Here is a 57,671-nt window from a genome sequence, read left to right on the forward strand (position 1 = left end):
CGCCGATGCAAACCGTTGCAAACGGGCCTTCGGTGCTCGGGTCGACCAGCGCGCGCTGACCGGGGGCGGATGGGTCGACCCAGGCGCCATCGATGTAGATCTTCGGGTAACTCTCCATGGCCTCCGGGTCCGTCCGCCCAACGTCAGAAACTGTGGGTGTAGCCCCCGTCGCAGGCGATGGTCTGGCCGGTGATGAATCCGCCGGCGGACGACGCGAGGAACAAGACGAGCCCGGCGAGGTCCGAAGGCACCATGGTGCGCGGGATGCACTGCAGGTCCCTGGCCCGCTGCATGATATCGGGCGTCAGGCTGGCGATGCGCTCCTCGACCTCGGTCGCGACCGTCCCGGGGCGGATGCAGTTCACGGTGATCCCGTCGGCGCCCAGCTCACGCGCCAGCACGTTGGTCATCCCGATCAGTGCCGACTTGGATGTTACGTAGTGCAGGTAGTTCTTCGTGCCGCGGACAACCGAGGCCGACGAAATGTTGATGATGCGGCCAAAGCCCCTCTTGCGCATGCTCTGGGCCAACGCGCGCACGCAGAGAAATGTGCCGGTGACGTTGACCTCCATCACCCTCTGCCATTCGTTGAGCGGAATCTGTTCGAAGGGCCTCTTGGTCAGGGCCGAGAAGATCGAGGCGTTGTTGACCAGCGCGTCGACACGGCCGAAGCGGTCCAGGGCGCGGGCCGCCATGGCCGCCACGGACTCCTCGTTGGCGACATCGACCGGGATCGCCACCGCCCGTCCGCCGGTCGCCTCGATCGAGGCGGCGACGGCGTTCGCATTCTCCTGACTGAGGTCGGCGACGAGCGAGACGGCGCCGGCAGCCGCGAACTGGCGGGCGAGCTCGCGACCGATGCCTTGTCCCGCACCCGTGATGAGGACGATGCGGTCGGTCACGCCGAAATCCCTCGCGTTCACCGGAACGTTGGGGCTCCGCTGCACCGGTACGTTTGGATCAAGGTTCAATCGTCGTCCTCCTGCCCGCTCCCGCCCCGCGCATGTCCGCCAACGCCGGGTTCCGGCACCCTGGCGGCTCGGGCGCCGGGTTTCTCATCGGAAGCTCTTGGCGGCGTGCGTCGCTGCACTCATCAGGAACCCCGTATCGCTTCCGGCCGAGACGTAGCTCGCACCGAGCGCGATGATCTCCTTCGCGATGTCCGGGCGCGAGTTCAGGCCGCCTACCCCCAAGAGCTTGCGGTGCATGCGGCAGGTCGCCGCGACATGCGCGTACGCTTCGCGCACCTTCGGGTGATCGAGCGCCCCGGGCACGCCGAACGAGTTGCACAGGTCGTTGGTGCCGACCAGCAGCATGTCCAGTCCGTCGACCGAGGCGATGTCCTGCGCATTGGTGACCGCGTTGACCGATTCGATCATGCCGACGACCAGCGCAGCCTCATCCATCCTTGCCATCGTCTCTGCTGCCGGACCGGCGCGGAAAAGCGTGTGCGGATTGGCGCCCAGAAGCGACCTCTGCCCGGCGGGCGGGAACCTGGCCGCTGCAACGACGGCCTCGGCCTGGGCGCGGGTTTCGAGATGGGGGACGATGACCCCTTGCGCACCGGTCTCGAGAGTCCGGCTGATCTCAGCCGGGTCGTGGCCGGGCACGCGCACCATGGGCGTCACGCCAAGGGCCGTTGCCGCGATCGAGATCTCGAAGGATTTGGTCTCGAGCGAGAAGTTGTAGTGCTCGAGATCGATGTAGAGACAGTCGAAGCCCGGCGCTGCTGGGCACGGCAGATTCGACTCCGCAGAGGCGCACGATCAGCGCCCACGGCCGTCGCTGGTCATCTTGGCCTTTGCGATCTGGCGAGGGAATGTCGGGGTCGCTCATCTGGATCGCCTTCTGCGCCTTGTGTCGACGGGCGTTCCGGGTCGCCGCACGGGGGAATAGAGGAGTCTGGACGCACCGGCGGAACGGTTCAAGAGCACGCCCCGCCAGTGCGGTCGTAGTGATAACAGCACGTTATAAGCGCGGCAGAATTGCAGGTTTCCTGAAACCCCTGCTTTGGCCTATCTGACAGCCATCGGATTTCTCTTCGTGGAGGATGGGGAGCTGCGTGCGCATCGCAGAGGCTTCATCATCGGAAGGTGGGCGCGTTGGCTCCATGCGCGATGGCGTCCTGGACCAGAAGTTCCTGCTGCAAGGTGAGGACGACTCACCCAACAACTATCTGCTCAACGTCGGGAAGGTCGGGGCCGGCGGCTGGGGCACCCCGCGGCATCGCCACAACTTCGACCAGGTGCGCTATGTGTTGAAGGGCAAGTATCCGGCTTCGCCCAACAAGGTCATGGGAGAGGGTTCGGTCGCCTATTTCCCCGAGAGCGTGCACTACGGCCCACAGGATCGGCCTGAAGGCCTGGAGATGATGGTGATCCAATTCGGCGGCGCCAGCGGTTCGGGCTTTCTCAGCACGCCGCGCCGCGAGGCCGCCAACCGGGCACTGGAAAAGAAGGGCGAGTTCAAGAACGGCGTCTTCACCTGGTTCGACGAGAAGGGACAGAAGCATAACATGGACGGCTCGGCCGCCTGCTTCGAGGAGGCGACCGGAAGGAAGCTCGTCTTTGCGCCCCCGCGCTACGACGACGTGATGATGATGGATCCCGAGGCCTATGTCTGGATCGAGACGGGGACGCCGGGTGTCTCAACCAAGCTCCTGGGCACCTTTACGGAGCGTGGCACGCGTCTCGGCTTCGTCAAGGTGGCCGCGGGCGCGACTTGGAACACCGGGTCGCGGAGCGCCATCGAGGTGCTGTTCCTGAGCCAGGGTCGGGTCGAAACGAACGGCAAGAGCTACGGCGCGCGGACGGGCATCGAACTCCTGCCCGGCGACCCGGCCGTCGACATCAGAGCCGAGGAAGAGGCGCTCTTCTTCACGATCACGTTGCCCAAGTTCTGACTCCCCGGTCTTCGGCTCGGCAACCGCTCGTCGCTCAAGCGGGTCGGTACATGGAGCCGGGCTAGGCGCAATCGCGGCAGAGTTCGAGCCCGACTTGCGCGACGCAGTCGACAAGGTCTCTCCGGGGCTGATCCATCTCGTAGCCTTCCCGGAAGAACACCGCGATGTTGCGATGCAGCGCCGCGTCCTCCATCGGCAGCACGAGAAGCTGACCTTCCGCGAGCGCGTTCCGAACCGCGTGCTTGGGAAGCACCGCGAGATGGTCGGACTTCTCGACCAGCGACGCCAGGAGTGCGATCGATCCGCAAACGGTGATCCGGTCGGGCAAGCCGACGTTCATCGTCTTCATCACGTGTTCCAGCACAGTGTGGGTGCGGCGTGAGGTCGGACTGATCCAGGGATAGCGAACGAGGTCCGCCCAGCTCAGATCGGTCACGTCGCGCAGTGGATGGCTCGGGCTGGCGATGACGCACAGGGAGTCGCGAAACAGGACCCGCTGGCGCAGGCCGTCGCGGATGTCGAAGACCTCGGTGAGCCCGATCACGAAGTCGAAATCGCGGCGCACCAGTCCCGTCAGCAAGTCGATCTGAGCGTTCTCCACGACCTGCAACTGTTGCTCTGGGTGGGTTTCCCGCCACTTGCTGAGTGCCACGGGCATGACACCACCGGCCAAGCTCGGCAGGCTGCCGACGCGGATCGCATCCTGATCACCGTCGCGTGCATCCACCAGGGCCTTCGATGCCAGCTCGATCTCTTCGCGGATGAGCCGCGCATGGCAATAGAGGATATCGCCGTACTTGGTGGGGAGAATGCCGGTCGGGCTGCGTTCTAGGAGTTTCAGTCCAAGCTCAGTCTCGAGCCGATCCATCGAGGTCGACAGCGCCGGCTGCGAAACGGCCAGCGCTTTGGCGGCACGGTTGAGGCTGCCATGATCGACGACGGCAGCGAAGTACATCAGCTTCCTCGGATCGATGTCCGCCATCTGCCTCAAACTGTGACGCGGCGCGCGGCGATTGTCTTGGCGATCGTGTAGCTCTGGTACATCTCTGGCCCGCCTTCGCGGCCGATCCCACTCTCACGATAGCCGCCGAACGGTGCATCCGCCCCGGGGCTGGTGAAGACGTTCACCGCGACGGATCCCGCCTGCAGCTCCTGCGCCAGATAGTCCGCCCGTTCCGTCGAGTTTGCAAAGACAAAGGCGGCCAACCCCATGCTCAGGCTGTTTCCGATCGCCAGGGCCTCGTCCATCGACTCGACGCTCATGCACGGAGCAATCGGTCCGAATGGCTCCTCGGACATGACCTGCGCTTCCAGCGTCACGTCGGCCAGCACCGTGGGCGCGAAGAACCAGCCGAGGTTGCCCACGCGTCGCCCGCCGCATGCGACGCGGGCGCCACGCGCGACCGCGTCCTCGACGAAGCCACGCATCGCAGCCAGGCGACGAGAATTGGCTAGCGGTCCCATCTCGACGCCCTCGGCAAAACCGTCTGCCACCTTGAGCCTTCCCGCACGGGTGGCGAGGCTGTCCACGAACGCGTCATAGACCGCGCGATGCACGAGGAACCGCGATGGTGCGGCGCAGAACTGCCCGGCCATCCGAAACTTCCATGCGACCGCCAGCCGCGCGACCTCGTCCGGGGTCACGTCCTCGTCGACGAGGACGGGTGCATGGCCGCCAAGCTCCATCAGCACCGGCTTCATCGTCTCGGCCGCAAGCCGCGTCAGGTGTTTACCCACCTGGATCGAACCCGTCAGGGTCACGAGCCGGGAGATCGGCGACAGGACGAGCGTGCGCGACACCTCATCCGGATCTCCGAAGACCAGGTTGAGGACGCCGTTCGGCAGGCCGGCATCCAAGAAGCACTGGGCGAACAGACAGGCCGTGGCCGGGGTCTCTTCGGCGGGCTTGAGAATGATCGAGCAGCCCGATGCCAGCGCGGCGCTGATCTTGCGGGACGGGGCGCTCATCGGCACGTTCCAGGGCGTGAAGGCGACGACGGGTCCGATCGGCTCCCGGATCACGCACTGCCGGATCGGGGGATCGGTCGGCACGATCCGTCCGTAGAGCCGCTTCAGCTCCTCGGAGTCCCAGTCGAGGAAGCTCGCGGACCGCTCGATCTCGGCGCGGACCTCGGCAAGCGTCCGGCCGCTCTCCCGCACGAAGATTGGCGCAATGTCCTCTGCCCTCTCGCGCACCAATGCAGCGGCCCGACGCATCAGCGCGGCACGCTGCGAGGGCGGGGTCTTGCGCCACGTCTCGAAGCCCCGTGCGGCGGCATCCAATGCGTCCTGCAGATCCTGCGGCGTCGCCCTCGGCACCTCGCCGAGCCGGGATTCGTCGCTGGGGTTCTCCACGGCGCACAAGGGCGGGCGGTCATGGATCCATTCGCCGTCGATCAGGAGCCCGATGCGAGGGTAGGTCTGTTGGGGATCTGCGCTCATGCGTATGGCTCATCCGCTTGGCTGCCGGCCGTAGGTTTTCGGGAAGTGTCGGTCACGTCTTTGCCCCGTCGAGGAAGGCCAGCACCTCATCCTCTGCGATCGTGGCGGCGCGGGCCCGGTGACCCCAGGTCTGGCCACCGATGTGCGGGGTCAGGATGACGTTCGACAGAGCCGCGAGCGCGACCGGTACTTCCGGCTCGCCCTCCAGCACGTCGAGCGCGGCCCCGGCGATGGTTCCGTCCGCCAGTGCCGCAACCAGGGCCTCGGTATCCACGAGGCTGCCGCGTCCCACGTTGACGAGACGCCCACCCGAGCCGAGCGCCGAGAGTTCGCGCGCACCGATCACGTGGCGCAGCTCCGGCGAGCCGGGTAGTGCGAGAACAAGAACGTCGCTCGCCTCGGCCAGCGCGACCCACCCGTCGTGCAGCGGCACGCCCAGCCCTTCGTTCGACGGGCGCATGAGCGCGGCCACTCTCATCCGCGATGCCTCGGCCCGCCGCGCGATCGCCTGCCCGATCCGGCCACTCAACCCGCCGATGCCCATCGTCATGCCGACCAGGCTGTCGCCCATTTCGAAGCGGCCGTGCTGCCAGGCGCCACTGCGGGCGAATGCGTCAGCGCGCACGAGGTTGCGACAGAGCATCTGCACCAACGCCATGGCAAGATCGGCAACGTCGTCGGTCAGCGCCTCGCCGATCGACCGGACGCGGATCCCGCGCGCTGCCAGGGCGGCCATGTCGATCCTCTCCTGACCGACGCCTTGCGACACCACCAAACGCAGGCCAGGTAGCGCCTCCGCCAGCGCCAGGCTGCAGCCACGCGATGCGCTTGTCATCAGCACGCGCACGGCGCTGCGTTCGACCTCTGGCAGAGCGGCAATCGAATCTGGCCCGGCGACGACACGCACGAGATCCCTCGCCTCGAGCCGGGGATAGGCCATTCCCTCGAGTGCCGGAAAGGCAAGGACCTGATGCATGCGTGCGGCTGCGTCGTTACCTGGGTCCCGGCACGTCCGAGCCGACCGTGAAGACGGCGCTGTTGCGCTTGCCCGCCTCCATGTCCGCGTCGTTGCCGATGAAGGCCGTCATGAACAGGGTGCGGCCGTCGGCACCGCCCAAAGTGCAGGATATGCCGGAGCCGTTGAACGGCACGCGGTGGGTCACCGTACCGCCGTCGAGCACACGCACGAACTCCCCCGTGTTGTAGATCCCGGCCCAGATCGCCCCCTCGGCATCGGCACAGATGCCGTCCGGTTGCCGCGCGCCGAGATCGGCGAACACCCGGCGGTTGGAAAGCTCCCCCTCCGGGCTCAGATCGAAAGCGGTCAGCCGTGCCTCCCAGGTCTCGGCGACAATCAGCGTCCGGCCGTCGTCGATGACCGCCGAGCCGTTCGGGAAGTCGAGACCATCCGCCAAAGTCGTGATCGTGCCGTCGGGGTCGACGCGATGCAGGGATGTCGTCCTGCGGTCTTCGCCGGCGACGAAGTCGTAGCCGAAGTTGCCGACGTAGATGCGGTCCCGCGCATCGATGGCGAAGTCGTTGACCCAACCTGCCGCATGGCTCGAGAGGTCCGCATATTCGTTCAACGCATCGCCGTCGAGGCGCAACAGCCTGCGATCCTTGGCCGAGGCGATGATCAGAGTGCCGTCCGAGAGGAAGCCGAGCCCCGACGGCCTTGTCGGCACGTCGATGGCCCGTTCGCGCTGACCATCAGCCGCAAGCGCATAGAACTTGTGATCGAAGACGTCCGAGACCCAGAGCAGTCCTTCGCGCCATTTCGGTGCCTCGAGGAACAGGAAGCCTCGTGCGAAGGGCGTTGGCACAAGCTCGATCATCGGTGGCGTGTCAGCCTACCAACCGCCGTCGCACTGGATGTTCTGGCCGGTGATCAGGTCGGCCTGCGGCGAGGACAGGAAGACTGCGAGGTTGGCGATGTCGACCGGCTCGATCCGCCGCTTCAGGCTCTGGCGCTCGAGAATCCACTGGTGATACGCCTCGCGCTTGTCGCCGAAATGGCGCCATTCGGCCTTGGACACGACGGCCCCGGGCGAGATGCCGTTCACGTTGATGCCGTGATGGCCGAGCTCCCGCGCCATGGATTTCACCAGTCCGTACATCGCGCCCTTCGAGGCGACGTAGGGAACGAAACCCTCCCAGTGGCCGGTGAGGGTCAGTGAGGTCAGATTGACGATCTTGCCGTACTTCTTCCGCTTCATGTGCACGGCGCAGGCGCGCGAGAGCACGAAGGCGGCCGTCGAGTTCACGCGGACCTCTTCCTCGTATTCCGCGATGGAGAAGGCCTCGTACGGTTTGTTTACGACCGTCGCCGCGTTGTTGACGAGGATGTCGATGCCGCCCACTTCGTCGGCGAGTCCGGTCACCGCGGCTTCGGCCGCGTCCAGGGCGTTCAGGTCGCAACCGAAATAGCGCACGCCGGTACCAAGCCGCGCCAACCTCTCCTCGGCGTGGTCCGTGTCCGGGCGGTCCGACGCGATGACCTGCGCGCCCTCCTCGCTGTAGCGTGCGACCAGGGCCTGACCGATGGTCCCGAGTGCGCCCGTGATCAGGACAGTCTTGCCTGTCAACATGCCGATCAGAGTGGCTCCCAGTTCCGCTCGCCGGGGATGAAATTGCCCCGGGGGAACGGCAGGCTGCGCGGCGACGGTGCCGCGCAGCCGCCAAAGTCCGTCTCCCGCAAGCCGGCGTTCGCGCCGGCTTCGTTCACCACTCGGCAGGACATGTGTCCAGGTTGTCCTTGGTGATGATCGGCAGATCGACCGAGACAAGCTGGCCCTTGGGCGAGTCAGGGTTTGTCACGGCCTCATGAAGCGCCTCGAACATCAGCTGGCCAAGCAGCCGCGGCTTCACGCAGACCGAACCGTCGAGTTCGCCGGCTTCGATCGCGGCATTGCCCAGCGTGGAACCGCCCGACGTCGCGATCAGGAATGCGTCGGACCCGGCCGCATCGAGCGCCCGGGCGCAGCCCAGCGCCATGTCATCGGCCTGGCTGAAGATCAGGTCGATATCCGGATTCGACGTCAAGAAGTTCTGGCAGACCGCCTCGCCCTCTTCCGGAGTCCAGTCGGTGGGTTGCGACCCGACGATTTCGTACGAGATCCCTGCCGCGTCCAGTGCACGCGTGAAGCCGAGTGTCCGTTGCGTCACAGCCGAATAGCCAGGCGCACCCTCGACGATCGCAATCTTCACCGTTCGGTCGGTCGGCAACATGGTCAGGGCCAACGTCGCCGCTTGCTCGCCAGCAAATGCATCGTCGGGTGTAACCAGTGCATTCAAGTTGGGATAGACATCCTCAAGCGCGCGGGTCGCGGGGTCGCCGACCTGCACAGCGATGGCGGCCGAGGGGATACCGGCCTCGGTGATCTTGTCGACGAAGGATTCCGCGACCACGGAGTCGAGCGGCAGGAAGCCGATGGCATCGACACCCTGCGCGATCAGGTCGTCGATGGCGTTGCCCTGTTTCTCGACGTCGCCCTGCGGATCGAGCACCACCGCTCTGACGCCAGCCGCCTCCGCAGCCTCTTCGAAGCCCTGGGCAGTCGAGACGTTGTAAGGGTAGATCATGCTGCCGGCGACGTAGCCGTAGGTCGAGTCCTGGGCAAAGGCGCTACCGGCCGCAAGGGCAAGCCCTGCCGAGAGCCCCAAGGCTCCGGTTGTCTTGTTGATCATGCTGGCGTTCCTCCTGTCGGGACCCCGGCAGTGCGCATTTTCTTTGACACCGGGCCCTCAAGGCGAAATTCCCACCCGCTGCGGGGTTTGAGAACCTCCAAACTGAATTCGATCAACCGTCTTATAACGCCTGATTATATGAAAGGTGCCGGGTTGCGCTTGAGGCGGATCGCACGCATGCCGGATGCGGACCGATGTGCGATGCAACGCATCTCACTGCGTCGGCCGAACAGTCCTGGCTCTCAACAATCAAGGGTATCGAGCCATGTCCGAAGATCGCGACCTGGTTCATGCTTTCGCGCGGTTCGCCGCCGGGCTCGGCCACGACGACCTGTCCCCGGAGGCCCGCGAGGCGGCCAAGAAATCGATCATCGACATATTCGGGGTGATCCTCGCGGCCAGCGGCATGGAGCCCGCGGCGCGCAGCGTGACGGAGATCGTGCGCGAAGCGGGCGGCTCGGCGGAGTGCACGCTTCTGGGCTTCGGCGGAAGAGCACCGGCTCTGATGGCGGCTCTGGCCAACGGTGCGCTCGCGCACTGCCTCGATTTCGACGACCAGACGCCGTGGGGCCAGCATGCGTCGAGCTCGATCGTGCCGGCGGTCTTCGCGGTTGCCGAGCGGCAGGGCGGCATCAGCGGGCGCGACATCATCGCGGCCGTGGCTGCGGGCCAGGACATTTTTGCCCGCCTGCGGTGCAATGTGGGATGGACGAAGGACTGGAACCTGTCGACCGTTCTCGGCGTCTTTGCAGCCGCGGCTGCGGCTGCCCGCACACTGGGCCTTTCCGCAGACCGCACGGCCGCCGCAATGGGGATCGCCTCGATGCAGTCGAGCGGGATCATGGAAATGGTGGCCGGCCGCGGCAGCGATCTGCGCGGGCTTTATGCGGGCTTCTCTGCCAAGGGGGCTGCGCTCGCGGCGATGATGGCCGAGAAGGGGACCACCGGTATCGACCGCTTGTTCGAGGGCCAGTATGGTGTCTTCAGCACCTATTTCGGCGGCCGCTACGATCGCGCAGCGATGCTGTGCGACCTCGGGCGCGTCTTTCTCGGCGGCGGCACGCTCTACAAGCGGTGGCCCTGCGTCGGCACGGCCCACAGCCACATGAAGGCGGCGATCGACATCGTCGCGGAGAACGACCTCGTGCCGGCGGATATCGCCCGGACCCGGCTGCATGTGGGGGATTATCACGAACTGATGTGCCGGCCGTTGGACGAGCGCCGCGTGCCGGCCACGCTGGTCGATGCGAAATTCAGCCTGCCCTTCCTCGTCTCGGTCGCCATCGTCCGCCGCGGCATGACGGTCGCGGATTTCTCCCCGCGGCACTCAGCGATCCGGACGTAGCCAGCGTCGCAAGCACCATCGAACTGGCGCCCGATCCGAGCCTCGACTGGAAAGATGTGCTGCCCGCCGGCCGGGTCGAGATCCATGCACGTGACGGCCGGAGTTGGGTTCGCGAGGGGCATGGGGTGCCGGGCAACGCCGACAACCCAATGTCCTGGGACGACATCCGCACCAAGTTCCGCGAATGCGCCTCGGTCGCCGCCCGTCCGCTTTCCCCGGCGCGGGTCGACCAGGCGTTGGACATCGCCGGCCGGCTCGAGTCCCTCGCCAACGCGACCGATCTGATCCGCTGCCTCGGCTGATTGCCTGGCGTCAGATTCCGGCGGTCTGGCCGCCGTCGACGACCATGGCGTGGCCGGTGACGAAAGCGCCGGCGTCGGAACAGAGAAACAGCACAGTCCCTGCAATCTCCTCCGGGTGGCCCATGCGGCCTACGGGCTCCTGCGCGATGACGCGTGCCCGGCCCTCCGGCGTGTCGCCGGTGTAGCGGGCGATCATCGGCGTATCGATGATGCCCGGGCAGATCGCGTTCACCCGGATACCCTTGTCGGCATATTCAAGCGCCGCGACCTTGCTGGCGGCGACCACGCCGAATTTCGACGCGCAGTAGCTCGACTGTCCCCGGATCGCCAGGACGCCGGCACCGGATGCGGTGTTGACGATTGCGCCGCCGCCCTGGCCGAGCATGATCTCGATCTCATGCTTCATGCAGAGGAACACGCTCTTGAGGTTGACCGCGATGGTCCGGTCCCAGACCTCCTCGGAGAGATCGGCGATCAGCTGGGCCGGCTGCTCGATCCCGGCGTTGTTGAAGGCAGCGTCGAGCCGGCCGTATGTCTCGACCGTCTTGCGCAGAGCGGCGCTGACGTCGGCGGCGCGGGTCACGTCACAGAGGGCCGGCATTATCCGGCCATGAAAGGCCTCGACCTCGGAAATCGTCTCGTTGAGTCCCCCCTCGGCGATGTCGGCGGCAGTAACGGACGCCCCGGCGCGCGCGAAGGCGATGGCCGTGGCGCGGCCGATTCCGCTGCCTGCGCCGGTCACGAAGGCGACCTTGCCGGTGTAGTCGATGCCTGGAACTTCGGACATGGCATTCCCCGGAAAGCGGTTGATTGTCGTGTGCGGCTCAGCCGCCCGTCTTGGACTTGGCTCTCTTGCTGCCGACCGTGTAGATCGCCGCGGCGGCCACGACGACGACACCTTCGACGAAGCCCTGGTAGTTGGCACCGAGGTTCAGGATGTTGAAGCCGTTCGTCAGCGAGTAGAGGAGCAGGGCCCCGGCGAGCGTCTTGATCACGCTGCCGGCGCCGCCGAACAGCGACGTCCCCCCCAGGATGGCAGCGGCGATGACCGTCAACTCCGCCGCGGTCAGGGCCGAAGGGTTGATCGACCGCAGTCGGCTGGCGAACAGGATGCCCGAGAACCCAGCCGTTCCACTACAGAAGACGAAGGCCAGCAGCTTGTAGCGGGTCACGTTGATGCCTGACAGCCGCGCGGCTTCCGGGTTGCCGCCGACGGCATAGAGCCTGCGGCCCACCATCGTGAAGGTCAGGGTGAACCACACGATGGACGTGAAGATTATCAGGTAGATCACCGGATTGCGCAGCTCAAGGGTCGCATCGGTGATCGCGCTTATGGCGAGGAAGAGGAACCCACCCAGCACCAGGCCGATATGGGTCGGGGACAGGGACTTGCGCGCGTTCCGGGACCGCACCGCGCCGAACGCGCCCAGGACGAGGAGCACGATGCCCAGGGCCAGGATGAGCCAGCCGACATCGTAGCGCCCACCCTCGAACGCCTTCATCGCTTCGATGATCTCGGGGTCCGAAACGGAGAGCGACCGGCCGTCTGTGTAGATCAGGATCAGCCCGCGCACGGCCGTCATGGTGCCGAGCGTGACGATGAAGGCATTGATGCCGACATACTGCACGATCACGCCGTTCAGAAGCCCGAGCCCGATGGCCGCCGCCATCGCCAACGCGATAGCCGGCCAATAGCCGAGCGCGTCGGCATTGCCGATCAGCAGGACCGCCGAGAATGCGGCCACCGACGCGACGGAGAGATCGAAGTTTCCGCTGATCAACACGACCGTCATCGCAACGGCCATGATTGCGATCAACGAGGACTGGTAGAGCACGTTCGTGAGATTGAGAACGCTCAGGTAGTTCTCGCGTCCCATGGAGGACGTCACCACGGCCAGAACGGCGATCAGGAGCAGCAGGGCGTAGTAGACGCCCATCTCGCGCAACCCGAACAACCGACGCCAGTCGATCTTCTGCTCCGACGAATGCCGATCCGGGCCGACCGTTACCTTCGTCTCGGCACCAGAGGATGTCGACATGGCGGGTCCCTACGCTCGGATACTTTAGTGCCGGACGGCCGATTGGTCGGCGGTCTGGCCGCCTGCGAGCAGCAGCAGATCGTGCTCGCTCGTCTGTTGGACCTCACGCTCGGCCACGCACCGTCCGTCCCGCAACACCAGGATGCGGTCGCAGACCACGAGAAGCTCTTCGAAGTCGGACGAGACGAAGATCACCGCCTTGCCCTCGGCGGCAAGTTGCCGGATCAGGTGCAGAATGTCCGACTTCGCACCGACGTCGATGCCGGCCGTCGGCTCGTCCAGGAGGAACACCTTCACGTCGCTGAACAGCCACTTCGCGATCGTGACCTTCTGCGCGTTGCCGCCGCTGAGATCGGTCACGAGGATGTCAGGTGAGCTGGCCTTGATCGAGAGCTTGCGGATGGCCTCCCAGCCGCGCCGCCGCTCGCGCGCCTCGACCGGCAGGGCACTGAGCATCGACACGCCGCCCAGGTCGGGTAAGGTGATCGTTCGCCAGATCGGAAACTCGGGGATGATTCCCTGGCGGTTCCGGTCCTCGGGGACGAGCCCCATGCCAGCCTTCACGGCAGCGCCCGTGCTGCGTCCAACCGCCTTGCCGTCGAGCAGCACCTCGCCAGTCGCCCGGTGATCTGCCCCGAATGCGGCATGCAGGAGTTCGCTGCGGCCCGAGCCGAGCAGTCCGGCGATGCCGACGACCTCGCCCCGCATGAGTTGCAGCGAGAGCGGCGCGAGTTTTCCAGGTGAAGCCAGGTCGCGCAGCTCCAACATGGGGCGACCCGCATCGCCTTCGGGGTCGGGTGCCGGCCGACGCATCGCGTCGCGTTCCAGCGCAACGATCTCCTTTCCGACAATCGCCTGGGCGAGCCGTGCCTCATCCAGATGCGCGGTTTCGGCACGCAGCACCGCCTGACCGTCCCTCAGGACCGTGACCTGATCGGTCAACGCCATGACCTCGTCCAGGAAGTGCGAGACGAAGAGGATCGCCTTGCCCTCGCCCTGGCTGAGCCGCTTCACCGTGGCATAGACGAGTTCGCGCTCCTTGGCGGCAAGCGAAGCCGTCGGCTCGTCCATGACGATAAGGTCCGCGCCTGTCGCCAGGGCCTGGAAAATCGATACCATCTGCCGCTCACCGATCGGCAGGTCCCCGATCGGTTCATCCGGATCGAGCCAGTAGCCAACGCGATCGCAAAGCGCATCGAATTGGCGCCGGGTGGAAGAAGACCTGCGCCACAACCTGCGATCGCTCAGAAACACGTTCTCCAGCACCGAAAGGGTGGGCGCCAGGGGGATGTGTTGGTGAATGGTCGCCACGCCCATGTCGTTGGCAGCGCGCGGACTATCCCAGGTCACCAGCTTTCCGCGCCAGATGATCCGGCCCGTGGAGGCCGGGTATGCGCCCGAGAGGATCTTGATCAGCGTCGACTTGCCGGCGCCGTTTGCGCCCAACAGCCCGTGCACCTTCCCTGTCTCGATGTCGAGGTCTACGCCGCGCAGGGCCACGGTCCCGTTCGGAAAGGTCTTGGCGACCGCCTCGAGTCGCATGAGCGGAGTGTCCGGCTGCACAAGCCCGATCCCCATAGCCCTGCGGAAGCAGCCTTGCCTAGTCGCGCCTAGAGAGGCGATGACCGGTCAATGGCATGACGGATTGTTGCACAACGGAGTTTGTCATCCGATCCCCCTCCCGCACACGCCTCACGCCCGGATCGACCGGCCGTGACGGCAGTACTGTCGGCGTGCCTCGGTCTCTCCGGCACCTTCGGCCAAGGGCGCGACCGCGCGACACGGCGCGTCGACCTTGGAATGATGCCGCTCTGCCAAGCTACGCACGGATGCTGCCTAGCATGTCGCCTGTCTCCAACACAGACGCATGCCCCACCGGGCGCTGCATATTATAATTTCAAGTTACAACTAAGCGTTGGTGCGCGTGAGCTATGCATTGCGCGCGGAGCAAAACGAGACCAGTGATCCAAGCTGGCAATCATTTCGCGGGGCATGCACGAAGTGCCTTTTCCCCCGGGGGCCACGGGAGCCTGGACATGCGCGGTGTCGTCTTCACGGGGAATAGAACGCTCGAGGTCACAACCTTCCCCGACCCCGCCCCCGGGCCGGGCCAGGCCGTCATCCGGATGAAGGCTTCGGGCATATGCGGCAGCGACCTTCATTTCTACCGCGCGGAGGATCCGATCGCCCAGCTCGCCGCGCAGGGGTTCAAGCTCTCCCGGGACCGCGCCAAGGACACGCGGATCATCGCCGGGCATGAGCCCTGTGGCGTGATCGAGGAGGTGGCACCGGACGTCGATCCGGCGCGGTTCCGCAAAGGCGACCGAGTCATGGTCTTTCACTACGAAGGCTGCGGCGTCTGCGACCATTGCCGCAGCGGCTGGACGCAGATGTGCGTCGAGGGCGCCGCTCCGCACGGCGCCGTGTTGCATGGCGGTCACGCCGACTTCATGCGTGTCCCGGTCTCGACGCTGGTCAAGCTCCCGGACGAGGTCTCCTTCGTCGGCGGCGCGGCGATTGCCTGTGGCACCGGGACCGCCTACGGCGCCATCTGTCGGCTGGGCGTGAGCGCCCGCGATACGCTCGCGGTATTCGGCCTCGGGCCCGTCGGGCTCTCGGTCGTCCGGTTCGCCTCTGCCATGGGTGTGCCCGTCATCGGCATCGACATCGATGCCAGCCGGGTCGAGGCCGCACGCCGCTTCGGTGCAGCTCACGCCGTCAACGGCAAGACCGATGATCCTGTCGAGGAAGTCCGCAAGCTCACCAAGGAAGGCGTGGCGTCCCTGCGCTCTGGATTGCGCCGGTGGCGAGACCGCCGAGGCCCAGGCCGTTCGCAGCACGGCGCCATGGGGCCGTATCGCCCTTGTCGCCGTTGGCGGCAGCTTCAACGTGATCGGCTGGAACGACATCATCAGAGCCAGCGCACGTGCATCGGTTCGTACACGTTCTCGATCGTGGGAATGAGGCGGTGCGCCGAGTTCATCGCCAGTGGCGTCGACATCGACCTGATCTTCAGCGACCGCTGGTCGATCACGGACGCCGCACAGGCCTACGAGAAGTTCGACAGCCAGGCCAGCGGAAAGGGCGTCTTCATCTTCTAGTCTAGGAGGGGGCAGGTGGTTCCCGTCCGCTTTCGCCATAGTGATGCCATGCGGTGAAGTGCCCAAGCCAGGGACAACTAGCCTTCATCGGCGTCCGCCCCGGATGATCCAGACAGCGGTTATGCGCGCCTGCGCTTTCCATCGATAGGGACGATCTCGGCTTCCACCGTGTCAGCGGGAGCCTCGCCCATCGCGCTGGCAACAGCGTCGGCGATCCGGCCGGCCGCGGCCTTGAGCGGATCATCCGCCAGATGAGCGTAGCGCGACGTGGTCTTGACGTCGGCATGGCCGAGTGATGGGGCCCCGATCACCGGCAAGGCATCTCCAGTCGCGAGCCCCATACTTGCAAGGAGTGCCGCAGGTCGTGGATCCGCAGGTCGGGAAAGCCGGCCAGAACCCGCGCTTTCCCGCCAGATCTTCTCCACGCCCTGGTAGCGACCGTCGCCAGACTCGGCCGGAAACACGTGGGGGGACTTGTCATGCTGCCGCTGCCGCGACGGCACCTCGCGCGCCGGTGCGCCGAGCGGGATGGTCTTCTGTCCTGACTTCAGGTCCTCGAGCCGCAGCAGATCGCGGTCAGTCCACTTCCGACCAACGCAGGTTTACGATCTCGCTCTTGCGTGCCCCTGTGAAGGCAAGCCGAATGATCCGGCGGCCGCCGGATTGGCGCCATCGCGCTCCAGTTTGCGCAACGTGTCGCCGAGCTTGGCGAGCTCGGCCAGGGACAAGGCCGCACTTTCGGTCCGGGAAGCGCTTGACCCCTCGCGCCGGGTTGTCCGCGCGCATACCGCGGTCCTGGCAAGGTTAGGATTCGCCGAGCAACCCGACTGTGCGCGTGGCGTTCCTCGCCCCACTTGACGATCGCGCGACCGTGTTGGCGCGTCTTAACGTCCGCGCGGGTCTTGCCGTCGGCGACGTCTCGAAGGAAGCGCTGGATGTCGGCGCGCGTCAGGTCGGCCCACGCGTTTTCGGCCGAGGAGCAGCTTGATGTGTGCCGTGCAATTCGGCCCCGGTCGGTGGCGACCGTCGAGGCCTTCTTCGTCGTGCAGCCCTCGGCGGCGAAGATAGAGATCGCACAATTCCGCGACGGTCGGCGCCGTGCTGGCCGCACGCCGCTCCACCCAGCCGGGTCCTGGCCGTTGGCCACGCGGCCGAGCACCCGTTTCGCCTCCGACCGCGCCTCGTCTGCCGTCCAAGGCATGCCGTGCGGGCCAATCGTGTAGCGACGGGTCACGCCGCGACGGCCGTGCCCGGCACGATACTGGCAGAGATAGACCTTGCGGCCGGTCGGCGTGACCTTGACCCCGAATCCTGCAAGCTCCCCATCCCAGAGGAACCGGTCCCGCTCGCCGGCTTCCAATGCATCGATGACCTTCTTCGTGAGCTTGGCCGTCGGCATCGTCTGTCCGCCCCAGATCGGTGATTGCTGGCAATCACATAGCAATCACCGAATGCGGAAACAAGCGGAACGCCGAGGAAACGTCTATCCGCATAGCGCGAGCAAATCTGCGGATTTGCAGAATGGTCAGGAATGGCGTGGACACGGGCGAAACGATAATCCTCCGCCCTCCGAAGGCAGAGGTCACAGGTTCAGATCCTGTCAGGTGCGCCAATCTACTTTTCTAGGCAGTTTTCCGCCCAACATATTGAATCGCCATTAGAAATCTGGTTCTAATCGGTTCGAAACTTTCTTCATCGCTCTCGTCTGGTGGCGCTTGAAGCGACATCATCGACGAATTGTGCACGCCCGACTCCGCCATCATATCGTGGCGGCATAGCAGCCAAGCGGTTCTAACTCCACATACGGGTTGCGCCAGCAGCCCTTGGCCCTCGCCGGGAATGGGGGTAACAAGTGCAAGGAGGCTCCGAACGAGGGCCCCGCGTAGCGGATGCGTTTGGATGCCTTGCGCGCGCGAGGGGCGAAGCCCGCCAGGCGCTCTACAGGAAGCCATATCGCCCGCTATTGGGGTTTCCAGTGAACACGGTCATGGAAATCTGATCCTCAACGAACGCCGGGGATGTTGGTTTTCAATGATAACAACCTGACTACCGCCAGAATGATGTTCAACCAAATACTGATAAAAGCGCTCTTTTAGATCCGTTCCCTTCAACATCATATCATCATCGCCCTCCGGTTTGAAATAAGCCAAGAGGGGAGAATCTAAAACCACGAAACCCGGATGAAAGATCATTCTCGAGGCAATATTCCAGAAGGCTTATGGTTACTGCGGCATGAGTGATTGCTCGAAGGCCCTTTCCTCGACTTCCACGAGGCTTTCCGTCTATCACAAAATCTGTCGTTTCTTTGTCAAAATGAACCCGGCACTCTCCCGGCAAATTCCAAGCTTTTAGAACTGTCGCCAATTTGAGCGAGAAATCATGCGCGATTGCATCAAAGGCCGGCCGCAACACGCGCGCCCCTCTGGTCTCTGCCTCGTCCTGTGTTTCTAGTGCTGACTTTTTCTCCAGTAGCTTTTCTTGCCTCGAATACAAATATAATCCTGATCGAGCAGTTGATCGCTCTTCCACAAGAGCAGAAAATTTCGCTCGATCCTCTTACCAGTTTAGGCGCTAGGCTCTCTTGTATCTGAGATCGAAAGTCCCATATTCGTCAGTCATTTTCTTGAATCTGCCCGCGCAGGTCATGACTTCAGCCTCTAAATCGCCAATCGTTGTGCGAAGTTCTGTATCAAGATTCTCAATCTTTTCTATTTCTGCTGCCGCGGCAACAATGATCGCCTCAACATCACCTTCGCAGCTCTCGTCTAAATGCTGTGCCTCGGGCTGTGCTCCGCAATCAGGCATGGAACAGCCTCAACATGCAAACATCCGACCCACTTTCTTGGATAGCGTTGAGCCGTTCAACGTCCACGGCATAATGCTCTTGGAGTAATGCAAATCGCGCAAAGAAGATCGGCTATCTCATCGAGGTGAGACTGGGCTTCCTCGCGTTTCTCAAACACACTTCGACGCGTATGAAGAACCTCATTCAGGACTAACTGACTGGCGGCGAGTTCATCCCGTCTTTCGTCCAACGCGTCTCTAGCCGAGTGAGTTGGTCATCTAACTCCAGAACGGCCAACTCCCATATCCTCAATCTCAGTCTGCAAATCTGCAAGCAACTCATCAATCAATTCGATTTGAGAGCTGTTGTCGGAATCTGTGACAGCGGCGGGAACGACGCCAGAATCGTCAACACCAGTGAGTAAGAGCGTTATTGTCGCTAACTCTGCTGTTTTCAGCGTGTATTGACCACCCCAGAATGGCGACCCAATCTATGAATCTCACCTTCTTGCACAATCTACAAGTCTCGCAAGATTTCTGAAACTAAGGCTCTGGTGGTAGCCTTTACCGCACTACGTAGTATTCTCTTTCCACCTAGCCCGATTTTTTCCAGAAGAAATCCAGATAGGTTGTCTGTCTTGTCGTGCCCGTGCGCTTGCTTGAGAATAGTTAATTCTGAATTCTCGTCGAGCAGATCAGCTATGAGTGAAATTTCCGCCACTTGTTGCGCGATGTATCCGCCACTTTTCATCCGGCGTTATCTTGATGTCCTAAGCTGGCTTCTCCATATCGAGCGCGCTCGGGTATTTCTCTTAACTGGTAACCTCCGAGCATGAAGTCGATTGATTCCGCAAGAAATGACTTGCCCGTGTCTGACGCACCGCAGATGACATTCACACCAGAGATCAAGTCAGCGACGCTTCTCCTTTGGCCCCTGAAATGCAACTCGCCTTAACTCGATCCGCTCGTTGCTCATGACTGCCCTCCCGGCGACTGGAGAGGCTGAAATTCGCTGGACCACCTTTCAAATAGACGGTGAGTGATGCGAGTGACTTCTGCTGTCGGCACGTTGTGGAACCGTTCTACCGCCCACATTGCGCGTTCGACTAATCGCCTTGTATATGGTCGAGAGAGAGGCCAAGAATGGGGCAGCTGGTTCTCCTGCTACGTATGCAGATCCGTCCATGGTGGGCAGGCGCTGGATCAGATGCCTGCTCATCATGAGGTTCAAGCCCTTTTCTATCCAGCCCACGCCGTACGAGAAGCTCACCCGCGCGAAGAGGCAACGGCGCGCGTTGACTCGTCGGTCCGTCAGCGTCACCGGAATGAACTACGAGGTAGTCCATTTCCACGAGCCGTTGCAAATCGAATGCATCCGGATAAGCGGCAACAAGAATGGCAAGCGATCGCGTGCCGGTCTCAGCGGGCTGTTGAACGGAGTAGGGTGCCGAGCGCTAGTCATCGGTGGCACCCATGTCAATCGATCGATGTTAGCTAGCTGGTGACATATCCCCTGTTGATCTTGGATTTTTGTCGCAGAAGCGAGGGGGTTTGCCGTTAGGCCGGAACTTCGATGCATGCGAAATCGTAGCCTTCATCCGCTCGTAACCGTTGGCGTGACTCCTTCGGCGATATCAACCACACCCTGAAAAATCTCTTCCTGTAGATCGTCGAAAGTCCCGCTGCAACACTGTATCCCGCGCAAAATTCCGTAACGACTCGGCATGATGAATCGCTCCCGCTGTCGAAGGTAGTCTCTCTTCATAGAGGCATGGGGCTCCGGGGCCTCTGTGTCCGCGAGGATCGTCCGAGATCATCTCCATAGGCGTCAAGCAATTGGCGGATGTGGCGACTCTCCGCAGCGGCGGGGCTGGTCAGCAGGCTCTCTGGGGCAGGTCGAGGCGGGAGTCCGCCACCAGACCGGACCGCATGAAAGCCGGTCGTTGAGTGAGCATCGATTAACTCTACATGTGACTTTGACGTGAAGATGGAGAAATCAAAGGAGTTTACGTATGCTTCAAGATCGCCCGCGAGAGATATGGATTTCACTGTGGTGATCTTGTCCTGATTATGCACTCCAGTTATCTTTGAATTCTTCTTTGAGCTTGCTCGGATTATTTAGAAGTTTTCGAGCTTCGTTCCAATTCCTTGCGAACAAACAAAATGATGATAGCGCGGTGGTGTATATTCCCCAAATACGAATAGTATATTATTTTCCCAATCTCGACCCATGCGTCGCTAGGTCATAAAGGATGATCGTATCGTTTGCATTGGTAATTGTCCCATACATCAGCGAACCCTTGGGCAGAGGTAAAGCCAGCTATATCCAACTCCGTAATCACCGGCCCCGCCAAAGCAGCGCACTCTTTCATAGATGCTTGAGGGCGTTGTTGCCCACTCTTCGACGAAGCTTTCCCAATCGTCAGGGCTGAAGCTCTTAACACGCACGACCTTTGGAATGGGTATCCCAGATTGAACATGGTCCGGGGACGCTGTGCCCACTGCGGTCTTTGGCGCTATCTCTTTCAGATCACTGTCTTTTATCATCGGTGATTTTCGCAATTATAACGCGAGTATAGCAAACTGGATCACGCAGTCCACAGACAGTCTGGCCTGTTGAGTGAGGCGCACTGCGGTTGGGTGTTAACGAAGCCTCTCAAAATCGTGGCTCAGGCAGGGGGATGCAACGGGAGCAGCACGCCCCCCTTGCCGAGACGCCGCGGACGGCGAGACAAGATGGCGTGTAGTACAACGCATCTTGCGCGCAGCGTTATCCGCCTTCGGAACCCCATCGGCCCCTGCCGACATAGTTCGAGCCTTCGCCGTTTGGCCTGCCTCTGCCCATCGTTCTCAGCTTCCGTCGGTCAGAACACAGCCTCCGGTGCATTTTCTAGCATGGCCTGCGAGTCGCGCCGGATTTCATCCAATGCCTCCGCCCTGACGTTGGTAGCATGCGTCGATGCGTACCTGTAGGTGCCGTCGTTCGCAGAGCTGGCGTTCAACCAACCGGTCGCGTTCCTGCCTGTCTCGGGCCACTGCTGGCGTCTCCACTTCGTTGCGTCCAATGATCGCTCGGCGCTGACCCGTGACCGCCTGCCAAAGCCGCTGAGGCCAGTTCCTAGAGCGCGCTGAGCGTGATTGGGCTTCCTGTCGCTGTCTGCCATCGTGTCTGCGGTCCAGCTTTGGTCTCCCCACTCCCTTCCCCTCATCGCACAACCTCCCAGCGCGGCACCGCTCGCCGCTTGTGCGCGCCCGCGCATGCGGCCATACCCGGGGTGGCTGCGCTGTATCGGAACCCTGCGATGACCGCTTCCCCGACGCCGTTCACCCTGCATGTCGACGACGCCGCGCTCGACGACCTGCGCGCGCGGCTGGCGCGGGCGCGGTTTCCCGACCAGGCGCCGGACGCGCCGTGGGCCTATGGCACCGACGTCGGCTACATGCGCGACCTGGTCGGCCACTGGCGCGACCGGTTCGACTGGCGGGCGCAGGAGGCGCGGCTGAACGCCCTTCCGCAGTTCACCGTGCCGCTGCACGGCATCGACGTGCATTTCCTGCACGTGCAGGGGGTCGGGCCGAACCCGCGGCCGCTGTTGCTGCTGCACGGCTGGCCCGGCTCGGTGTTCGAGTTCCTCGACATCATCCCGATGCTGACCGACCCGGCGCGGTTCGGCGGCGACCCGGCCGACGCCTTCACCGTGGTTGCGCCGTCGCTGCCCGGCTTCGGGCTGTCGTTCCGGCCGAACCAGCCGCGCTACGGCTGCGAGGCGATCGCCGACTGCCTGGCCGACCTGATGACCGAGGTGCTGGGCTATCGCCGCTTCGCGGCGCAGGGCGGCGACTGGGGCTCGATCGTCGCCTCGCGCATGGGCTTCGCCCATCCCGACAGGGTCGCCGGCATCCACCTCAACCTGATGATCCTGCGCCCCGGCCTGAAGGCGCCGGACGAGGCCGATGCGGCCGAGCGGGCGTTCTTCGGCGAACTGGCGACCTGGCTGAAGGAGGACACCGGCTATCAGGCGATCCAGGGCACCCGGCCGCAGACGCTGGCGTTCGGCCTGACCGACTCGCCGCTCGGCCTCGCCGCCTGGATCGTCGAGAAGTTCCGGGCCTGGTCCGACTGCGGCGGCGACCTCGACAGCGCCTTCGACCGCGACCACGTGCTGGCCGACATCAGCCTGTACTGGCTGACCGGCGCGATCGGCTCGTCGTTCTGGCCCTATTACGCGCGGCTGCACGGCCCGTGGCCGGTGCCGGAAGGCCACGCCGTCGGCGTGCCGGTCGGCTATTGCCAGTTCCCGCGCGAGATCCTGCGGCCGCCGCGGTCGCTGGCGGCGCTCTACTACACCGACATCCGCCGCTGGACCGAGATGCCGCGCGGCGGCCATTTCGCCGCGATGGAGCAGCCCGCGGCGCTGACCGCGGAAATCCGCGCCTTCTTCCGCACGCTCGACCGGTAGCCCGACACGACTTGACACCGGTCAAGGGAGGCGCCGGGCCGACGCCGTAGGCAGGGACCAATCCCGCAAGGGCACCGAAAGGGAGATGGTTCCGATGCGTGTTTCATCGACACGGTTCCGGCGCGGCGCCGGCCTCGCGGCCGCCGCTGCCACGGCGTGGATGACGCTGGCCGGCGGCGCGCAGGCCGACGACCGGCTACAGACCATGCTGCAGCTGCGCGAGCAGGTCTGGGCCTGCACGGTGGGCGACCCGGCGTGCGAGCAGGTTCGCGAGCAGTTGATGACGCAACTGCGGCTGATGCTGCAGGACTGCAGCGGCGACGGCTGCGACCCGCTGCGCGAGCAGCTGCGCGACCAGGAACGCCTGCGCGACTGCGATTCGGCCACGCAGGACTGCCTGCAGCTGCAGACGCAGCTGCACGACCGTGACCGTGACCGTGTCCACCAGGGTGGCGGCGGCCAGGGCGGCGGCCAGGGCGGCGGCGGCCAGGGTGGCGGCGGCGGCCAGGGTGGCGGCGGCGGCGGCGGCAACCGCTGACGCCGTCGTCCGGCCGCTCAACGACAGGGCCGGCGCTTGCAGGCGCCGGCCCTTTATCTGTAGCCGGTTGCCGAGAACGGGGCGGTCAGCTGCCCGGCACCTGGTGGTCGTGGACGAATTCGATCACCCGCAACGCATCGTTCGACGCGGTGGCGAAGCCGGCGATGTTCGTGCCCGCCGCATTCTCGCTCGCCGGATCGAACACCCCGTCGGCGCCGCCGAACACCGCGTCGAGCAGCGGCCGGGTGACGGCGGTATAGACCACGTCGCCGCCTGACGTGGTGCTGGCCTCCAGATAGGTCAGCGTCTCGCCGGCATAGGCCGCGGCCCGGTCATAGGCATATGCGGAATAGTCGTACCAGGCGACGGTGCGGCCATCGACGACCGTGTTCACATCCAGAATCGAATTCTGGTAGGCGACCAGATCGACCGTGATGGTGCCGGTCTTGTCGGCCGCGCCGGCCAGCAGCGCGGCGGCCACGTCGAAGTCGCGCGTCGGCACGAAGCTGACCTGCTTGCTGACGAACACGGTCTCGTCGTTGTCGTCGACATAGGCGAAGGTCACCACCGTGTCGAGCGCACCGGTCGCCAGCAGGTCGGCATAGAGCGCCTGGTTGGCCAGCGGCGAATCGATCGTCCTGCTCTCGCCGGCCACGGTGACCACCAACCGGCCCGCCGCGTCGTAGCCGATCGAGGCACCGTCGGCGACGACGATGTTGTGGTCGGCGTCCAGCGTGTACACGCTGGCGAGCGTGCCATAGGCCTCGGCCAGCGCATGGTCGAACACCTGTGCCGGCGAGCGGGCGGAGCTGAGCCGGCCGAACTCCACTTCCTGCACCAGCGCGGAGTCGATCGGCGCCCCTTCGTCGTCCAGCGGGATCAGGTTGCCCGACGCATCCAGAGGCTGCGCCACCTGCTCGCCGCTGGGCAGCGTCAGCAGGATCGGCACGCCGTTGGCGTCGCGCAGCACCACGTAGAGGTCGCCATAAAGGTCGCCGCGGCCGACGCCCGCACCGGCGGGCCGGCCGCCGCCCTGGGCGTGGGGGTTGAGATCGCGGTTGCCCTGGGCCCAGATCGGCCGGTCGGAATCGCCTTCGTCGTCGCCATGCAGCCCGCCGCGCCCGCCGCCGCGGAGGAGATCCTCCAGAGCGCCGGTGGCGTCGCCGCGGCCGAAGCCGGGCCCGCCGACCCCGGCACCGCCGGGCCGGTTGCCGCCGGGCCCGCCCTCGTGCTCGCCGCCTTCCTCGTGGCCGTCCTCGCCGTGGCCGCCACCGCCGCCACCGGCGTGACCGCCGCCGCCTCCGCCGCCCGCGTGGCCGCCGCCGCCGCTCTCATGACTGCCGCCGGACTCATGGCCCGAGCCGTGATCGTCCTGCGCCCAGGCGGCTGCCGGCCATCCGCCGGCGAAACCGGCCAGCAGCACGGCAGCGAGCGCCGGGGCGAAACCCTGCTTGTTCGCTGGCATTCCATTCGTCCCTTAGATGACGCACCCTTGGCGGCGACCTTTGCGGTCGGCCGCCACGGGTCGTGCCGACGCCGCCGATCAGTTTTCCGGAATCTGGTGGTCGTGCACGAACTCGATCACCTGCAGCGCGTCGTCGGACGCCACCGCGAAGCCAGAAATATTGGTGTCGCTGACGTTCTCGGTCGTCGGATCGAACACGCCGTCGTCACCGCCGAACACCGCATCCAGCACCGACTTGGTCACGACCGTGTAGACCGTGTTGCCGTCCGAATCGGTCGTCGGCTCCAGATAGGTGATCGTGTCGCCGGCATAGGCGTCGGCCCGGTCGTAGGTGAACGACGAATAGTCGAAGTAGGCCACGGTCTGGCCGTCGACCACGGTGTTCACGTCGAGGATCGAGTTCTCGTAGGCGACCAGATCGACCGAGATTCCGCCGGTCTTGTCGGCAGCGGCAGCCAGCAGCGACGCGGCGACGTCGAGGTCCAGCGTCGGAACGAAGCTGACCTCCTTGGTCACGTAGATGGTCTCGTTGTTCTCGTCGACGTAGGAGAAGGTCACCACCGTGTTGATCGCGCCGGTGGCCATCAGGTCGGCATAGAGCGCGAGGTTCTCCAGCGGCGAGTCGATCGTCTTCGATTCGCCGTCCACCGTGATCACCAGCCGCCCGGCCGCGTCGAATGTGATCGAGGCGCCGTCGGCGATGACGATGTCGTTGTTCTCGTCGAGCGTGTAGATGCTGGCGAGCGAGGTCAGCGCCTCGGACAGCGAGTGGTTCAGCACCTGGGTCGGGGCACGGCCGACGCTGAGGCGACCGAAATCGACCTCCTGCAGCAGCGTCGCATCGAGCGGCTCGCCTTCCGCGTCGAGCGGGATCAGGTTGCCGTCGGCATCGAGCGGCTGGACCACCTGGTCGCCGCTGGGCAGCGTCAGCAGGATCGGCACACCGTTGGCGTCGCGCAGGATGACATAGAGATCGCCGTAAAGATCGCCGCGGCTGGTCCCGGCACCGGCCGGCTGGCCGCCGCCCTGGGCGTGGGGATTGAGGTCGCGGTTGCCCTGCGCCCATGCCGGCCGATCGGAGTCCTCGTCGGCCTCGGTCGACAGGCCGCCGCGCCCGCCCTGGCGCAGCAGGTCCTGCAGTTCCTGGGTGGCATCGCTGCGCCCGTAGCCGCCGCCACCCGCCCCGCCGGACCCGCCGGCGCCGCCCTGGCCGCCCGCGCCGTGCTGCTGTTGCTGCTGGGCAAATGCCGCCGGAATCAGGCCGCCGTCCTGGACAAGGCCGCCGGCACCCAGGAGGGTGAGTCCGGCGAGCGCCGTCGTGGCCAGGGTTGCAGCCGGCAGGCGGCGCGCTTTCGTCTTGTGCATCGTCTTCTTCCTTGTTGAGGAAACGAGATGTCACAACCGATCACACGCCGGCGCGCCCTGCTTTGATATGGCTCAATCGACCAGTCATGCGCCGCGGCGCATCACGGCATCGAACTAGAACCGATAGGCTAGGCCGATCCTGAACTGGTTTTCCGCGTTGTCGAACCTGTCGACATTGGCGCCGTATTCGACGTCGAAGCTTTCGTAGTCGGTGTAGGTGAAGTCGAAGCGCAGCGACACGGTGTCGCTGGCCGGCACTTCCACCCCGCTGCCGAAGCGCAGACCGGTCTGGGTGTTGTCCTCGCTGGTCGACGTTCCGGTCGTCGCATAGTCGGTGTGGAACAGGGTGCGCACCAGGCCCACCCGCCCGTACAGCAGCGCCGCGTCGCCGAGCACGTAGCCGGCGATCAGGCTGGCGCCGACGCTGTGATGCTTGTCGACGGAGTAGACCCGCCCGGTGGGGTCGCGCTCGATGTCCCAACTGGCGTCGCTGATCTCGGCATCGAGTTCTCCGGCCAGGTAGAAATCGTCCAGCCGCAGGCCATAGCCGCCGTAGACGCCGGCCGACGCCCCGTAGCCGCCGCGCTCGGCGTCGAGGACCGAGCCGGCCTGCCGCGGCCCGCTGTTGGCGCTGACCAACCCGTCGTGACCGAGCTGGCCGCCAAAATAGAACCCCGCCAAGGGGTTGTCCGGGCTGTCCGGCTCGCCCTCTCGCAGCATGCCGAAGCGATAGCCGATGCCGAGGCGGGTCAGGTTTTCGGTGTTCGAGAAGTCGTCGAGCCCGTTTCCGCCCTCGATCTGGTAGTTGCGGTAGGCGGTGTAGGTCTGGTCGAGCCTGACGAAGAGGCCGCCGCCGGCCGGCACCTCGACGCCGCCGCCGAAGCGCAGGCCGGGCTCGAACTCGTCGCGCACGTTGGTGGTGCCGGCGCTGGTCACATAGGTGGTCTCGAAGCGGGTTCCGACCACGCCGAAGCGACCGTAGACCAGGTTGTCCGCCGGCAGGAAATAGCCGATCAGGCCGGAGCCGCCCAGCGTCTCCTGCTTGTCGACCATGAATTGGCGACCGCCCGGCAGGCGGGTGTGCGTCCAGTCGGCACCGCTCAGCTCCACCTCGAGCTCGCCAGCCAGATACCAGTTGCCGAAGCGCTCGCCGTAGCCGCCGAAGGCGCCGCCGGTCCAGCCCAGCGCGCCGAAATCCGCGGTCAGGCTACCGCCGGCCCCGCGCGGGCCTTCCAGGCCGGAATTGAGCTCGCCCACGCCGCCCTGCACGCCGGCATAGAAGCCGCCCAGATCGGCCTCGCCGTCGAGGCCCGACCGATAGGCCGCCATGTCTTCGTCGCTGTAGTGCGGCGCCCATTGCGCGCCGATGCGGAAGAACAGCCGGTTTTCGTCGTAATCCTCGCCGGCGGCCTCGGATTCCCGGCGCTGGTAGGAATAGTCGGTGCCGAGCCATATGTGCGGCGTGACGTAGTACGCCAGACCCAGATTGGCATCCAGCAGCCGGTCGCTGCGGGTAATCCCGACATAGTCGTTGAAGGTGTAGTCGGCCGACAGCTGTGCGCTCAGGTCCGGCGCGAGCAGATGCTCGACGCCGGCGCCGAAACGGGTCGCCAGATAGCTCGACGCGCCCGTCGCGGTGGTTTCCGCGATCGTGCGGTCGACGATGCCCGTCACCGTTGTGCGCAGCGTCGGGCGCCAGGTCAGCCTGGCGCCGAAGTCGAACGCGTCGACGTCCTCCAGCGTGACGCCGTCGTAGTCCTGGTGCAGATAGCCGGCGAGCAGCTCCACCCAGGACTCGTTCTCCAACCCGATCACCATCCCGGCGGCCGCATTGAAGCCGGCCGAATCGCGGTCGACGCCGGCGTCGTCGACCGCATCGTCATAGTCGCGCAGGTCGAGCGCGCCCTGGACGAAGGCCTGCCAGCCCGGCTCGATCAGATAGCCGACACGCGCGCCGATGTCGGTGAGGGCCCGGTCGCGGTCGTCGTTGTTGATGGTGCCGCCGGTCGAGTCGACATCGTCGAAATCGATGTGCCGATAGGTGCCGGCCGCCCGAACGGATAGGGGATCGAACCGGACCGAACCGCCGGCGAAACCGTAAATCTCGTCGAACAGGGTTGGGCCGGTGCCGTTGACCTCGTCCGGCGAGCTGCGCGGCTCGTGGTCGTGGGTAAAGCGCGCCCCGCCGAACAGGTTCGCCTCGGGCGAGAAGTCGACGCGGCCCTCGCCGCCGACCCGCCAGTCGACATAGTCCTCGCTGCTCCGGTTCGCATGGCGGCCGACATCCATGCTGCCGTAGACCGACAGTGCGTGCTCACCCCAATCGGAATCGAGCCGCAGCGAGGGCGACACCACGGTCACCGCGTCGTGGACCTTGTGGTTGCGGGTGGCGAAGATGTTGTCGTCGTAGAACTCGGTCAGCGTCAGCCGCGGATCGAGCACGAACGAACCGATCTGCAGGGCGCCCGAATCCGCCGCCGCGGCTTCGGTTTGAGTTTCCGTTCCGTCGGATGCCGCGGTCGCGGCATCGCCCGGCTCCTCTGCCGCGGCCGACTGCCAGCCCAGGATGACGGCGGCCGCCGGAACGAACGATCCTAGACGCTTCACCTTGTGTCTTCCCCTGCCCTTACGCGATCGGCGCTTCGCCGTTCGCGCAACATGGCATCGAGCGCATCCGGAACTATGATGCATATCAAGGCTGTGCAGGGCCAGCCCCGTGCGACCGATGGCCCGCGGCGGTCCGGTCAGGGCTGCGGCAGGGCTTTCAGATAGGCGGCCAGCGAGAATCCCTCGGCCGCCGCCAAGTCCGCGGTCAGACCGCATTCGAAGCCGAGCGCCTTGCGCGCCGCGATGTGGTCGGCCGGGCGGTTGACGCTCTCCACGCCGACGAATCGGTCGCCGGAGAAACAGAACACCGACAGCCTGCCGGCGTCGTCGCCGCGCTGCGCCACGGTGCGGTCGGCGCCGGCGGTCAGCCCGGCGATCTGCAGCTTGGCGTCGGCCTGGTCGGTCCAGAACCATGGCACCGCCGCATAGGGTTCGGGCCTGCCGACCAGCCTGCGGGCGATGCATTTCGCGTGGTCGACCGCATTCTGCACCGATTCCAGGCGCACGCGGCCCACGCCCCAGGGGCTGTCGAAGGCGGCGCAGTCGCCCAGCGCCGACACGCCGGGATCCTCAGTCTGCAGCAACCGGTCGACGACGATGCCGTTGTCGCAGGTGAGCCCGGCCGCGGCGGCCAGCTCGTCGCACGGCGCGACGCCGACGGCGACCAGAACGGCGTCGCCGCCCTCGATCGCGCCGTCGGCCGTCTCCACCGCCGTCGCCCGCCCCGCATCGGCGCGGATGCGCGCGACCTTGGCGCCGAGCCGCACGTCGACGCCGAGACGCCGATGCAGGTCGAGGAAATGCGCCGACATCGCCGGCGAGACCGCACGGGCCATCAGCCGCGGCAACGCCTCGAACACCACCACGTCGAGCCCGCGCTGGCGCGCGGTCGCCGCGACCTCCAGCCCGATGAAGCCGCCGCCGATCACCAGCAGCCGGCCACCGTCGTCGAGCCGCGCCCGCAACGCCTCGGCGTCGTCGACGGTGCGCAGGTCCAGCACGCCTGCGGCGTCGATACCCTCGATCGGCGGCCGGCGGTTGCGCGCCCCCGTCGCCAGGATCAGATGGTCGAAGGCGCGGCTGCCGCCGTCGTCCAGCGTCACTCGCCGCACGGCGCGGTCGATGGCCGCAACGCGCCGGCCGGCGATGAGGTCGATGCGCTGGTCGAGGAAAAACGCGGCGTTGCGCAACATCAGCGCGTCGCGCTCCAGCGGCGTCTTCAGAAAGGCCTTCGACAACGGCGGACGCTGGTAGGGCAGACCCGGCTCCGCGCCGACCAGCGCGATCGCGCCGTCATAGCCTTCCTCGCGCAACGAGGCGGCAACCTGGGCGCCGCCCTGGCCGGCGCCGACGATGACAACGGACCGTGGCGTCACACCTGGCGCTCGGGCATGTGCACCACGATGCCGTCGATCTCCGGCCCGGCCGTGATCTGGCAACTCAGCCGGCTGGTCGGCCGCTCCTCGGACGCGGCGCAGACCAGCATCTCGTCCTCCACCTCGCTGCGCGGCGGCAGCCGGCCGACGTCGGCCTCGTCGACATAGACGTGGCAGGTGGCGCACATGGCGGAGCCGCCGCATTCGCCGACGATGCCGGCGATGCCGTTCCGCACCGCCCCCATCATCAGGCTGGTGCCGTCTGGCACGTCAACCGTGGTGCGCGTGCCGTCGAAGGCGACATAGGTCACTTTGGCCATGAGGTCTTTCCGCAGGTTGTTCGCAGTCTTCTTGTTCGCCGGTCGGGCGCTATCCGGGGACGAAGCGCACCGGCAGGCTGTCGAGCGCATGCAGGGCGTTGCCCGGCCGCCAGCGCGGCTGGCCGGCAAGCGCGATCCGGCCGACCTTGCGCGCCAGCACATTGAACATGACCTCGGCCTCCAGCTTGGCAACGGCCTGGCCGACGCAGCCGTGCACGCCGGTGCCGAAGCCGAGATGGCCGCGCGTATCGCGGCGGATGTCGAAGCGGTCTGCGTCCGGCCACTTCGCCGGGTCGCGATTGGCCGATCCGAGCACGCACATCACCTTGCGGCCCGCGCCGAGGCGGATGCCGCCGACCTCCACATCCGCAACGGTCGTGCGGCAGAACGTGTGCACCGGGCTGGTGAAGCGCAGCACCTCCTCGAACGCTGCCCGCGCCAGCGACGGGTCGTCGCGCAGCAACGCCCACTGGTCCGGATTGCTGGCGAAGCACCACAGCGCATTGCCGAGGCCGGTGACGGTTGTGTCGATGCCGGCGGACAGCAGCGAGCGCACCAGGAGGGCGGCCTCGTCCAAGCTTAGCGTGCCGTCGTCGGCCGCCTGGTAGATCACGTCGCCGAAGCCGCCGGGTGCCAGCCGGTCGCGCTGGCACATCGCCGCGATCCACGGCACCACGGTCGCGGCGTGGGCGAGCGAGTCGCGGCGCAGGCGGTTGTCCGGCCCCATCGCGTTGAACGCCATCATGCCGTAGACGATCAGGTTGCGCCGGTCCTCCGGCCCGATGCCGACGGCGTCGGGAAAGACCTTCAGCGGAAACGGCTCGGCGAAGTCGGCGACCGCGTCGAAGGTGCCGCGTTCGAGCAGGCCGTCGACCAGGGCTTCGGCCTCCGCCGCAAAGCGGTCGCGCAGGGCCGTCACCGCGCGCGGCGACAACGCCCGGGTAATCACCGCACGCGTGCGCGTGTGCTCGGGCGGATCGACCTCGAGCACGATGCTGCGCGGCCGCCAAGGCTTCTCCCTGGCGAAGTCGGACAGGCCGACGCCGCGCGACGAGCAGAAGCGCTGATGGTCGCCGAAGGTCGGATGCACCTCTGCATAACGACCCATCGCCCAACAGCCGTAGCGCGCGATCCACACGACCGGCCCGCGGGCGCGCAGGGCGGCGTAGTAGTCGTAAGGATCGGCCAGCACCGCCTCGTCATAGGGGTCGACGTCCCAGACGGGATAGTCGCCCTGCGGGCGGTCGTCGGTTTCCAGCGTGGCCTGGGTCGTCATCGGGCGTTCCGGCGCGTGTTCTCGACGGCCACTATAGCGGCAGTCACAGCATCCGGCGCAACACGGCGGGCGTATCGGTGCAGATCGCGTCGACGCCCAGCCCGATCAGGGCGGCGAGTTCGTCCTCGCGTTCCTCGTGCCACAGCGTCACCGCGAGCCCGGCGGCGTGTACGGCCGCGACATCCGCGGCCGTCAGCAACTGCGACGCCCTGGGCGCGCGCGCCTCCCAGCACGGATGCACGCCGTCGGCCCGATAGCGGCGGGCGAGATCGACCAGGGTCGCCGGATCGACGACGCTGCCGATCATCAGCGACGTGCGGAGCGCCGGTCGCGCCTGCTTGACGGCGGCCATCGCGACGCAGTCGAAGCCGCCGACAACGACGTCTTCGGTCCGGCGGCTGGCGAGCGCCTGCATCAGCGCAGGCACGGCCGCCCGATCCTTGACCTCGATCAGCAGGCCGACCGGTTGGCCGGCCTGCCAGTCCAGCAGGTCGTCCAGCAGCACCGTTTCCGGCGCCTGCCGCAGGATCTGCGCGGCGATCTGGCCGGCGACGGCCACCCCGCCGGCCAGCACGAGGTCGTGCCGCACGACGAGCACGCCGTCGGCGCTGAGCTGGACATCGCACTCGATCGCGTCGGCGCCTTCCTCGACCGCGCCTTCGAATGCCGCCCAGCTGTTGTCGGGATGGGCGTGGCTCGCCCCGCGATGCGCGATGACGCGGGGGCGGCTCATGCGCATGCATGCCACAGCCGGGCCAGCGCGCCGGGCGCGTTGGTGGTGATCTGGTCGGCGCCGGCTCGTACGACGGCGCGCAGGATCGACGCGATGTCGGGCGTGGTCGGGTCAAGGGTCCAGACGTCGACGAACGCGCCGTGCCGCTGCAGGATGGCGATCGGATTCACGCCGGCCGCCAGCGCCGCGCCGACGAAGCGATGATAGAGATAGAAGGCTGCCGCATCGGGCGCCTCGGCAAGGACGGCCTCGGTGAAGCGGGCGAAGTCCGCGCCGGTCTGCGGCGGGTTCGCCAGCGCCGCCTCATAGGGGTCGTATCCCAATCGAAGGCCGGGGATCGCCGAGCCGACACGGGCCAGCGTCGGCCAATGATAGCCGCTGAGAATGCAGCGGCGCGCGTCCTCGCCAAGCGCGGCCCGCAGGCTGGCGACCGCGGCCGCGTCGAGCCGGTCCTCCGGTTCCTTCAGGTCCAGCTGCAGGTGGCCGGCAACGGCCGGCGTATCCGCGACGATGGCCATCAGATCGGTCAGCCGCGGCGGCGCGTAGTCGGCACCGGCGATGCGCAGCCGCGCGGCCGCCGCGCTGTCGATCGCCGCGACCGGGCCGGTGCCGTCGGTTTCCTCGTCCAGCACGTCGTCGTGCAGGCAGACCCAGGCACCGTCGCCCAGGCGCCGGATGTCGATCTCCACCGCGGCGCCGGCGGCGAGCCCGGCGCGCAGGTTCGCCGGCGCGAACGGCGGCTCGTCGGCCGCGCGCCGCAGTTTGTGCCACTTCAGCCGCACCGTCCGGCCGCCGGCCTGGATTGCGGTGTCGTCCATCGCGCCGCGTCCGCCGCCGTGACCGGCCGTCACGCCGGCAGGCGGACGTGGGCGCCGGCGATCAGCCGCTCCGTCGGCCCGTCGAAGACCAGGGTGTCCGCCTGGGCGAAAGCGACATGAACCGCCTCGCCGATCGCGTGGGCCGTGGCCGCCCCCTGCTGCAGCACCCGGATCAGGCCGAGCCCGCATTCGACCACATACAGCACCTCGCGGCCCATCGGCTCGACCTGGATGATCCGCCCCGGCAACCCGGCGTCGGCGAACTGCAGGGTCTCCGGCCGCAGTCCGAGGGTCACCGGCCCCTCCGCCCCCTCGACTGGCAGCGCGACGCCGCCGATCCGCAGCGTGCCGCCGGACGCGGCGCCGGCAAGCTGGTTCATCGGCGGCGAGCCGATGAAGCCGGCGACGAACAGGCTGGCCGGCCGCGCATAGAGATCGTCGGGCGTGCCGACCTGCTCGATCCGGCCGGCGCGCATGCAGATCACCCGGTCGGCCATGGTCGTCGCCTCGATCTGGTCGTGGGTGACCAGGATCGTGGTCACGCCCAGCTTGCGCTGCAGCGCCTTGATCTCGGTGCGCATGCTGAGGCGGAGGGTGGCGTCGAGGTTCGACAGCGGCTCGTCGAGCAGCAGCAGCTGCGGCTCCTTGACCAGGGCGCGCGCCAGCGCCACGCGCTGCTGCTGCCCGCCGGAAAGCTGGCTCGGCCGCCGTTCCATCAGCTCGTCGACATGGACCAGTGCGGCGGCCTCGCGCGCCCGGCGCAGCGCCTCCTCGCGCGGCGTCTTCTTGAAGCGCAGCGGGAACAGGATGTTGTCGCGCACGGTCATGTGCGGATAGAGCGCGTAGGACTGGAATACGATGCCGACGTTGCGGTCCTTGGCCTCGACCTCGTTCACGGTCTGGCCGTCGAACATCAGCTGGCCGTCGCTGGGCACATAGATGCCGGCCAGCATGAACAGGCTGGTCGACTTGCCGCAGCCGGACGGACCCAGCAGCGCGACGAACTCGCCGTCCGCGATCGTCAGGTTCATGCCGCTGATGACGCTGACGTCGCCGAAGCGCTTGCCGATGTTGCGGAACTCGATGCTCGCCATCCGTCTCAGCCCTTCACGCCGCCGATCGACATCTGCATCAGGTATTTCTGCGCCGCGGCATACAGCACCAGGCTGGGAACCAGATAGAACACGCCGACCGCCGAGACCACGCCGTAGTCGACGCCCATGACGTCGTCGCGGACGAAGAACATGTACAGGCTCATCGTCCAGTTGGCGCTGTCGATCAGGAAGGTGAAAACGAAGATGTACTCCTCCCAGCCGCGGATGAACGAGAACACCGAGATGGCGATGATGCCGTTGGTCACCTGCGGCAGCACCACCCGGAAGAAGGCCTGCCGCCGCGAGGCGCCGTCGGTCAGCGCGCTCATCTCGATGTCCCACGGAACGGCGTCGAAGAAGCCTTTCATGATGAAGACGGCGAACGGCAGCTCGAAGCCGACCAGCACCAGGATGACGCCGAGCAGCGAGTCCAGCAGCCCGATCCAGTAGAGCATCAGGAACAGCGGCACGATCAGGGTCAGCACCGGGAAGGCGTGCAGCACCAGCAGGGTGCGCAGCATGCCGGCGCGGCCGGGGAACTGGAACCGCGACAGGTAATAGCCGGCCAGCGACGCGACCGTGACCACCAGCACCGTCTGGGTGCCGGCCAGCAGGATCGAGTTCAGGAACGCGTTCCAGACATTGGGGTACTGCATCGCCCCGGACACCTCGCCGGCGCGTGAGCGCACCACCGAGGCGAAGTTCGGGTCGGTCAGGAAGATGAAGTTGCGCAGATGCAGGTCCGGCCCGACCACCAGCGCGAAGACCAGGATCGTCGCGGCCAGCGCGCCGAGGATCGCCAGCCAGCGCTGCCGCGGGGTCTGCGCCAGCATCGCCGCCGCCCAGACCGCGATCAGCCCCGGCACCAGCACCGCCACCGCCCGCCAAAGCACGTCGGTCTCGGCGATGCCGCGGTCGGCCGACAGCGCCACCGTCACCAGCCAGATGTAGGGCAGGATGATCGGCAGCGAGACCGCGATCAGGAAGGCATAGACCGCGCCGGTCCTGACCCGTCGCTCGATCCGCCCGCGGCGGGCCAGCGCGGTCCAGTCGGCGGCCGGGGCCGCAAGGCCGGGCGCGGCCAAGCTACTGCACCTCGATCCGCGGGTTCTGCAGCAGCTTCTTCATGTCGAAGAAGCGCCACCCGAGCAGCGCCAGCACGATGCCGATGACGATCAGGAACAGCGCCAGCGCCGCGCCATAGGCGTACTGCCCGCTCTCGAACGCGCGGCGGTAGATGTACAGCGCGTAGACGGTGGTGGCGTAGAACGGCCCGCCCTTGGTCAACAGCAGGATGTACTCGAAGGAAACCAGCAGCGACAGCGTCTGGTAGATGGTGATGAAGCTGATCGGCCAGCGCAGCGCCGGCAGCGTGATGTGGCGGACGATCGACAGCGAGCCGGCGCCGTCGACGCGGGCGGCATGGAACAGGTGCTCCGGGATCCCGCGGATCGCGGAGGTGAAGATGATCATGCCCATCGACGCGCCGATGAAGCCGTTGGCGATGATGATCAGCATCACCGGCACGTCGGTCTTCGGGTCGAGCGGCTGGTCGAGGCCGAGCACGGTCATCGCGACCTGGTTGAGCAGCCCCGTCTCCGACGGGTTCACCACCCACAGCCACAGCAGGATGTAGAGAACCGACGGGCTCATCCGCGGCAGCAGCCAGACGCCGCGGAAGAAGCCGCCGGAGACCTTGTTGATCGGGGTGGTGACCAGGGCAAGGATCAGCCCGAAGGTGACGTTGAAGACCGCCAGCGTGCCGAAGACATAGATCAGCGTCAGCCCCAGCACTTCGATAAGCCGGTTGTCGCCGGCGAACACCTTCTCGTACTGCTCGAGGGTGAAGCCCGACATGTTGAGCGAGCGGTCGAGATCGGTGAACGACACCGCGATGTCGATCAGCACCGGCACGACGAAGAAGACGACCGTGAGCACGATCGCCGGACCGAGGAAGATGACGAAGTTGAGGTTGCGCCGCGCCGTCGCGCGACGGGCAAGCTGCCGTTCGGTCAGGGCCTGGGCCGCGAGCGAGGTCAATGGCGTCATCCGACGCGGACGCGGGCGGGCGCTGGCCAGCGCCCGCCCGATCCGTTCGCCGCGCTACTTGACGATGACGTCTTCCAGCGTCGAGGTGGCCTCGTCGATGACGAAGTCGGCGGCGTCTTCCGCCGACAGCTGGCCGGATTCGACGCCCTGGATGCCGGCGTAGATGATCCGGTTCAGCCCGCCGAACTGCGGGTTGTTCGGCAGGAACTTGGTGATCGGCAACAGCTCGGCGGCGCGTGCCAGGGTCCAGGCTTCCTGATAGCGCGGGTCGTCGGACTGGTCGGTACGGATGCCGATATGCGTCGTCGTGATCGCGTGGTCGGTGTTCAGCTCCAGCGACGAGGCATGGCCCAGCAGCCTGACGGCGAGGTCGGGCTCGGCCACGTCGGCGGCGATGGCATAGATTACGGGGTGGGTCAGGCTCGACGCCGAACCGCCGGCCGTCGCTGCGGGTGCTGCAATCCAACCCCAGTCGGCGAAGAACGCGGCCTCGTCGGAAGGCAGGCCGTAGGTCGGAAACGCCGTGCTGCCCAGGTCCCAGATGCCGTACATCCAGAAGGCGGCGTTGCTGTTGGCGTAGAACTCGGCGCGGATCGAATCCCACTCCATCGAGGTGTTGTTGGGGGCGAGCACGCCCATCTCCACCCCGCGCTGGAACCAGTCATAGGCGGCGACCAGCTTGTCGCGCTCCAGCATCAGGTTGCCGCTGTCCGGGTCGACGAAGGTGCTGCCATAGGTCTGGAACACCATCAGATAGTCGGGGCCGATCGACGGCCGGTGCAGGATGCCGTACTCGGCGTCGGTGTTGTCGACCACGGTCTTGGCGATCTCGAGCACCTCGTCCATGGTCAGTTCGCCGGCCAGGGTGCGATCCGGCATCGACTCGATGAAGGCCTCGTCATAGCCGGCCTGGCGCAGCAGTGCCTTGTTGTAGAAGAACATGCGCGCTTCGGCGTCCTGCGGGATCGCATAGCGGCCGCCCTGGCACATGGTCGATTCCCACAGCGACGGCACGATCGCGCCGTACAGCTCGGGATGTGCGTCGATATAGGAGTCGAGCTGCAGCAGGAAGCCGTCCTGCTGGAAGGCGCAGGTCCATTCGTGCGCCTGCACGAACATGTCGGGGCCTTCGCCGATGCCGAACACGCGCAGCAGTTGCAGGGCGTCGTCGTCGAACCCGCCGGCCGGCGTTTCCTTGACCACCACCGCCACCCGCTTGTCGGAGCCCTCGGCCTCCAGCGCGGCGTTGAGCAGGTCGGCGGCCTTGACCACGTTGCCGGGACGCAGCGGGCCCGAAGTGTCCTGCCGCGACCACAGCTCGTAGGTGATCGTCTCCTGGGCCTGGGCGGCAGCGCCGAGCGCCGTCGCGGCCGCGAGTATGAACATCGATGATCTGAACATGGCTATCCTCCCCTACAAGCGCCGGGCGACCCGGCCCGGCAACGCACCGTCTCGGCTGCGGCGAACCTAACGCCGGATTGTTACAGCCGCGCGTCAGCAGCAGGCACCGGCCATGACGATGTCGCACTGTTCCCAGTGTCGATGGGCGGGAAGGGTAAACCGGTGCCGGGTCTGTGACCAGATGTATGAATCTTTTGTGACAGCCGTGCCTGCCTACAGGCCCGCGAGGCCGCGCAGCGCGTCCGCCACCCCCGGCGCGGCGGCGAGCACGGGATTGCCCCTGGTCAGCCCGTCGCCGGCCAGGAAGTCGTTGTGCCAGCCGCCGGCGCATTCGATCAGCACCAGCGCGGCCAGGCAGTCCCAGCTGTTGATGTGCGCCTCGTAATAGCCGATCAGCCGCCCGGCGGCGACGTAGCTGAGCATCAGCGCGCCGGAGCCGTTGCGCTGGAACATGCCGCCGCCTTCGAGCAAGCGGGTCATGAAGCCGATCGTCTCCGCCGGCCGGATCCGCATCGAATGGCCGACGCCGACGCTGCCACCGCCGAGCCCGATCGCGCCGCTGGGCCCGATCGGGCTGCCGTTGAGCGTGGCAGGGCCGCCGGCGCGGGCCGAGAAGGTCTCGCCCGCATTCGGGTCCTCGACCACGCCGATCACCGCGCGCCCGGCATGGACCGCCGCCACCGACACGCACCAGACCGGAATGCCGGCGACGAAGCAGGAGGTGCCGTCGATCGGATCCACGACCCACAGCCAGTCGTTGCGGGCCTCGCTGCGGCCCCCTTCCTCGCCGAGGATCCCGTCGTCGGGAAACGCCTCGGCAATGCGGCGGCGGATCAGGGCCTCGGTCTGCCGGTCGGCGTCGGAGACGTCGTCGTGGGCGCCCTTCGAACCGATGTCGAGGCCGGCCCGGTCGCGGAAACGGCCGAGGGCATAGATCCCGGCCTCGCGCGCGACCGCCTCGGCCAGGGCGTGGCGCGACTCGAGGTCCTGGGCTGGCGGTTGGGTCATCGCGTTTCCCGTTGCGGCTGATCACGTGGCGAAGATAGGCGATCGCCCGCCCGCCGCGAAAGCCCGCCATGACACGCGCACCGAACGAAAAAGGCCGGCCCGAAGGCCAGCCTTTTCACGTTCGCGCCGGGGGAGGGATCGGCGCGAGAAAACCGAGGTCCGGAAGAGTCAGGCGGCGGCCTTGGCCAGCGCCTTCACCTCGTCCATCACCTCGCCGATGCGCTTGCTGATCACGCCGAACGCGTCCTGGTTGGCCTTCAGCACCATCTCGTTCAGCTCGGACACGTTGCTCAGCGTCGACTCGTAGCCGCGCTTGGCAATCTCTGCCTGCTTCGCGGTCTGCGCGGCGAACGAACCCTCGGCCATCACCTCACGCACCGCGGCCATCGACTGCTCGACGCCCTGGCGCACCAGCTCGGTCTGGCGCTGCGCGACGGCCTGGAAACCCTCGGTCGCCAGCTTGCCGGCGGTGCTCAGCGCCTCGAAATTCTTGCGCTGGGCCTCGAGCACGGCCGCCGTGTCGACACCCGGAAGCTTGAACTGCGAAAACATCTTGGCGAAGTCGAAATCGCCGTGACCGTTGGTCTTGCCAGCCATGGTGGGGTCCTCTCTTCCAAACGATTCTTGCCGCTGCCGCCCAATTGTGCAGCGCACAAGCGTCTATGTAGGACCACCGCCGCCGCGATGCAAGAAAAATTTGTGCGCTGCAGCAAACAGCGAAAAAATGGCTCTATGCTGCGCCTTCCACGCCGGCAGCCATGCCGGGCCGACCCTGTTCACTTCGCGAGCGCAGCACGGGCGCCACGCTGGCCAGCCGGCGCAGGTTGCGGTCCAGCGCAGCCATGGTCGGCCCGCTGTCCGCGCTGTCGTCGCCGAGCCAGACCCGCAGGGTGGCGAGCCAGGCACAGGCGAGCGCCCGCTCCGCCACGGCGCCGGCCAGGCCGTCGGCCCGCAGGCCGGCGCCGCGCAGCGCCCAGCGCATGCCGCGCAGCAGGGCCGGCGTCTGCGCCAAGCCGGCCACGGGCTGGCTGCGCATCTCGCGCACCAGCATGAGCACCGCGGCCTTGTGCCGGCCCAATGCGTCAAACCGCCGCATCAGGATGTCGAACAGCCTGTCGTGCGCCGTCTCGGTGCTGTCCGGGGTCGCGATCCCGTCCAGCATGGCCAGGTCGACCCGCCGGGACCAGGCCGCGAGAATGCCGGCCTTGCCGCCGGTCGCGCGATAGACGGTGGCGAGGTCGACGCCGGCCCGGGCGGCGATGTCGTGCAGTTCGGTGTGCCGCCAGCCGCGCTCGGACGCCAGCGCCAGCGCGGCGTCGATGATGCGATCGGTCGGTTCGGTCTTGCGTGGCATGGCCCGGGCTCCTTGCTGCGATCGGCGCATCGATCGGCGGCATTCTTTGCTGCGCCGCCGGCACGACAGTTGTTATATAGGCCACGAGACCACAGGGTCTTGGCAATGATGTGGCGTGGTGCGCAACGGCCGGAACGACGGCGTGGACACGGGTTCGAACAGGTTCGATGACGCAGGCGACGGCGATGCCGTGGCGCCCTGGCGCGCGTCCGTGACGGCTGCCGGGATAGCCGTTGCGTCGCGAGCGATGCTGACCTCGCACGGCCGACGCCTGAGCCGCGAAGAGGAACGGCGGTTGGCCGACCGCATCCAGGCCGGCGACCCGGCGGCCGCGGAGACCCTGATCACCAGCCACCTGCGCTTCGTCGCCGTGCTGGCGCGGCGCTATGCCCGCTTCGACCTTCCCGTCGCCGACCTGATGCAGGAAGGCGCCGTCGCGCTGACCCAGGCGGTCCAGCGCTTCAACCCCGACCGGGGCGTCCGTCTGGCGACCTATGCCCGGGCGTGGATCCGCTCCGCGATGCAGGACTATGCCGTACGCACGTGGTCGATGGTGCGCGTCGGCGCCGGGGCGCGCCAGCGACGGCTGTTCCTCGCCCTGCGCCGGATGGCGTCGGACCTGGTTGAAGGCGCGGACGCGCTTGGCGAACGGCTGAACCGCGAGACCATCGCGCAGATGGCACGCCAGTTCGAGGTGCCGGCGCGCGAGGTGATCTCGATCGCGCGGCGCCTGGCCTGGCCGGACAGCTCGCTCGACCGGCCCGTCGCGCGCGACGGCAACGGCGAGGGCAATGGCGACGCTGGCGAGGAAACGCTGGCGGACCGCCTGCCCGACGTGCGCCCGACCCCGGAGGACGCCGCCATCGAAGCCAGCGACGCGCGCGCGCGGCGCGGCGCGCTGGGCGAGGCGCTGGCCGCGTTGACCCCGCGCGAACGCCTGATCGTCACCCGTCGCCATCTGGCCGATGCCGCCGCCAGCTTCGCGGCCATCGGGCGCGAGCTCGGCCTGTCGAAGGAGCGCGTGCGCACGCTCGAGAAGGCCGCGCTGAAAAAGCTCCGCGCCAAGCTGGCACCGTTGGTGGGTCAGGCGTCCGGCGCCTGACCGCGCCCGCCCCGCGCTCCGCGCCCGTCCTGGCCCCTGCCCGTTCGATCGCTGGCGTCCCGCTGGCGCCGACATTCGCAAAGCCCGCCCAACGCGGCGCCCGGCGCGCGAGTCCCGGCCGACACGGCGTGGCGACGAACTTGTGCCCGGGCCGCGGATTCCCTTGACCCGGCAACGCGATAGCCGCTCTTTCTGATATCGGATTGGAAACAGATTCGCCATGATTCGCGACATGACAGGGCATGCCTGCGGCGAGCGCAACGGAGCGGGCGGATGCTGAGCGGACACCGGGTCGCCGACCGGGCGGTGCTGGACCGCATCCGCGACCATCCGTTCACCCGGCTGAACCGGCTGTTGGCCGACGTGCCGGCGGCGGCGGGCCACGAGCCGTCGATCCTGTCGATCGGCGAGCCGCGCCGCACGCCGCCCCGGTTCATCGCCGATGCCATGGCCGCCCACTTCGACGACTGGAGCCGCTATCCGCTGCCGGCAGGCATCCCGGAGCTGCGGCACGCCTGCGCCGACTGGATGACGACGCGCTATCGCCTGCCGGCCGGCATGATCGACCCCGACCGCCACGTGATGGCGGTGCCGGGTACCCGCGAGCCGCTGTACCTGGCCATCCAGCTGATCGCCGACCGTGCGCTGGTGCCGAGCGGCCCGCCGCTGGCGCTGATGCCCGATCCGGCCTACCACGCCTATCGGGCCGCGACGATCATGGCAGGCGCCGAGCCGGTGCACGTTCCCGCGCGGCCGGAGCACGGCTTCATGCCCGACTACGCCGCGCTCTCGCCGGATATCCTGGACCGCGCCGCCGTCGCCTATCTGTGCTCGCCCTGCAACCCGCAGGGCGCCGCGGCCGATCTCGACCGCTGGATCGCGCTGGTCGAGCTGGCGCAGCGGCACAACTTCGTGCTGCTGGCGGACGAGGTCTATTCCGAACTCTATGCCGCCGACGGCAGGCCGCCGGCCGGCGTGGCCGAGGCCTGCGCGGTCGTGAACCCCGACATGCGCAACGTCCTGATCTTCCAGTCGCTGTCGAAGCGCTCCAACGCCGCCGGCATGCGCTCGGGCTTCGTTGCCGGCGACGCCGACCTGGTCGGGCCCTTCACCTTCCTGCGCAACTACGCCGGCACGCCGGTGCCGATTCCGCTGCAGCACGCCGCGGTGGCGCTGTGGCGCGACGAGGCGCATGTGGACGACAACCGCCGGTTCTACGACGCCAATTTCGCGCTGGCGCGCGCGGTGTTCGGCAACGCCGCCGGGCCGCGGCCCGACGGCGGCTTCTTCCTGTGGCTGGACGTCGGCGACGGCGAGGCCTTTGCCGCCCGTGCCTGGCGCGAGGCTGCGGTGAAGGTCCTGCCCGGCGGCTACATGGCCTTCGGCGACGACCCGGACGGCAGCATCGCCCGGCGCTATGCGCGGCTGGCGCTGGTCGACCCGCCGCAGAAGCTGGAGCCGGCATTGCAGCGGCTGGCCCGGCTGATGGACCGGACATGAGCGCGGCAAGGATGACGGAAGAGGATCAGCCATGGCCGTAACGGCAACCGACGCCCGGTCGCGCACGGCGCGCAGGCGACCGGGACGCGGCACCAGCGAACGTGCGCCCTTCCTGCCGCCGGCCGCGGCGGCCTTCGTCCGCCGCCGCATGGCGGAGATCGGCGGACTGCTGCTGGTCGGGCTCGGAGTCGCGCTCGCGCTCGCGTTGCTCAGCTACGACGCCGCCGACCCGTCGTGGAACACCGCCTCGACCGCCGCGCCGAGCAACCTGTTGAGCACGCCCGGCGCCTACATCGCCGATTTCCTGCTGCAGACCATCGGGATCGCCGCGGCGATCCCGGTGCTGGTGCTGACCGCATGGGGCTGGCGGCTGATCGCGCAGCTCGGCCTCGCGCCGCTGTGGCTGCGGCTGACGGCGCTGCCGATCTGCATGCTGCTGACCGCCGTCACCTTCTCGGCCATCGCCGCCGGCGAGGCCTGGACGCTGCGCGCCGGCCTGGGCGGCGCGGTCGGCCGGGTGCTGCTCGACGATCTCACCGGCATCGGCTCCGGCCTGATCCGCAACCTCGACCCGATCGCGGTGGCCTGGATCGCCGCGATCGGGGCGGCGCTGACTTTCCTGCCGGCGGTCGCACTGCGCCGCAGCGACTGGGCCATGATCGCACGCGGCAGCGCCAGGGGCGTCGGCGCCGGCGCGCGGTGGATCGGCCAGATGATCGGCCGCGGCCACAACGGCGTGCGCCGCCACATCGAACCGGCCATCGGCCGCGGCGAGCCCAAGCTGGCCGCCGACCCCGCCGACAGGCCGGAGCCGGCGGCCCAGCGCCGAACCGCGCCGCGGGTGCAGCCGGCGACCGGCGGGCTGACCTCGGACAATCTGGTGATGCCCGCCGCCGAGGCGCCGCGCCCGGCCGGCCGTGTGGCCAAGCCGACCCAGCAGAAGCTCGACCTTGGCGACCCGCAGTCGTTCGTGCTGCCGGACATCGCGCTGCTGAACGAACCCAAGGTGGCGCGGGCCCGCCGGGTCGACGAGGCCGGCCTGACCAACAACGCCCACCTGCTGGAATCGGTGCTGCGCGACTTCGGCGTCAACGGCGAGATCGTCAAGGTGCGGCCGGGCCCGGTCGTCACGCTGTACGAGCTGGAGCCGGCGCCCGGCACCAAGACCGCCCGCGTGGTCGGGCTTGCCGACGACATCGCCCGGTCGATGAGCGCCGTTTCCGTCCGAGTCGCCGTGGTGCCCGGCCAGTCGACCATCGGCATCGAGCTGCCCAACCGCGACCGCGAGCTGGTCGCGCTGCGCGACCTGCTGAGCTCGGAGGACTACGACAAGGGCAACGTCAAGCTGCCGCTGGTGCTGGGCAAGGACATCGGCGGCACGCCGATCATCGCCGACCTGGCCAAGATGCCCCACCTGCTGGTCGCCGGCACCACCGGGTCCGGCAAGTCGGTTGCGATCAACGCGATGATCCTGTCGCTGCTCTATCGCCTGCCGCCCGACCAGGTCCGGTTCATCATGATCGACCCGAAGATGCTGGAGCTGTCGGTCTACGACGGCATCCCGCACCTGCTGGCACCGGTGGTCACCGACCCGCGCAAGGCGGTGGTGGCGCTGAAGTGGACGGTGCGCGAGATGGAGGAGCGCTATCGTGCCATGTCGCGGCTCGGCGTGCGCAACATCTCGTCCTACAACGGCGCGCTGGCCGACGCGCGCGCCAAGGGCAAGCCGCTGATCCGCACGGTGCAGACCGGCTTCGATCCGGAGACCGGCCAGCCGGTCTACGAGGACCAGGAACTGGATCTGACGCCGCTGCCCTATATCGTGGTGATCGCCGACGAGATCGCCGACCTGATGCTGGTGGCGGGCAAGGACATCGAGGCCGCGATCCAGCGGCTGGCGCAGATGGCGCGCGCCGCCGGCATCCACCTGATCATGGCGACGCAGCGGCCGTCGGTCGACGTGATCACCGGCGTGATCAAGGCCAACCTGCCGACCCGCATCAGCTTCCAGGTCACCTCGAAGATCGACAGCCGCACCATCCTGGGCGAGCAGGGCGCAGAGCAACTGCTCGGCCAGGGCGACATGCTGTACATGGCCGGCGGCGGCCGGGTGACCCGCGTGCACGGGCCCTTCGTCACCGACCAGGAGGTGGAGCGGGTGTGCGCCGCACTGAAAGCCCAGGGCGACCCGCGCTACGAGCACGGCATCACCGAGGACGAGGACATCGCCGCCGGCATCCCCGGCTTCGACATGACCGAGGGCGGGGACGGCGGCGGCAGCGAGGACGATGGCCTGTATCACCAGGCGATCGAGATGATGCGTCGCGAGGGCCGGGTCTCGACCAGCCTGGTCCAGCGCCACCTGCAGATCGGCTACAACCGCGCCGCACGCCTGGTCGAGCGGATGCAGAAGGAAGGCCTGGTCAGCGCACCCGACCGCACCGGCAAGCGCGAGATCCTGGAATAGGCCGGACGACGGCGAGCGTCAGCGCCGCTGCAGGCACGCGGGCAGCGGCAGCGGGTCGGTAAGGCTGCCGGCCAGCCCGCCGTAGGGCTGGTAGCCTTCCCACGCCATCATCACCCGCTCGCCATCGCGCTCCACCACCTTCGCGGCATAGGCGCCGTTGCGTCCGGCCGGCAGTACCAGTTGCGGGTCGCGGAACGGCCCGGCCGGCGATTCCGCGAACGCGGCATAGGTGCCGGACTGGCCGGCAAAGGGGTGCTGGGGGGCGATCCAGTTGCCGCGCGCGCAGAACAGCAGGGCCCAGCGGTCGCCGAGTTCGACCAGCTGCGGCACCTCCATCAGGAAGAAGCCGAGGTCGCGCGCCACCGGCGGCAGCACCGTCCAGCAGACCAGGTCTGGCGAGGTTGCCAGCGCGATGCAGCCGGGATAGCCGCCGGCGGCGTCGCGCACCTGCGCCGTGATGTAGGCGAGATAGCCTTCGCCGCTCGGATTCTTCGCCAGGAACGGGTCGCGCCAGGCCAGTTCGTTGTCGTGGTCCGGGTTCTGGCCGCGATACAGCGTCAGGTCGGCCTGCAGGGCCAGGCCGTCGCCGACGCGCGTCCAGGCGTCGAGGTCGTCGGAAAGCGCGAGGCCGACGCGCTGGATGTGGCCGTTTTCCGCGGTGCTGGTGCCGGTGTAGGCCATCGCCCAGCCGTTGCCGTGCGCGATGACGCTGCCGGTCCAGATCGCCTGGTTGTCCCACGCGCCGCGCGGCCCGCGACCGAAGGCGAGACCGCGGTAGGTCCAGTGGCGCAGGTCGGTGGACACGGCATGGCCGACCTGTGCGCCGGCGTGGCGCAATTCCGGGTCGTGCGGCGTGCGCGGAGCCTGCAGGTAGAACAGGTGGGTCTCGGACCCCCGCTGCGCGGTCCAGAAATCCCACAGATAGTGATCGTCGGGTCGATACATCCGCGCGCGGCTCCCTGTCGCTGGCCGGACCTCGCCTGGTCCTGCGGCCGATTGCGGTTCGTGCGATCCTGGCCGATTTTGCACCGCAGCGTAAAGCGCTTTAGGGAGTCTTTTCGTATCGCTCGACGCAGATTTGTAACAATAGCATTTTGCATTGTGGAATTGGGGTTGGCGGCCGGGCGCGCCGGTCCGGGCGGTGCGCCGAACTAGCCCGCGACGATGCGCCCGCCGGTCACCACCCGTCCGTAGACACCCATGTCGAGGTGGCCGAAGCCGCGTTTCAGCGCCAGCGGGATGTTGAGGTCGCGCTCGGCGGTGTCGGGATTGACGTTGGTGGCGGCGCAGCGCTCGGTCCGCTCCTCCAGCAGCAGGCGCGCCGCGCCGATCGCGACCGTGCTGCCCAGCGAGGCGAGCTCGCACCACGCCGGCGCCACGTCGATATGGATGTTGGCGCGGAACCGCCGCGCGTCGATCGGCGTGCCGGTGACCCGCTCCAGGTCGCGCACGCTGGCCAGGTTGAGGATGTGTACCGCCTGCTGCGGCGTGTCGGTGAAGGCGCCGGCCACCGCGCCCGGCGCCGCGTCATCGCAGGCGTCGTACAGCCGGGCCGGGCCCTGCAGCTCGCGCGCCATGTAGGCGGAAAAGAACTGCTCGATGGTCGCGCGACCGGCCGGCGCCGTGATGTCGCCGCGGGCGACCGGCCTGCCCGCCCGGCTGATCGTCAGCACCGACGTCGCCGCATCGAACGCCGCGGCGAGTGTCGCCAGCCTCGGGTGGCGGGTGAGGCTGAGGAAACGGGGCGCACCCCCGGCATCCGCCCCGCCGCGCGCGATGCCGAAGCGGCGGTCGCCCGGCAGCGCATGGTCCGGCTCCAGCGTCGCCTCGGCGAGCGCGTTGCCGGCCAGTCCCTTGACCGGATAGCGGAAGATGGCAACGGCTTGGATCTGCATGGGCCGGACTATCGAGAGGCGCTTTGCCGCTGTCAAACCGCTTGTGTGGCCATGCCGACACACCCATATCGGAGAAGGACCCGCCGGCGCACAGCGCGGCGGCTTACACGTGCTTCGAAGAAGGCGTGCATAGGGAGATCGATCGATGAATGTCGAGAAATACTCGGAGCGGTCGCGCGGCTTCGTGCAGGCGGCCCAGACCATCGCGATGCGCGAGGGTCACCAGCGTTTCACCCCCGAACATCTCGCCAAGGCCCTGCTAGACGACAAGGAGGGGCTGGCCGCCAATCTGATCGGCCGCGCCGGCGGTGACGCCGCGGCGGCGAAGGCCGGGATCGAGGCGGCGCTGGCCAAGCTGCCGAAGGTCGAGGGCAGCGGCGCCGGCCAGCTCTATCTGGCGCCCGAGACCGCGCGCCTGTTCGAGAGTGCCGAGCAGATCGCCGAGAAGGCCGGCGACAGTTTCGTCACCGTCGAGCGCATGCTGATGGCGCTGGTGATGGCGAAGGGCACGCCTACCGCCGACGCCTTCGCCAAGGCCGGCGTCACCGCCCAGGCGCTGAACGGCGCCATCAACGACCTGCGCAAGGGCCGCACCGCCGACAGCGCCTCGGCCGAGAGCGGCTATGACGCGCTGAAGAAATATGCCCGCGACCTGACCGCCAGCGCGCGCGAGGGCAAGATCGACCCGATCATCGGCCGCGACGAAGAGATCCGCCGCACCATGCAGGTGCTGTCGCGCCGTACCAAGAACAATCCCGTGCTGATCGGCGAGCCCGGCGTCGGCAAGACCGCAGCGGTCGAGGGCCTGGCGCTGAGGATCGTCAACGGCGACGTGCCGGAGAGCCTGGCCAACAAGCGGCTGCTGGCGCTCGACCTCGGCTCGATGGTCGCCGGCGCCAAGTATCGCGGCGAGTTCGAGGAGCGGTTGAAGGCCGTGCTGCAGGAAGTCTCCGCCGCCGAGGGCGAGATCGTGCTGTTCATCGACGAGCTGCACACCCTGGTCGGCGCCGGCGCGGCCGAGGGCGCGATGGACGCCTCCAACATGCTGAAGCCGGCGCTGGCCCGCGGCGAGCTGCACTGCGTCGGCGCCACCACGCTGGACGAGTATCGCAAGCACATCGAGAAGGATGCCGCGCTGGCCCGACGGTTCCAGCCGGTATTCATCGCCGAGCCGACGGTGGCCGACACCGTTTCCATCCTGCGCGGCATCAAGGAGAAATACGAACTGCACCACGGCGTGCGCATCGCCGATTCGGCGATCGTCGCCGCGGCTACCCTTTCCCACCGCTACATCACCGACCGCTTCCTGCCCGACAAGGCGATCGACCTGGTCGACGAGGCCAGCGCCCGCCTGCGCATGGAGGTGGATCAAAGCCCGAGGAGGTCGACGAGCTCGACCGCCGCATCGTCCAGCTGAAGATCGAGCGCGAGGCGCTGAAGAAGGAGCTGGACCCCGGCAGCAAGGACCGGCTGAAAAAGCTGGAGGCGGAGCTGAACGGGCTGGAGGAGCAGTCGGCCGCGCTGACCGCCCGCTGGCAGGCGGAGAAGGACAAGCTGCATGGTGCCCAGGCGCTGAAGGAGCAGCTGGACCATGCCCGCATCGAGCTGGAGCAGGCGCAGCGCGCCGGCCGCTACGACCGCGCCGGCGAGCTCGCCTATGGCGTCATCCCCGACCTGGAGAAGAAGCTGGCGGTGGCGGAGACCGACACCGACGAGCAGATGCTGAACGAGCAGGTCACCGACATCGAGATCGCCGAGATCGTCTCGCGCTGGACCGGCATCCCGGTCGACAAGATGATGGAGGGCGAGCGCGAGAAGCTGTTGAACATGGAAGAGGCGCTGAAGGCGCGCGTGATCGGCCAGGACCCGGCGGTCAAGGCCGTCTCCGATGCGGTGCGCCGCGCCCGCGCCGGCCTGCAGGACCCGAACCGGCCGATCGGCTCGTTCCTGTTCCTCGGTCCGACCGGCGTCGGCAAGACCGAGCTGACCAAGGCGCTGGCCGGCTTCCTGTTCGACGACGACCAGGCGATGGTCCGTATCGACATGTCGGAGTTCATGGAGAAGCACTCGGTCGCCCGCCTGATCGGCGCCCCGCCGGGCTATGTCGGCTACGACGAGGGCGGCGCGCTGACCGAGGCGGTGCGGCGACGGCCCTATCAGGTGGTGCTGTTCGACGAGGTCGAGAAGGCGCACCCGGACGTGTTCAACGTGCTGCTGCAGGTGCTGGACGACGGCCGGCTGACCGACGGACAGGGCCGCACGGTCGACTTCCGCAACGTGCTGATCGTGATGACCTCCAACCTGGGCAGCGAGTTCCTCGCCGCGCTGGACGACGACGCCAACGTCGAAGAGGCGCGCGACGCCGTGATGGGCATGGTGCGCAGCCACTTCCGGCCGGAGTTCCTCAACCGGCTCGACGAGATCCTGCTGTTCAGCCGGCTGAGCCGGGCCAACATGGGCGGCATCGTCGCCATCCAGCTCAAGCGGCTGCAGAAGATGCTGGACGACCGCCGCATCACCCTGGACGTGACCGAGCAGGCCCGCGCCTGGCTCGCCAATGCCGGCTACGACCCGGTGTACGGCGCGCGGCCGCTGAAGCGCACCATCCAGACCGCGCTGCAGAACAGCCTGGCCGACGCCATCCTGCGCGGCACGGTCAAGGACGGCGATACGGTGGCGGTGAATGTCGGCGAAGGCGGCTTGACGCTGGCCGTCGAGGATCGAGCAGGCGGCGTAGGTCGCGGCCTCGAGCGACCGCCGGGAACGCGCATCGCGCGCTCGGCCCTGCACGACCTCCCTCTCCCGTAGGCACCGTGCGGGAGAGGGAGAAATCGCAATGCCGGCGCCTCGCGGCAGGCGCATGCAGCCGACGCGCGCGACCCTGGGTGTGCCCTCCTGACCCGCCTCCGTTAGGGTGTCGGCCGAATCCCGCACCCTCTTCGGATCGACGGCACAGCATGAATGACCGAGCCACGACGGCGGCGTTGCGGCGGACCAGGAGGCTGGCGGCGTCGGCGCTGGCGGTTCTTGCCGCCCTGGCCGGGCCGGCGCGCGCCGACGCCGAAGCGGACGCCGCGGCCGCATCCGCATTCTTCCCCGCGACCGCCGAGGATGTGCTGGTCACGATCGCGGCGGTCGGCGACGTGCTGCTGCACGACCGGGTGCAGCGGCAGGGCAACGGCGACCCCGACGGCTATCGCTCGCTGTGGGCACCGATGGAGCCTTGGATCGGCGCCGCCGACGTCGCCTTCTTCAATCTGGAAGGCACCATGGCGGAAGGCATCGCCGCCAACGGCGTGTATGTCGCCGATGCCGCATTCGGGCCTGACCAGTGGGTCTATGGCGGCTATCCCCTGTTCAACTATCCGCCGATCGTCGGATCGGCCCTGGCGGCGGCAGGCTTCGACGTCGCCGCCACGGCCAACAACCATGCGATGGACCGGCGCACCGTCGGCGTGCAGGCGACGCATGCCCTGTTGAGCGCGCTCGGCATCCAACCGAGCGGCACCCGGGCCCAGGCCGGCAATCCGATCGACTGGGTGGCCTTTACCGACGTGCGCGGCGTGCGCATCGGCTGGCTGGCCTGCGCCCACCACACCAACGGCCTGGCCGACCCCGATTCGCTGGTGCTGCTGTGCGACGATCCGCAGACCCCGCAGCTGATCCGCATCCTGCTGGCGGCGGGCTTCGCCGACGGCGTGATCGTCACCCCGCACTGGGGCGAGGAGTTCGAGACCGCGCCGAACTGGCACCAGCGCCAGCTCGCCGCCCGCTTCGCCGAGGCCGGCGCAATGGCGGTGATCGGCACCCATCCGCATGTGCTGCAGCGGTGGGAGCGCATCGACAACGCCGACGGCCGCACCACCTTCGTCGCCTATTCGCTAGGCAACTTCATCAGCAACCAGCAGGCCTATCCTCGCGCCTATACGATCATGCTGTTCCTCGGCCTGGGCCGCGGCGCCGACGGCCGGCTTGCGGTCAACGCCGTGCGCTATCTGCCGGCCTATGTCGACGCCTCGCGCATCGACGGCCGCGACCGCGTTGTGCGCCCGGCCCTGCCGGACGGCGACTGGGCGTCGAAGGCAGCCTTCTGCCTGGCGGTCCGCCTGTTCGGACCGACCTGGCTGCATCCGCCGGTCGAGGCGATCGTCCTGACCGACAGCAACGCGCCGACCCAGGCTGCCGCCGCTGCGGCGCCCGCCGACGCCTGCCGCTGAGGGCCGGCGCCGGCGGCCGTCCGCCGTCGCGCCGGCTCAGCGCTCGGTGATGGTGAGCGTCGCGTCGGGCGTGATATCGCCCCAGGCACCGACCCAGATGTCGTACTGGCCGCTGGCCGGCGGGTCGAACTGGAGCTGCGGATCGACCCCGTTGGCGTCGTCGTTGCAGACCCAGTTGCCCTGCGGGTCGTTGACGACCAGCGTGGTGTCGGCGTCCGAATGCACGGAGAAGGTCAGCCTGTACTGGCCGGCAGTGTACTGCAGCCGATAGTCGGGCGCCTCGGCGATCATGCCTGCGACGCAATCGAGCAGCGCGGCGCCAGTGTCCAGCGGGCCGCCGGCCGCCAGCATCACCTCGTGCGGGTCGGGCTCGAAACCGGCCGCCAGCGACACCGAGCCGAAGGTGGGTTCCATGCTGACATCGGGGGTTGCGCCGGCGCCGCCGCCCGCCTGCTGCCCGCCGCCCCCGCCGCCAGTCGGCTGGCCGCCGGCCATGGCCTGGGCATCGGCGAGGGAATCCGGGCAGTCGTTGGCATCGTGGAACTGGCCCTGCGCGATGACGAACACCGACGCATCGCCACTCTGCGTGATCTGGCCCGGCGGCAGGCCGGCGCCATTGCTGTCCGCGCCGGTCAGGATGCCGCTGCTCGCATAGCGGCAGTGCAGGTCTCCGGCGGCGAATGCGGGGCCGGCCCCCGCCAGCAGCAACAAGGCGATCACAGTCGTGCGCATGGTGTCCTTCCCGTTCCGTCGGCACACCGAACGGTGCGCCTGACCGCAGGCGCCCGCCGGTTCCGATCCGTCGATGGTTCTCGCGGCCCGCGCAGCCGCCGAACGACTCGCGGCAGATCATCGCAACGATGACAGCGCGGCGATGCTGCGCCCGGGCCCCGGTTCTGGCAAGAGGGACCGCGACGCCGGGGCAGTGCCGCGGCTTCGACGCGGCCTTTACTCCACCGCGAGCACGTCAAAGCTGCGCGCGAGGATGGCCGCGTGCCAGGTATGGATCACGCGGCCGGCGCGTTCCGGCTCCGCGCCGCCTGCCGACGGCATCGGGTATCGCACGGCGGCAATGGCGATTGCGCCGGCGTTGCCGGCCGCGTCGGCATCGAGTGCCGCGCGCTGGGCGTCCGTCGGCCGTTCGCCGGTCAGCGCGAGAAAGCCGAGCGCGACCGGCCCGGCCAGGGCCGGCGCGTCGACCACCAGTGTTTCCACCGCGCCGCCAACCTCGGCGACGAGCGGGCCGTGGGTGCTGCCGGCCGGAACCCAGTCGGCAAGGGCCCGGCCCAGCGATGCGGCGGCGGCGTCCGCATCGCCGCGATCCGCATAAGGCAGCAGGATCGCGTTGACCTGGTCGGATCCGGCCTGCAGGTCGACGAACAGCGCCAGCGGATAGGCCGGCAGCGGCGTGCGATCCGCCGCTCCCGCCTCAGATTGCGCAAGGGCCTCGTCGAGGTCGATCTGGCCGTCGCTGCCGGCAAGCATGTCGAGCAGTGTCGCCATGCCGGGAGCGTTGCCCATCGCAAGCAGAGACAGCTCCATCGCCCAGGCCTGCACCGGCCGCGGGTCGACACCGGGAATCTGCCGGGCCGCCTCGATCATCGGCAGCAGCAACGGCGCGGTCGTTAACGCCGCAGCATCGCCGCTGCGCATCGCCAGCACGGCATCGAGATCCGCCCAGTTCTCGGTGATCACCGCGACTCCGCCTTCCCGGCCCGGCACCCAATCGGCTGCGGCGGCCAGCGCCATGCGCATCGCAGCCATGACATCGCCGTCGAACGGATCAGAACGCATGTCTTCGTCGGTCAGCTGGATCGCGCGGATGTCGTCGTCGAAGCGATGCCACACCGGAACGCCGTCGCGCTCGACGCGCGCGAAGCCGCGGAGGCGCAGGTCGCTCCAGGCGAGGGTCTCGTCGTCGGTGAGCGGGCCGTCGCCGGCCAATACCGTCACCTGCGGCTGGTCTCCGACGACGATCACCCGATCGATGGCGAACCAGTCGACGCCCAAGGCATAGACCAGCGGAACCGGCGCGCGGCCGACCCACTGGGTGTGGATCAGAAGGTCGCGCGGCATGGCAAGCAGCCGGCGCATCGCGAAGCGCCACGCCTCCTGCCGATCCTCGGGCCAGGTCTCGAAGCTGTCCGCCGCGCCGCCGACTGCCGTCTCGGCCAGCGGCGGCACGATGCCGGCCGCTGCCTCGACCGCACGAAAGTCGGCATAGGCGAAGATCATCCACGGCGGTCGGTCGCGCTGCAGCTGGGGCAACATGGCCAGCAGGTCGGCCAGGCCAGGTCCCTGCTGCGCCTGCGCCGCACCCGCCAGCGTCGCCAGCATCGTCACAACCGCCGCTGCATGCCGCACGCCCGCCTCCTTCGATGCCAGTGCCACAGGATGGTCTCATCAACCGTGGGGCGGAACAAGGCCATTGGGGGCAGGCGACAGCCCAGTCACGGCCGTCGGGGGTGCGAACGCCGCTGTGACTGTCGTCACACAAACAGAGAACAGGTCATTACTTTTCAGTTTCCAAGGAATGGCATTCCTGTTACTTTCCTTCCAGGTCCGGCGCAATAAATGACCGGCCTGCCTCTTGTCTGTTCCGAACCCTTCTGTGTGCGACCTGCCGGTGCGGCCCGATCCGGGCGCGGGCCGGCGATTGATCGGCGCGGTGCGCAAGGCCGTCGGCGAGCGAGCCCGGCCCCACGCCCGCGCTCGCGGGGGTATTGATGCAGAAAGCCTTCAAAGACCTGGTGGACGGCGAACCGCATCTGCGCGCCTTGCTGAAGGCCGCGGACCAGCGGATCGCCGACGTGATGGAACTGGCGCTGGACAAGGTCGTCGCCCATCTCGACGATCCCAAGGACCATCCGCTGCCGGCGGACCGGAACTCGATCGAATGGGGCCTGTACCGGCTGGTCGAGCGCAAGTCGGACGGCGACAAGCGCCGCCTGGCACGCAAGCTCAAGGACCGGCTGGACCCGAAGGCGCGCCGCCAGCGCTATGGCGACCTCGCCGACATTCCGCTCACCGCCGCGACGCCGGTGTTCGAGCAGGCCAAGACCCGGATCAAGGCCGGCTTCGCGGTCCCGGCCGCCGCCGACAGGCAGCGCATCCTGGCCAAGCTGGAAGCGCTGCGCCCGGCACCGGCCAAGGAGGTCGCAGCGGACAAACCGGCGCGTGGCCGCAGGGTCGCACTTGCCGGCCGTGCCACGCCGCGCGGCGGCGTCGCCGCCCGCTTCGCGCTGCGGGTGGAGCGGGCCGAATGCGTGCAGAAGACGCGCGAGCTGTTCGAGGGTGCGGACGAGATGGCGTTGACCGTCAGCCTGTTCACCGCCGACGACCTGATCCGCGCCGTCAGCCAGACCCGCGACACCTTCGACCTGGGCAGCTTCGACCAGGATCAGGTGCGTGGGGTCGAGTTCGAGACGCGGCAGGCCACCATCGGTGCGGCCGAGGGCCTACCGACCGCCATTTTCGCCATCCTGGTCGCCGCCGAGAAGGACCGGTTCGAGCAGGGACAGCAGCGAACTCGACCAGGCGACCGCGGCGACGTTTCTGTCGTTCCTGGCGGTCGGTCTTGGGGTGCAAATCTACGGGCTGGTGCTGATCATCCTGGGCGCCTCGGCCCTTGTCACCATCCCTGTCGCGATGATCGCCGGCGCGATCATCGGACTTGGGCTTACGGTCGCGCTCGGCGTGCGTCGGCGGCTCAGCGACGACGTGTTCGAGCCGAAGGTCGTCGCCGCCGAGGTGAATGCGGCCGACGACGTGTTCGACGTGCAGTCGGTCGAGCTTGTCAACGACCTGACGGCGTTCAGCACCAACAAGCGTGGCCGCTACCGCATCGACTATCGATTTGAGCTTGCTTGAGACACCAAGGGAGGAGACGCGATGCAGACCGCAACCGATATCCGCAGCCGCATCCAGGCCGACCCCGACCTGCGGCGCCTGCGCGACCACATCGAATGGGCAACCGCCAAGGATGATCGATCTCGTGATCGACAAGGTGGTCGCCCATCACGAGGACCCGCGCGACCACCCGCTGCCGGCGGACGCCCGCAGCCCAGAACGCCTGCTGCACGCCCTGTTCGAGGACCTGCCGCGGCGACGCCAGCGCGACATCGTCGACGCGGTCAAGCCGCGGCTGAAGGCCAGCGCCCGCGCATCGCATTACCGCGAGCTTGCCGCGGTCGACCTGAAGAGCGCGACGCCGGTCGCCGCCCAGGCCAGGCCCAGGCTGGAGCAGGCGGCACCGAAGCTGTCGGCGCCCGCCGTGGCGCGGATCCGCAGGCCTTTCCGGAGTCCATGCACAAGGCCGCGCCTGCGGCCCGTGGCGGCCGACGCCCGAAACGCGCCGTTGTCGGCCGGGCGGCACAGCCGCGCGGTGCGACGGCGCGCCGGGTCGTCCTGCGGCTCGACTCCATCCGTTGCGACGAGAAAACCCGGGAGCTGCTGGAAGGCCGCGACGAGATCGCCATCCAGGCGATCGGCTTCGACGAAGCGGGCCTGGCGGCGGGTCGAGCGGTATTCGACAACTTCATCGAGCTCGGCAAGTTCAAGGATGGCGAGGAGAAGGCCCAGAACGGGCTCGAGCTCGGCAGCTTCGACTTCGATCCGGCCGACGGCCTGCCGCAGGGTTTCCGCGCCGTGATCTTCCTGGGCGAGCTCGACCGGGCCCTGTTCAAAAAGCCGAAGAACGACGGCTTCGCAATGATATTGCTGGGCCTGCTGGTGATCGGCGCCCTGCTGGCGATCTTCGTGCTGACCGACGGGTACATCGGCGCGCCGCTGATCATGGCCCTGACCGGCGGCATGGTGCCGTTCTATGCGCAGCTGCTCAGCATCGTCAGCGACGACGCTTTCGAACCGGAGAACGTCGCCGTGTTCGTCGAGGATCCGGCCCAACAGTTCGAACCCGAGGTCGTCCGCTTCAGGTTCGGCGAGGGGCTGCTCGGACTGGTGCAGAAACCGGGTGCCTACTCGGCGACCGTGCGTTTCGAGATCGCATGAGCGCGATGCGGCCGGAGTGGACGTCCCGCCCGGCCGCTTCCGCCGTCAGACGGCGAGGATCAGCAGCATCGCGAACAGGGCCGCGGCGGCCCCGCCGCCCGGCAGCAGCGCCTCCAGGCGGCCGGTGTGCTGACGGATCGAGGCGTGTGCGCGCATGGTCGGTCTCCTTCGCAGCCGACAGGAATTGCCGGTTCCTTCGAAACTGGAACATGCGCCACCGCCGCCCTGTGACGGCGGCCACGCCTCACCCAGGGTTGAGGCGAAGCGAGACCCGGTGATCCGACGCGACGCCCGCAAACCGGCGGCGAGGCCGGGGCGAATGGGGCATCGACCCCATGGCGACCACTCCCTTGCACGGCCAGCTTGAATGCCGAGGCCGGACAGCGGGTCCGGCCCAGGCGCAAAGCCCGCACAGCAAGGGAGAATGACCATGACCAGCATCCGCAGGGCACCGTCCCGGAGGTACCGGACCAGCCTCGTGGCGGCGATCGTCGCCGGTGCCACGCTCGCCGCATGCGTGCCCGTCGCAGGCCCGGCGCAGACCGCGGGCGATTTCGCCACGGCGCCAGCCTATGCCAACCCGCCGGGCTTCGGGCCGGCCCCGGCGCCTTTCGGCGGCAACGGCTGGTGGACCGTGCCGCCGGGCTTCCAGCTCAGCTTCCGTTTCACCTCCAGCGAAGGCAGCTTCTCCGCCGGAGTTCTCAGCTCGGGATCGAGCGACTGGTACCTGGTCTACGACGACGGCACCCGGCTGGCGTGGGGCCGGATGGGCGACGACGGCGTGCTGCGCGGCACCTGGGTCCGTGCCGGCGGCCCGGTTCCCTGCCTGTTCCCGGTGCCGCCGGCCGCCGCGCTGGCCGCGAACGGCTTCCAGTTCCATCAGCCGCTGACGGTGTGGGGCACGTTCGAGGCCCGGTTCCAGGCCGGCCAGGATGGCAGCGTCTTCGAGGGCAGCTGGGGCGGCTGCGGCCTTCCGCTGGGCATGCCCTGGAGCGGCCGGGTGGCATAGCCGCG

General features: G+C 67.6%; 46 protein-coding genes and 2 pseudogenes. 14 read left to right on the forward strand and 34 right to left on the reverse strand.

The window, feature by feature from the left end:
* Nucleotides 1-143: 143 nt before the first annotated feature.
* Nucleotides 144-902 (reverse strand): glucose 1-dehydrogenase, encoded by a 759-nt coding sequence (locus R3F55_22360; protein MEZ5670121.1) that lies wholly within the window; start codon nt 900-902, stop codon nt 144-146.
* A 153-nt stretch (nt 903-1,055) separates the two neighbouring features.
* Nucleotides 1,056-1,742: an aldolase/citrate lyase family protein gene (locus tag R3F55_22365; protein MEZ5670122.1), complete on the reverse strand. Its 687-nt coding sequence runs from the start codon at nt 1,740-1,742 to the stop codon at nt 1,056-1,058.
* 320 nt (nt 1,743-2,062) lie between these two features.
* Here R3F55_22365 and R3F55_22370 point away from each other — a divergent pair, with 320 nt between their 5' ends.
* On the forward strand, nt 2,063-2,902 hold the full coding sequence (locus tag R3F55_22370; protein ID MEZ5670123.1) for a hypothetical protein: 840 nt from the start codon (nt 2,063-2,065) through the stop codon (nt 2,900-2,902).
* 61 nt (nt 2,903-2,963) lie between these two features.
* Here R3F55_22370 and R3F55_22375 read toward each other — a convergent pair whose 3' ends face one another.
* From R3F55_22375 to R3F55_22400, 6 genes are all read right to left on the reverse strand, one after another.
* Nucleotides 2,964-3,884: a LysR family transcriptional regulator gene (locus R3F55_22375; GenBank protein ID MEZ5670124.1), complete on the reverse strand. Its 921-nt coding sequence runs from the start codon at nt 3,882-3,884 to the stop codon at nt 2,964-2,966.
* Nucleotides 3,885-3,889: 5 nt separating this feature from the next.
* Nucleotides 3,890-5,344, reverse strand: coding sequence for an NAD-dependent succinate-semialdehyde dehydrogenase (locus R3F55_22380; protein ID MEZ5670125.1), 1,455 nt, complete (start codon nt 5,342-5,344; stop codon nt 3,890-3,892).
* Between the two features lie 52 nt (nt 5,345-5,396).
* Nucleotides 5,397-6,320: an NAD(P)-dependent oxidoreductase gene (locus R3F55_22385; GenBank protein MEZ5670126.1), complete on the reverse strand. Its 924-nt coding sequence runs from the start codon at nt 6,318-6,320 to the stop codon at nt 5,397-5,399.
* A gap of 16 nt (nt 6,321-6,336) precedes the next feature.
* Complete coding sequence (locus R3F55_22390; GenBank protein ID MEZ5670127.1) at nt 6,337-7,179, reverse strand: SMP-30/gluconolactonase/LRE family protein; 843 nt, start codon at nt 7,177-7,179, stop codon at nt 6,337-6,339.
* A gap of 15 nt (nt 7,180-7,194) precedes the next feature.
* Entirely contained in the window at nt 7,195-7,938 is a 744-nt protein-coding gene (locus R3F55_22395; protein MEZ5670128.1) for an SDR family oxidoreductase, read from the reverse strand.
* Nucleotides 7,939-8,065: 127 nt separating this feature from the next.
* On the reverse strand, nt 8,066-9,031 hold the full coding sequence (locus R3F55_22400; GenBank protein ID MEZ5670129.1) for a sugar ABC transporter substrate-binding protein: 966 nt from the start codon (nt 9,029-9,031) through the stop codon (nt 8,066-8,068).
* 265 nt (nt 9,032-9,296) lie between these two features.
* Between R3F55_22400 and R3F55_22405 the strand changes: the two genes are divergently transcribed.
* Entirely contained in the window at nt 9,297-10,376 is a 1,080-nt protein-coding gene (locus tag R3F55_22405) for an MmgE/PrpD family protein (protein ID MEZ5670130.1), read from the forward strand.
* A 149-nt stretch (nt 10,377-10,525) separates the two neighbouring features.
* Entirely contained in the window at nt 10,526-10,678 is a 153-nt protein-coding gene (locus R3F55_22410) for a hypothetical protein (GenBank protein ID MEZ5670131.1), read from the forward strand.
* A gap of 10 nt (nt 10,679-10,688) precedes the next feature.
* Here R3F55_22410 and R3F55_22415 read toward each other — a convergent pair whose 3' ends face one another.
* Genes R3F55_22415 through R3F55_22425 form a run of 3 tightly spaced genes read right to left on the reverse strand, consistent with a single transcriptional unit; the run spans nt 10,689 to nt 14,259 of the window.
* Complete coding sequence (locus R3F55_22415) at nt 10,689-11,465, reverse strand: glucose 1-dehydrogenase (GenBank protein ID MEZ5670132.1); 777 nt, start codon at nt 11,463-11,465, stop codon at nt 10,689-10,691.
* Between the two features lie 37 nt (nt 11,466-11,502).
* Nucleotides 11,503-12,717 (reverse strand): ABC transporter permease, encoded by a 1,215-nt coding sequence (locus R3F55_22420; GenBank protein ID MEZ5670133.1) that lies wholly within the window; start codon nt 12,715-12,717, stop codon nt 11,503-11,505.
* Nucleotides 12,718-12,741: 24 nt separating this feature from the next.
* Entirely contained in the window at nt 12,742-14,259 is a 1,518-nt protein-coding gene (locus tag R3F55_22425) for a sugar ABC transporter ATP-binding protein (protein ID MEZ5670134.1), read from the reverse strand.
* Between the two features lie 494 nt (nt 14,260-14,753).
* On the opposite strand from R3F55_22425, the gene R3F55_22430 reads away from it, so the two are divergent.
* Complete coding sequence (locus R3F55_22430; GenBank protein MEZ5670135.1) at nt 14,754-15,818, forward strand: alcohol dehydrogenase catalytic domain-containing protein; 1,065 nt, start codon at nt 14,754-14,756, stop codon at nt 15,816-15,818.
* A 119-nt stretch (nt 15,819-15,937) separates the two neighbouring features.
* Here R3F55_22430 and R3F55_22435 read toward each other — a convergent pair whose 3' ends face one another.
* The 4 genes and pseudogenes from R3F55_22435 to R3F55_22450 form a co-directional block, all read right to left on the reverse strand.
* Complete coding sequence (locus tag R3F55_22435) at nt 15,938-16,135, reverse strand: hypothetical protein (protein ID MEZ5670136.1); 198 nt, start codon at nt 16,133-16,135, stop codon at nt 15,938-15,940.
* A gap of 2,254 nt (nt 16,136-18,389) precedes the next feature.
* Nucleotides 18,390-18,623: a hypothetical protein gene (locus tag R3F55_22440; protein MEZ5670137.1), complete on the reverse strand. Its 234-nt coding sequence runs from the start codon at nt 18,621-18,623 to the stop codon at nt 18,390-18,392.
* Between the two features lie 1,003 nt (nt 18,624-19,626).
* On the reverse strand, nt 19,627-19,824 hold the full coding sequence (locus R3F55_22445; GenBank protein ID MEZ5670138.1) for a hypothetical protein: 198 nt from the start codon (nt 19,822-19,824) through the stop codon (nt 19,627-19,629).
* Between the two features lie 64 nt (nt 19,825-19,888).
* A pseudogene (locus R3F55_22450) lies at nt 19,889-19,999 on the reverse strand (ABC-three component system middle component 2).
* Nucleotides 20,000-21,904: 1,905 nt separating this feature from the next.
* Between R3F55_22450 and R3F55_22455 the strand changes: the two are divergent.
* Nucleotides 21,905-23,062 (forward strand): epoxide hydrolase, encoded by a 1,158-nt coding sequence (locus tag R3F55_22455; protein MEZ5670139.1) that lies wholly within the window; start codon nt 21,905-21,907, stop codon nt 23,060-23,062.
* Nucleotides 23,063-23,156: 94 nt separating this feature from the next.
* Nucleotides 23,157-23,600 carry a hypothetical protein gene (locus tag R3F55_22460; GenBank protein ID MEZ5670140.1) on the forward strand — a complete coding sequence of 148 codons (444 nt, stop codon included), beginning with the start codon at nt 23,157-23,159 and terminating at the stop codon, nt 23,598-23,600.
* An 85-nt stretch (nt 23,601-23,685) separates the two neighbouring features.
* Here the strand turns inward: R3F55_22460 and R3F55_22465 are convergent, their stop codons facing one another.
* The 15 genes from R3F55_22465 to R3F55_22535 all read right to left on the reverse strand — a co-directional run bounded on the left by R3F55_22465 (nt 23,686) and on the right by R3F55_22535 (nt 40,466).
* On the reverse strand, nt 23,686-25,065 hold the full coding sequence (locus R3F55_22465) for a hypothetical protein (GenBank protein ID MEZ5670141.1): 1,380 nt from the start codon (nt 25,063-25,065) through the stop codon (nt 23,686-23,688).
* Between the two features lie 78 nt (nt 25,066-25,143).
* Complete coding sequence (locus R3F55_22470; protein MEZ5670142.1) at nt 25,144-26,430, reverse strand: hypothetical protein; 1,287 nt, start codon at nt 26,428-26,430, stop codon at nt 25,144-25,146.
* A 114-nt stretch (nt 26,431-26,544) separates the two neighbouring features.
* Complete coding sequence (locus R3F55_22475; GenBank protein ID MEZ5670143.1) at nt 26,545-29,037, reverse strand: outer membrane beta-barrel protein; 2,493 nt, start codon at nt 29,035-29,037, stop codon at nt 26,545-26,547.
* Between the two features lie 137 nt (nt 29,038-29,174).
* A complete protein-coding gene (locus R3F55_22480; GenBank protein ID MEZ5670144.1) occupies nt 29,175-30,413 on the reverse strand; it encodes an FAD-dependent oxidoreductase in 1,239 nt (412 codons plus the stop codon).
* The gene (locus R3F55_22485; GenBank protein ID MEZ5670145.1) at nt 30,410-30,733 is read right to left on the reverse strand and encodes a 2Fe-2S iron-sulfur cluster-binding protein; all 324 of its coding nucleotides are present in this window, start codon (nt 30,731-30,733) and stop codon (nt 30,410-30,412) included. The genes R3F55_22480 and R3F55_22485 overlap by 4 nt, the downstream gene beginning before the upstream one ends.
* Nucleotides 30,734-30,782: 49 nt before the next feature.
* Nucleotides 30,783-32,009 carry a cytochrome P450 gene (locus R3F55_22490; protein ID MEZ5670146.1) on the reverse strand — a complete coding sequence of 409 codons (1,227 nt, stop codon included), beginning with the start codon at nt 32,007-32,009 and terminating at the stop codon, nt 30,783-30,785.
* A gap of 43 nt (nt 32,010-32,052) precedes the next feature.
* Nucleotides 32,053-32,742, reverse strand: a complete 690-nt coding sequence (locus R3F55_22495; GenBank protein MEZ5670147.1) for a glycerophosphodiester phosphodiesterase — start codon at nt 32,740-32,742, stop codon at nt 32,053-32,055.
* Complete coding sequence (locus R3F55_22500; protein ID MEZ5670148.1) at nt 32,739-33,560, reverse strand: glycerophosphodiester phosphodiesterase family protein; 822 nt, start codon at nt 33,558-33,560, stop codon at nt 32,739-32,741. The genes R3F55_22495 and R3F55_22500 overlap by 4 nt, the downstream gene beginning before the upstream one ends.
* Before the next feature lie 29 nt (nt 33,561-33,589).
* Nucleotides 33,590-34,654, reverse strand: a complete 1,065-nt coding sequence (locus R3F55_22505; GenBank protein MEZ5670149.1) for an ABC transporter ATP-binding protein — start codon at nt 34,652-34,654, stop codon at nt 33,590-33,592.
* A 5-nt stretch (nt 34,655-34,659) separates the two neighbouring features.
* Nucleotides 34,660-35,739 (reverse strand): carbohydrate ABC transporter permease, encoded by a 1,080-nt coding sequence (locus R3F55_22510; protein ID MEZ5670150.1) that lies wholly within the window; start codon nt 35,737-35,739, stop codon nt 34,660-34,662.
* Nucleotide 35,740: 1 nt separating this feature from the next.
* Nucleotides 35,741-36,694, reverse strand: a complete 954-nt coding sequence (locus R3F55_22515; protein MEZ5670151.1) for a sugar ABC transporter permease — start codon at nt 36,692-36,694, stop codon at nt 35,741-35,743.
* A gap of 63 nt (nt 36,695-36,757) precedes the next feature.
* Entirely contained in the window at nt 36,758-38,104 is a 1,347-nt protein-coding gene (locus R3F55_22520; GenBank protein MEZ5670152.1) for an extracellular solute-binding protein, read from the reverse strand.
* 213 nt (nt 38,105-38,317) lie between these two features.
* Nucleotides 38,318-39,112, reverse strand: a complete 795-nt coding sequence (locus tag R3F55_22525; GenBank protein ID MEZ5670153.1) for an inositol monophosphatase — start codon at nt 39,110-39,112, stop codon at nt 38,318-38,320.
* Between the two features lie 168 nt (nt 39,113-39,280).
* On the reverse strand, nt 39,281-39,709 hold the full coding sequence (locus R3F55_22530; GenBank protein ID MEZ5670154.1) for a phasin family protein: 429 nt from the start codon (nt 39,707-39,709) through the stop codon (nt 39,281-39,283).
* A 133-nt stretch (nt 39,710-39,842) separates the two neighbouring features.
* Nucleotides 39,843-40,466: a helix-turn-helix domain-containing protein gene (locus R3F55_22535; GenBank protein ID MEZ5670155.1), complete on the reverse strand. Its 624-nt coding sequence runs from the start codon at nt 40,464-40,466 to the stop codon at nt 39,843-39,845.
* 295 nt (nt 40,467-40,761) lie between these two features.
* Between R3F55_22535 and R3F55_22540 the strand changes: the two genes are divergently transcribed.
* From R3F55_22540 to R3F55_22550, 3 genes are all read left to right on the forward strand, one after another.
* A complete protein-coding gene (locus R3F55_22540) occupies nt 40,762-41,568 on the forward strand; it encodes a sigma-70 family RNA polymerase sigma factor (protein ID MEZ5670156.1) in 807 nt (268 codons plus the stop codon).
* A 273-nt stretch (nt 41,569-41,841) separates the two neighbouring features.
* Nucleotides 41,842-43,068, forward strand: coding sequence for an aminotransferase class I/II-fold pyridoxal phosphate-dependent enzyme (locus R3F55_22545; GenBank protein MEZ5670157.1), 1,227 nt, complete (start codon nt 41,842-41,844; stop codon nt 43,066-43,068).
* A 31-nt stretch (nt 43,069-43,099) separates the two neighbouring features.
* Nucleotides 43,100-45,535 (forward strand): DNA translocase FtsK 4TM domain-containing protein, encoded by a 2,436-nt coding sequence (locus tag R3F55_22550; GenBank protein MEZ5670158.1) that lies wholly within the window; start codon nt 43,100-43,102, stop codon nt 45,533-45,535.
* A gap of 18 nt (nt 45,536-45,553) precedes the next feature.
* On the opposite strand, the gene R3F55_22555 is transcribed toward R3F55_22550, so the two are convergent.
* Both R3F55_22555 and R3F55_22560 read right to left on the reverse strand, forming a co-directional pair.
* On the reverse strand, nt 45,554-46,480 hold the full coding sequence (locus R3F55_22555; GenBank protein ID MEZ5670159.1) for a hypothetical protein: 927 nt from the start codon (nt 46,478-46,480) through the stop codon (nt 45,554-45,556).
* Between the two features lie 206 nt (nt 46,481-46,686).
* Nucleotides 46,687-47,430, reverse strand: a complete 744-nt coding sequence (locus tag R3F55_22560; protein ID MEZ5670160.1) for an MOSC domain-containing protein — start codon at nt 47,428-47,430, stop codon at nt 46,687-46,689.
* Nucleotides 47,431-47,575: 145 nt separating this feature from the next.
* Between R3F55_22560 and clpB the strand changes: the two are divergent.
* A pseudogene (clpB, locus tag R3F55_22565) lies at nt 47,576-50,238 on the forward strand (ATP-dependent chaperone ClpB).
* A gap of 149 nt (nt 50,239-50,387) precedes the next feature.
* On the forward strand, nt 50,388-51,647 hold the full coding sequence (locus tag R3F55_22570) for a CapA family protein (protein MEZ5670161.1): 1,260 nt from the start codon (nt 50,388-50,390) through the stop codon (nt 51,645-51,647).
* A 36-nt stretch (nt 51,648-51,683) separates the two neighbouring features.
* Here R3F55_22570 and R3F55_22575 read toward each other — a convergent pair whose 3' ends face one another.
* Both R3F55_22575 and R3F55_22580 read right to left on the reverse strand, forming a co-directional pair.
* Complete coding sequence (locus R3F55_22575; GenBank protein ID MEZ5670162.1) at nt 51,684-52,379, reverse strand: hypothetical protein; 696 nt, start codon at nt 52,377-52,379, stop codon at nt 51,684-51,686.
* A gap of 216 nt (nt 52,380-52,595) precedes the next feature.
* Complete coding sequence (locus tag R3F55_22580) at nt 52,596-54,011, reverse strand: hypothetical protein (protein ID MEZ5670163.1); 1,416 nt, start codon at nt 54,009-54,011, stop codon at nt 52,596-52,598.
* Nucleotides 54,012-54,373: 362 nt separating this feature from the next.
* Between R3F55_22580 and R3F55_22585 the strand changes: the two genes are divergently transcribed.
* From R3F55_22585 to R3F55_22595, 3 genes are all read left to right on the forward strand, one after another.
* Nucleotides 54,374-55,507, forward strand: a complete 1,134-nt coding sequence (locus R3F55_22585; protein ID MEZ5670164.1) for a hypothetical protein — start codon at nt 54,374-54,376, stop codon at nt 55,505-55,507.
* Between the two features lie 31 nt (nt 55,508-55,538).
* Complete coding sequence (locus tag R3F55_22590; GenBank protein MEZ5670165.1) at nt 55,539-56,657, forward strand: hypothetical protein; 1,119 nt, start codon at nt 55,539-55,541, stop codon at nt 56,655-56,657.
* Between the two features lie 430 nt (nt 56,658-57,087).
* Nucleotides 57,088-57,666: a hypothetical protein gene (locus tag R3F55_22595; GenBank protein MEZ5670166.1), complete on the forward strand. Its 579-nt coding sequence runs from the start codon at nt 57,088-57,090 to the stop codon at nt 57,664-57,666.
* Nucleotides 57,667-57,671: the final 5 nt, after the last annotated feature.

Source organism: Alphaproteobacteria bacterium (genome assembly GCA_041396705.1).
Taxonomy (GTDB): Bacteria; Pseudomonadota; Alphaproteobacteria; order CALKHQ01; family CALKHQ01; genus CALKHQ01.

Coding starts and splice junctions, on each gene's coding strand:
- R3F55_22375 (MEZ5670124.1), bottom strand. CDS start 3,884: ATGGCGGACATCGATCCGAGGAAGCTGATGTACTTCGCTGCCGTCGTC.
- R3F55_22380 (MEZ5670125.1), bottom strand. CDS start 5,344: ATGAGCGCAGATCCCCAACAGACCTACCCTCGCATCGGGCTCCTGATC.
- R3F55_22385 (MEZ5670126.1), bottom strand. CDS start 6,320: ATGCATCAGGTCCTTGCCTTTCCGGCACTCGAGGGAATGGCCTATCCC.
- R3F55_22390 (MEZ5670127.1), bottom strand. CDS start 7,179: ATGATCGAGCTTGTGCCAACGCCCTTCGCACGAGGCTTCCTGTTCCTC.
- R3F55_22400 (MEZ5670129.1), bottom strand. CDS start 9,031: ATGATCAACAAGACAACCGGAGCCTTGGGGCTCTCGGCAGGGCTTGCC.
- R3F55_22405 (MEZ5670130.1), top strand. CDS start 9,297: ATGTCCGAAGATCGCGACCTGGTTCATGCTTTCGCGCGGTTCGCCGCC.
- R3F55_22410 (MEZ5670131.1), top strand. CDS start 10,526: ATGTCCTGGGACGACATCCGCACCAAGTTCCGCGAATGCGCCTCGGTC.
- R3F55_22415 (MEZ5670132.1), bottom strand. CDS start 11,465: ATGTCCGAAGTTCCAGGCATCGACTACACCGGCAAGGTCGCCTTCGTG.
- R3F55_22420 (MEZ5670133.1), bottom strand. CDS start 12,717: ATGTCGACATCCTCTGGTGCCGAGACGAAGGTAACGGTCGGCCCGGAT.
- R3F55_22425 (MEZ5670134.1), bottom strand. CDS start 14,259: ATGCGACTCGAGGCGGTCGCCAAGACCTTTCCGAACGGGACCGTGGCC.
- R3F55_22430 (MEZ5670135.1), top strand. CDS start 14,754: ATGCGCGGTGTCGTCTTCACGGGGAATAGAACGCTCGAGGTCACAACC.
- R3F55_22440 (MEZ5670137.1), bottom strand. CDS start 18,623: ATGCCTGATTGCGGAGCACAGCCCGAGGCACAGCATTTAGACGAGAGC.
- R3F55_22445 (MEZ5670138.1), bottom strand. CDS start 19,824: ATGATGAGCAGGCATCTGATCCAGCGCCTGCCCACCATGGACGGATCT.
- R3F55_22455 (MEZ5670139.1), top strand. CDS start 21,905: ATGACCGCTTCCCCGACGCCGTTCACCCTGCATGTCGACGACGCCGCG.
- R3F55_22460 (MEZ5670140.1), top strand. CDS start 23,157: ATGCGTGTTTCATCGACACGGTTCCGGCGCGGCGCCGGCCTCGCGGCC.
- R3F55_22465 (MEZ5670141.1), bottom strand. CDS start 25,065: ATGCCAGCGAACAAGCAGGGTTTCGCCCCGGCGCTCGCTGCCGTGCTG.
- R3F55_22470 (MEZ5670142.1), bottom strand. CDS start 26,430: ATGCACAAGACGAAAGCGCGCCGCCTGCCGGCTGCAACCCTGGCCACG.
- R3F55_22485 (MEZ5670145.1), bottom strand. CDS start 30,733: ATGGCCAAAGTGACCTATGTCGCCTTCGACGGCACGCGCACCACGGTT.
- R3F55_22490 (MEZ5670146.1), bottom strand. CDS start 32,009: ATGACGACCCAGGCCACGCTGGAAACCGACGACCGCCCGCAGGGCGAC.
- R3F55_22495 (MEZ5670147.1), bottom strand. CDS start 32,742: ATGAGCCGCCCCCGCGTCATCGCGCATCGCGGGGCGAGCCACGCCCAT.
- R3F55_22500 (MEZ5670148.1), bottom strand. CDS start 33,560: ATGGACGACACCGCAATCCAGGCCGGCGGCCGGACGGTGCGGCTGAAG.
- R3F55_22505 (MEZ5670149.1), bottom strand. CDS start 34,654: ATGGCGAGCATCGAGTTCCGCAACATCGGCAAGCGCTTCGGCGACGTC.
- R3F55_22520 (MEZ5670152.1), bottom strand. CDS start 38,104: ATGTTCAGATCATCGATGTTCATACTCGCGGCCGCGACGGCGCTCGGC.
- R3F55_22525 (MEZ5670153.1), bottom strand. CDS start 39,112: ATGACCCAACCGCCAGCCCAGGACCTCGAGTCGCGCCACGCCCTGGCC.
- R3F55_22530 (MEZ5670154.1), bottom strand. CDS start 39,709: ATGGCTGGCAAGACCAACGGTCACGGCGATTTCGACTTCGCCAAGATG.
- R3F55_22535 (MEZ5670155.1), bottom strand. CDS start 40,466: ATGCCACGCAAGACCGAACCGACCGATCGCATCATCGACGCCGCGCTG.
- R3F55_22545 (MEZ5670157.1), top strand. CDS start 41,842: ATGCTGAGCGGACACCGGGTCGCCGACCGGGCGGTGCTGGACCGCATC.
- R3F55_22550 (MEZ5670158.1), top strand. CDS start 43,100: ATGGCCGTAACGGCAACCGACGCCCGGTCGCGCACGGCGCGCAGGCGA.
- R3F55_22555 (MEZ5670159.1), bottom strand. CDS start 46,480: ATGTATCGACCCGACGATCACTATCTGTGGGATTTCTGGACCGCGCAG.
- R3F55_22560 (MEZ5670160.1), bottom strand. CDS start 47,430: ATGCAGATCCAAGCCGTTGCCATCTTCCGCTATCCGGTCAAGGGACTG.
- R3F55_22570 (MEZ5670161.1), top strand. CDS start 50,388: ATGAATGACCGAGCCACGACGGCGGCGTTGCGGCGGACCAGGAGGCTG.
- R3F55_22575 (MEZ5670162.1), bottom strand. CDS start 52,379: ATGCGCACGACTGTGATCGCCTTGTTGCTGCTGGCGGGGGCCGGCCCC.
- R3F55_22585 (MEZ5670164.1), top strand. CDS start 54,374: ATGCAGAAAGCCTTCAAAGACCTGGTGGACGGCGAACCGCATCTGCGC.
- R3F55_22590 (MEZ5670165.1), top strand. CDS start 55,539: ATGCAGACCGCAACCGATATCCGCAGCCGCATCCAGGCCGACCCCGAC.
- R3F55_22595 (MEZ5670166.1), top strand. CDS start 57,088: ATGACCAGCATCCGCAGGGCACCGTCCCGGAGGTACCGGACCAGCCTC.